This is a genomic window from Pseudomonas sp. MYb60, assembly GCF_002979555.1.
Lineage (GTDB): Bacteria > Pseudomonadota > Gammaproteobacteria > Pseudomonadales > Pseudomonadaceae > Aquipseudomonas.
The window spans coordinates 1-56,004 of record NZ_PCOZ01000023.1 but is presented as its reverse complement, the minus strand read 5'-3'; the positions used below and the strand labels follow the sequence as shown (position 1 = coordinate 56,004).

At 60.7% G+C, this 56,004-nt stretch carries 47 protein-coding genes and 1 rRNA gene; 15 read left to right on the top strand and 33 right to left on the bottom strand.

Annotated features, from left to right (window positions below):
- Window positions 1-55 precede the first annotated feature (55 nt).
- On the bottom strand, window positions 56-766 hold the full coding sequence (locus CQ041_RS26255) for a hypothetical protein (RefSeq protein WP_146116089.1): 711 nt from the start codon (window positions 764-766) through the stop codon (window positions 56-58).
- A 643-nt stretch (window positions 767-1,409) separates the two neighbouring features.
- Between CQ041_RS26255 and CQ041_RS26660 the strand changes: the two genes are divergently transcribed.
- Both CQ041_RS26660 and CQ041_RS23920 read left to right on the top strand, forming a co-directional pair.
- The gene (locus CQ041_RS26660) at window positions 1,410-1,730 is read left to right on the top strand and encodes a hypothetical protein (RefSeq protein ID WP_242461034.1); all 321 of its coding nucleotides are present in this window, start codon (window positions 1,410-1,412) and stop codon (window positions 1,728-1,730) included.
- Window positions 1,731-2,465: 735 nt separating this feature from the next.
- Entirely contained in the window at window positions 2,466-3,473 is a 1,008-nt protein-coding gene (locus tag CQ041_RS23920; RefSeq protein ID WP_105524825.1) for a LysR family transcriptional regulator, read from the top strand.
- On the opposite strand, the gene CQ041_RS23915 is transcribed toward CQ041_RS23920, so the two are convergent.
- Window positions 3,470-3,931 (bottom strand): Rid family hydrolase, encoded by a 462-nt coding sequence (locus tag CQ041_RS23915; RefSeq protein WP_105524826.1) that lies wholly within the window; start codon window positions 3,929-3,931, stop codon window positions 3,470-3,472. The genes CQ041_RS23920 and CQ041_RS23915 overlap by 4 nt on opposite strands.
- Before the next feature lie 215 nt (window positions 3,932-4,146).
- Here CQ041_RS23915 and CQ041_RS23910 point away from each other — a divergent pair, with 215 nt between their 5' ends.
- Window positions 4,147-4,539: an AraC family transcriptional regulator gene (locus CQ041_RS23910; protein WP_105524827.1), complete on the top strand. Its 393-nt coding sequence runs from the start codon at window positions 4,147-4,149 to the stop codon at window positions 4,537-4,539.
- A gap of 256 nt (window positions 4,540-4,795) precedes the next feature.
- Here CQ041_RS23910 and CQ041_RS23905 read toward each other — a convergent pair whose 3' ends face one another.
- Together CQ041_RS23905 and CQ041_RS23900 are read right to left on the bottom strand one after the other, a co-directional pair.
- On the bottom strand, window positions 4,796-5,629 hold the full coding sequence (locus tag CQ041_RS23905) for a hypothetical protein (RefSeq protein WP_105524828.1): 834 nt from the start codon (window positions 5,627-5,629) through the stop codon (window positions 4,796-4,798).
- A gap of 269 nt (window positions 5,630-5,898) precedes the next feature.
- Window positions 5,899-6,477: a hypothetical protein gene (locus CQ041_RS23900; RefSeq protein ID WP_105524829.1), complete on the bottom strand. Its 579-nt coding sequence runs from the start codon at window positions 6,475-6,477 to the stop codon at window positions 5,899-5,901.
- 115 nt (window positions 6,478-6,592) lie between these two features.
- Here CQ041_RS23900 and CQ041_RS23895 point away from each other — a divergent pair, with 115 nt between their 5' ends.
- The gene (locus CQ041_RS23895) at window positions 6,593-7,627 is read left to right on the top strand and encodes a phospholipase D family protein (RefSeq protein ID WP_105524830.1); all 1,035 of its coding nucleotides are present in this window, start codon (window positions 6,593-6,595) and stop codon (window positions 7,625-7,627) included.
- Between the two features lie 442 nt (window positions 7,628-8,069).
- Here CQ041_RS23895 and CQ041_RS23890 read toward each other — a convergent pair whose 3' ends face one another.
- The 3 genes from CQ041_RS23890 to CQ041_RS23880 all read right to left on the bottom strand — a co-directional run bounded on the left by CQ041_RS23890 (window position 8,070) and on the right by CQ041_RS23880 (window position 10,999).
- A complete protein-coding gene (locus CQ041_RS23890) occupies window positions 8,070-8,663 on the bottom strand; it encodes a hypothetical protein (protein ID WP_105524831.1) in 594 nt (197 codons plus the stop codon).
- The gene (locus CQ041_RS23885) at window positions 8,660-9,232 is read right to left on the bottom strand and encodes an RNA polymerase sigma factor (RefSeq protein ID WP_105524832.1); all 573 of its coding nucleotides are present in this window, start codon (window positions 9,230-9,232) and stop codon (window positions 8,660-8,662) included. The genes CQ041_RS23890 and CQ041_RS23885 overlap by 4 nt, the downstream gene beginning before the upstream one ends.
- Before the next feature lie 138 nt (window positions 9,233-9,370).
- Window positions 9,371-10,999, bottom strand: a complete 1,629-nt coding sequence (locus tag CQ041_RS23880; protein WP_105524833.1) for a VWA domain-containing protein — start codon at window positions 10,997-10,999, stop codon at window positions 9,371-9,373.
- A gap of 134 nt (window positions 11,000-11,133) precedes the next feature.
- Between CQ041_RS23880 and CQ041_RS23875 the strand changes: the two genes are divergently transcribed.
- Together CQ041_RS23875 and CQ041_RS23870 are read left to right on the top strand one after the other, a co-directional pair.
- Window positions 11,134-11,745 carry a hypothetical protein gene (locus CQ041_RS23875; protein ID WP_105524834.1) on the top strand — a complete coding sequence of 204 codons (612 nt, stop codon included), beginning with the start codon at window positions 11,134-11,136 and terminating at the stop codon, window positions 11,743-11,745.
- Window positions 11,746-11,762: 17 nt separating this feature from the next.
- A complete protein-coding gene (locus tag CQ041_RS23870) occupies window positions 11,763-12,350 on the top strand; it encodes a hypothetical protein (RefSeq protein WP_105524835.1) in 588 nt (195 codons plus the stop codon).
- Between the two features lie 131 nt (window positions 12,351-12,481).
- Here CQ041_RS23870 and lepB read toward each other — a convergent pair whose 3' ends face one another.
- The 15 genes from lepB to CQ041_RS23795 all read right to left on the bottom strand — a co-directional run bounded on the left by lepB (window position 12,482) and on the right by CQ041_RS23795 (window position 30,331).
- Window positions 12,482-13,270 (bottom strand): signal peptidase I, encoded by a 789-nt coding sequence (lepB, locus tag CQ041_RS23865; protein WP_105524836.1) that lies wholly within the window; start codon window positions 13,268-13,270, stop codon window positions 12,482-12,484.
- A gap of 118 nt (window positions 13,271-13,388) precedes the next feature.
- Window positions 13,389-13,970: a hypothetical protein gene (locus CQ041_RS23860; RefSeq protein WP_240995336.1), complete on the bottom strand. Its 582-nt coding sequence runs from the start codon at window positions 13,968-13,970 to the stop codon at window positions 13,389-13,391.
- A gap of 284 nt (window positions 13,971-14,254) precedes the next feature.
- Window positions 14,255-14,737, bottom strand: a complete 483-nt coding sequence (gene pgaD / locus CQ041_RS23855; protein ID WP_105524837.1) for a poly-beta-1,6-N-acetyl-D-glucosamine biosynthesis protein PgaD — start codon at window positions 14,735-14,737, stop codon at window positions 14,255-14,257.
- Between the two features lie 2 nt (window positions 14,738-14,739).
- Entirely contained in the window at window positions 14,740-16,080 is a 1,341-nt protein-coding gene (pgaC, locus tag CQ041_RS23850) for a poly-beta-1,6-N-acetyl-D-glucosamine synthase (protein WP_105524838.1), read from the bottom strand.
- A 2-nt stretch (window positions 16,081-16,082) separates the two neighbouring features.
- A complete protein-coding gene (gene pgaB, locus CQ041_RS23845; protein WP_105524839.1) occupies window positions 16,083-18,080 on the bottom strand; it encodes a poly-beta-1,6-N-acetyl-D-glucosamine N-deacetylase PgaB in 1,998 nt (665 codons plus the stop codon).
- 12 nt (window positions 18,081-18,092) lie between these two features.
- The gene (gene pgaA, locus CQ041_RS23840; RefSeq protein WP_105524840.1) at window positions 18,093-20,573 is read right to left on the bottom strand and encodes a poly-beta-1,6 N-acetyl-D-glucosamine export porin PgaA; all 2,481 of its coding nucleotides are present in this window, start codon (window positions 20,571-20,573) and stop codon (window positions 18,093-18,095) included.
- Between the two features lie 254 nt (window positions 20,574-20,827).
- Window positions 20,828-22,324, bottom strand: a complete 1,497-nt coding sequence (locus tag CQ041_RS23835) for a YdgA family protein (RefSeq protein ID WP_105524841.1) — start codon at window positions 22,322-22,324, stop codon at window positions 20,828-20,830.
- Window positions 22,325-22,471: 147 nt separating this feature from the next.
- The gene (locus CQ041_RS23830; protein WP_105524842.1) at window positions 22,472-23,104 is read right to left on the bottom strand and encodes an NADH:ubiquinone oxidoreductase subunit N; all 633 of its coding nucleotides are present in this window, start codon (window positions 23,102-23,104) and stop codon (window positions 22,472-22,474) included.
- Between the two features lie 81 nt (window positions 23,105-23,185).
- Entirely contained in the window at window positions 23,186-24,628 is a 1,443-nt protein-coding gene (locus tag CQ041_RS23825; protein WP_105524843.1) for an efflux transporter outer membrane subunit, read from the bottom strand.
- Window positions 24,625-25,515 carry an efflux RND transporter periplasmic adaptor subunit gene (locus CQ041_RS23820; protein WP_105524844.1) on the bottom strand — a complete coding sequence of 297 codons (891 nt, stop codon included), beginning with the start codon at window positions 25,513-25,515 and terminating at the stop codon, window positions 24,625-24,627. The genes CQ041_RS23825 and CQ041_RS23820 overlap by 4 nt, the downstream gene beginning before the upstream one ends.
- The gene (locus CQ041_RS23815) at window positions 25,512-25,721 is read right to left on the bottom strand and encodes a DUF1656 domain-containing protein (RefSeq protein ID WP_010214247.1); all 210 of its coding nucleotides are present in this window, start codon (window positions 25,719-25,721) and stop codon (window positions 25,512-25,514) included. The genes CQ041_RS23820 and CQ041_RS23815 overlap by 4 nt, the downstream gene beginning before the upstream one ends.
- Window positions 25,718-27,796: an FUSC family protein gene (locus CQ041_RS23810; RefSeq protein ID WP_105524845.1), complete on the bottom strand. Its 2,079-nt coding sequence runs from the start codon at window positions 27,794-27,796 to the stop codon at window positions 25,718-25,720. The genes CQ041_RS23815 and CQ041_RS23810 overlap by 4 nt, the downstream gene beginning before the upstream one ends.
- Window positions 27,793-28,203, bottom strand: a complete 411-nt coding sequence (locus tag CQ041_RS23805) for a MarR family winged helix-turn-helix transcriptional regulator (RefSeq protein ID WP_105524846.1) — start codon at window positions 28,201-28,203, stop codon at window positions 27,793-27,795. Before CQ041_RS23805 ends, CQ041_RS23810 begins: the two co-directional genes overlap by 4 nt.
- 280 nt (window positions 28,204-28,483) lie before the next feature.
- Complete coding sequence (locus CQ041_RS23800) at window positions 28,484-28,729, bottom strand: DUF2789 domain-containing protein (protein ID WP_105524847.1); 246 nt, start codon at window positions 28,727-28,729, stop codon at window positions 28,484-28,486.
- Window positions 28,730-28,765: 36 nt separating this feature from the next.
- Entirely contained in the window at window positions 28,766-30,331 is a 1,566-nt protein-coding gene (locus CQ041_RS23795; protein ID WP_105524848.1) for a glycosyltransferase family 39 protein, read from the bottom strand.
- Window positions 30,332-30,496: 165 nt separating this feature from the next.
- On the opposite strand from CQ041_RS23795, the gene CQ041_RS23790 reads away from it, so the two are divergent.
- Window positions 30,497-32,668 (top strand): outer membrane assembly lipoprotein YfiO, encoded by a 2,172-nt coding sequence (locus CQ041_RS23790; protein WP_105524849.1) that lies wholly within the window; start codon window positions 30,497-30,499, stop codon window positions 32,666-32,668.
- Window positions 32,665-33,378, top strand: a complete 714-nt coding sequence (locus tag CQ041_RS23785; protein WP_105524866.1) for a DUF3142 domain-containing protein — start codon at window positions 32,665-32,667, stop codon at window positions 33,376-33,378. Before CQ041_RS23790 ends, CQ041_RS23785 begins: the two co-directional genes overlap by 4 nt.
- 101 nt (window positions 33,379-33,479) lie before the next feature.
- On the opposite strand, the gene CQ041_RS23780 is transcribed toward CQ041_RS23785, so the two are convergent.
- Window positions 33,480-35,702 carry a TonB-dependent siderophore receptor gene (locus CQ041_RS23780; protein WP_371923042.1) on the bottom strand — a complete coding sequence of 741 codons (2,223 nt, stop codon included), beginning with the start codon at window positions 35,700-35,702 and terminating at the stop codon, window positions 33,480-33,482.
- 243 nt (window positions 35,703-35,945) lie between these two features.
- Between CQ041_RS23780 and CQ041_RS23775 the strand changes: the two genes are divergently transcribed.
- Both CQ041_RS23775 and CQ041_RS23770 read left to right on the top strand, forming a co-directional pair.
- Window positions 35,946-36,656: a response regulator gene (locus CQ041_RS23775; protein ID WP_105524867.1), complete on the top strand. Its 711-nt coding sequence runs from the start codon at window positions 35,946-35,948 to the stop codon at window positions 36,654-36,656.
- A gap of 75 nt (window positions 36,657-36,731) precedes the next feature.
- On the top strand, window positions 36,732-38,048 hold the full coding sequence (locus CQ041_RS23770; RefSeq protein WP_105524868.1) for an ATP-binding protein: 1,317 nt from the start codon (window positions 36,732-36,734) through the stop codon (window positions 38,046-38,048).
- Here the strand turns inward: CQ041_RS23770 and CQ041_RS23765 are convergent.
- From CQ041_RS23765 to CQ041_RS23730, 8 genes are all read right to left on the bottom strand, one after another.
- The gene (locus tag CQ041_RS23765; RefSeq protein WP_105524851.1) at window positions 38,038-39,477 is read right to left on the bottom strand and encodes an efflux transporter outer membrane subunit; all 1,440 of its coding nucleotides are present in this window, start codon (window positions 39,475-39,477) and stop codon (window positions 38,038-38,040) included. The genes CQ041_RS23770 and CQ041_RS23765 overlap by 11 nt on opposite strands.
- The gene (locus CQ041_RS23760; RefSeq protein ID WP_105524852.1) at window positions 39,474-40,532 is read right to left on the bottom strand and encodes an HlyD family secretion protein; all 1,059 of its coding nucleotides are present in this window, start codon (window positions 40,530-40,532) and stop codon (window positions 39,474-39,476) included. The genes CQ041_RS23765 and CQ041_RS23760 overlap by 4 nt, the downstream gene beginning before the upstream one ends.
- A gap of 14 nt (window positions 40,533-40,546) precedes the next feature.
- A complete protein-coding gene (locus tag CQ041_RS23755) occupies window positions 40,547-42,082 on the bottom strand; it encodes an MFS transporter (protein ID WP_105524853.1) in 1,536 nt (511 codons plus the stop codon).
- Between the two features lie 146 nt (window positions 42,083-42,228).
- Window positions 42,229-43,149: a LysR family transcriptional regulator gene (locus CQ041_RS23750; protein WP_105524854.1), complete on the bottom strand. Its 921-nt coding sequence runs from the start codon at window positions 43,147-43,149 to the stop codon at window positions 42,229-42,231.
- Window positions 43,150-43,202: 53 nt separating this feature from the next.
- Window positions 43,203-44,051 (bottom strand): ABC transporter permease, encoded by an 849-nt coding sequence (locus CQ041_RS23745; protein ID WP_105524855.1) that lies wholly within the window; start codon window positions 44,049-44,051, stop codon window positions 43,203-43,205.
- 14 nt (window positions 44,052-44,065) lie between these two features.
- Window positions 44,066-44,917 carry an ABC transporter ATP-binding protein gene (locus tag CQ041_RS23740; RefSeq protein ID WP_105524856.1) on the bottom strand — a complete coding sequence of 284 codons (852 nt, stop codon included), beginning with the start codon at window positions 44,915-44,917 and terminating at the stop codon, window positions 44,066-44,068.
- 1 nt (window position 44,918) lies between these two features.
- The gene (locus tag CQ041_RS23735) at window positions 44,919-45,944 is read right to left on the bottom strand and encodes an ABC transporter substrate-binding protein (protein WP_105524857.1); all 1,026 of its coding nucleotides are present in this window, start codon (window positions 45,942-45,944) and stop codon (window positions 44,919-44,921) included.
- A 14-nt stretch (window positions 45,945-45,958) separates the two neighbouring features.
- Window positions 45,959-46,852, bottom strand: a complete 894-nt coding sequence (locus tag CQ041_RS23730) for a TauD/TfdA family dioxygenase (RefSeq protein WP_105524858.1) — start codon at window positions 46,850-46,852, stop codon at window positions 45,959-45,961.
- 243 nt (window positions 46,853-47,095) lie between these two features.
- Here CQ041_RS23730 and CQ041_RS23725 point away from each other — a divergent pair, with 243 nt between their 5' ends.
- The 5 genes from CQ041_RS23725 (at window position 47,096) to CQ041_RS23705 (ending at window position 53,678) form a co-directional block, all read left to right on the top strand.
- The gene (locus CQ041_RS23725) at window positions 47,096-47,806 is read left to right on the top strand and encodes a GntR family transcriptional regulator (protein ID WP_105524859.1); all 711 of its coding nucleotides are present in this window, start codon (window positions 47,096-47,098) and stop codon (window positions 47,804-47,806) included.
- 318 nt (window positions 47,807-48,124) lie between these two features.
- Complete coding sequence (locus CQ041_RS23720) at window positions 48,125-48,880, top strand: DUF3050 domain-containing protein (RefSeq protein ID WP_105524860.1); 756 nt, start codon at window positions 48,125-48,127, stop codon at window positions 48,878-48,880.
- On the top strand, window positions 48,877-49,824 hold the full coding sequence (locus CQ041_RS23715) for a diiron oxygenase (RefSeq protein ID WP_105524861.1): 948 nt from the start codon (window positions 48,877-48,879) through the stop codon (window positions 49,822-49,824). Before CQ041_RS23720 ends, CQ041_RS23715 begins: the two co-directional genes overlap by 4 nt.
- On the top strand, window positions 49,821-53,195 hold the full coding sequence (locus CQ041_RS23710; RefSeq protein WP_105524862.1) for an amino acid adenylation domain-containing protein: 3,375 nt from the start codon (window positions 49,821-49,823) through the stop codon (window positions 53,193-53,195). Before CQ041_RS23715 ends, CQ041_RS23710 begins: the two co-directional genes overlap by 4 nt.
- Before the next feature lie 18 nt (window positions 53,196-53,213).
- Window positions 53,214-53,678, top strand: coding sequence for an SRPBCC family protein (locus CQ041_RS23705; protein ID WP_105524863.1), 465 nt, complete (start codon window positions 53,214-53,216; stop codon window positions 53,676-53,678).
- A 45-nt stretch (window positions 53,679-53,723) separates the two neighbouring features.
- On the opposite strand, the gene CQ041_RS23700 is transcribed toward CQ041_RS23705, so the two are convergent.
- Entirely contained in the window at window positions 53,724-55,604 is a 1,881-nt protein-coding gene (locus CQ041_RS23700) for a methyl-accepting chemotaxis protein (RefSeq protein WP_105524864.1), read from the bottom strand.
- 269 nt (window positions 55,605-55,873) lie between these two features.
- A 5S ribosomal RNA gene (gene rrf, locus CQ041_RS23695) occupies window positions 55,874-55,989 on the bottom strand.
- Window positions 55,990-56,004 lie beyond the last annotated feature (15 nt).

Sequence of the window (56,004 nt, the reverse complement as noted above, 5' to 3'; positions counted from 1 at the left end):
ATCAGCTGTCACCGGTAGAGTTTGAAAAGCGTTACGCAGCGAGCCTGGAGAGTGTCTAGAAAACCCGGGGCGATTCAAAAAGGCAATGCACGCTTTCCATTTTTCTTTCGTTATTTCTTTCATCACCGAACTCATAGGCATATCTAGCAAATATGCCCTGGCGGTCGATGAGGATACTGTTTTCATCGACCTGATGATCGATGTTTTTCTTCAAAATATCTTCAATTATTCGAGCTCTGGGATTTCTATGACGAGTTAAGGCCTCAACAGCCACCACATCCGAAATAGAAGCTTCACCTAGGCTCTTTTCATAAACTGCCACTGGATAAACTTTTGGAGAAAAACTTTTATAATCAGACCTTCCGTGTCCGAAGCAAATCACAGAACAAACAGCTTTAACTAGATTGTGAAGCCCCGGATGAGACTCCATATCTTGCAGTACTAGAAGGCTGGTAGCGACTCCTTCACGCTGTACAATCAACTTAGAAACCAGTAAAACAACAACCCTGGCTGAGTAAGTATGTATATTTATATTAATTGCTTCTGGCGCGCCAGAACCATTGTCATATTTAAGGGGGAATTTTTTCCCTGAGAAGCCATTGTCGCGCATGGCTGGCTTAATGGCATTATAAAAAACTATCGTTGGATCTAAGGACTTAGGTGCTATCGGAAAAAATGAAACCCCGCCCATCTTTCTGACAAACATTTTTCCTTGTAGCACATTAAAAAGGCTACAGCTACTTGTATACTCAATGCCGTTTTGCATAGGTTCAACAAGCACCTTCCAAGACAGATGTACCTTAGAAATAAGTCATACCTTCTAAAAAATGGGTCAGGGGGGGAGGACTCGAACCACCTTCTAAGAAACGCCCAGCATACGCTTGCGTCCCCCCGATTTTGCGACGCAGTTTACATGCATTTTGCCAACGAAAGCGAAGTGCTTCTGAGCACAGGAATCGCATTTGACCTTCAGGTTGCGGAAACGACCTAAAAATGCGGAAACGATCACCACCATACAGGGGCTTTCGCTGCGTCCGAGCTACGCCAGTGAGCGAGCCCTGCCATATAATCCGCACCTTTCCATAATCAGGTAAGTGCCAATGAGGGTTGTCGCTGTAGTTGTCGGGGTTCTCGTTCTCTGTGCCTTGTCAGCATTTGCTGGGCTGACAGCTGGTATAAACCTAAACCCGCAGTCAACAGTGCGATTCGTTCCAGACTGGGGAAGTGTTGGGGATTGGGTGTCGGGAGTGGGCGCGCTGTTGGCGGTTATCGCTAGCCTGTACATGGTACAACGAAGCGAGAGATTCCAGCTGGCCAGAGACAGTGAGCAGGTTATGTTGACCCAAGAGCCAAGTATGGCATGGCTCACGCTCCACATAGCATGCAAGGGACTGAGGAGCTGCACGGTAATGGACCTCAGAATAGGTCACGGTGGAAAATGTAGCTCATTGAAGCATGCGCTTTCGGATCGGAACAGAGGGGTATTTCCAGCCCGTCTTGAGCCGGGAGAGATGGTCCAACTGGATTGGAGTGGTAGAGATCTCATCCCAACGCTACAGACAATTTGTCATCTTGGTCTGAAGAATACCGAAGGGCTGTATTTTGAAGTTGTGACCGGCATTTCCGTGCATCGTTTTGGCCTCGACACCATGACACTCGAAGAACTGCAAACCGGGGCCGACGCCTTCGACGTATCCCTTACAAAGCGCGAAGACGGACTACCATTTTGAGAGTCTCATAAACAGGAGGAGGCTTACCAAAATCAACCCGAGCCGTGGTTCGAGCATGGGCTCATAACAGAGCTGACCTGGCACGCCTATACGGCCTCATTGGGGAACAAATCGATCGACTCCACATTTGTACAGGTGACATCCACATAGGGGAAACATACGACCACGGATGTGTGACGGAATCACCGGTGGAGTCGCAGGCCTCTATACAGATATGGAATCAATCGTAATGTTCGGCGAGAATTCCCGCATGTGCTGTGCCTTCATAGATCAGCGCGTGGTTCGTTACTTTTCAAATCGACGTGATTGGATAGACCAGTTACCAGCGGAAATTGAAACATGGCGGGCGCGCTTCGCTCACAAGGAAATTGTCTTCGAAATATTCAAATTGGATGAAGAGATGTAGCCGTTCAGGGCGCTTTCGGACGGCTTAGGATGGCTGACTTACGTCGGAAGCGGCCAAGGATTGAGCATCCGCAATTGGCCGACTGCGGCCCATCGTGACAGGCAGCATTCGGCCAAAAGCGGACGTTCGACTGATTAGAATGAAGTGATTAAAGCTGCACGACTAAGTTGGTCAGGGGAAATGGTAAAGGCTTAATGCTCGCCCGAACGACTGACGCCACCCTATCTAACCCGAACATCCTGGCCGGTTGCTCGGGTCGAGTCCGCTTGTGCACTTGACTCCTTGGTTCGCCTCCAGCCATTTCGTATGATGAGCAACCTTAGTTTGGGATGCTTGGCGTGAAACCAACATCAAAAAAAGCTTCAATCAATCCGCCCGTACCAATCGGCGTCACCCAGAATTTAAGCGATGCTGTAAGTCAGCTTTCTTGGGACGACTTGCGAATCATCAAAACGCTAAGCGAATGCGGTAATAGAGCAACGACTGCAAAGAGGTTGGGGATCAATGTATCCACCGTATCGCGTCGTGTGGCTCACGTGGAAAAGACACTTGGGGTCGCTTTATTTGACCACCGCCGCTCTGGGTACATGCTGACGCCCGAAGGTATTGAATTAAGAGCGCTCGCCGAACGCGTCGAGCTTGATATCGTCAGCGTTACACGTCGGGTTTCTCGGGCAGGTCAAGGGCTGCTTGGAAAGCTTAGGATCACTACCAGCGACTCCCTGCTGCTGTATTTTCTCACGCCGATCATCGCCGACTTCAAGGCACTTAATGAAGGAATTGCCATCGAGGTTCTGGTTGGCAACGAGACGTTAAGTCTGGCTCGCGATGAATCTGACGTAGCGGTGAGAGCGACCAAAAAACCTGCCGAAAGTCTAGTCGGGCGCAAGCTCGCTTCGATCGCATGGGCGCCTTATGGCAGCATAAAACAAGCGACTAGTGCCCCGTTCGCAGAAGGCCAACCGTGGGTGTCCTATTCCGCAGGATTATGTGGACTGAAGGCCAAAAGCTACGTCGAAGACAGAGTCAGCGCCGACTGTATTTCTTATCGTACGGACTCAGTCGCGGCCGCGAGCGTCGCCATTGCGGCAGGACTTGGTTATGGGTTTCTTCCGTGCATGCTGGGTGACATTACGCCTGGGTTAACACGCGTAGGGCCAGTTGTGCGCGAGCTACAGGACGAGCTCTGGCTGCTTACGCATCAGGACATTCGAAACTCATGGAGAGTCAAAGCATTCATGACTTTTTGTGCAGCAGCCGTAGCGCATCAAAAGCCTTTGATCGAAGGGCAGCTGAATCTCCCGGTTGCGCAGGGCGAAACCGGGAGCGTCTCTTAGTCGGCGCTAGATCCGATGACAGCCTTGCAGACAATTTCAATCAGCTGTGAACGTTGAGCCAACCTGGATACACCGATGATATTGCTCGCGCACTGGGGCCGCTCAGTGCGATATGCGGCTTTGCGCACATCACCTACCACGGCGAATGCCGCGTCCATATCCAAGACGTAGAGCGTTTCTTCGACGACATCATTAAGGGTTGCTCCATAGAGCGCGAGCAACTTGGCGATGTTGTCGTAGGAGACGCGCATCTGCTCTCCTATCGATGAGAAATCGCTCGGTTTGCCCTCGCTATTCAGGGGCGCGGGAGCAACGAGATTACCCTCCTCATCGTGGTTGAACTGACCCGAGATATAGATCTCGTTTCCAACTTTTCTGGCCTGGGGGTAGCCGTAGCCCTCCTCCCATGAGACTCCCCAGTAAGCGGTGTTTTTGCCGTGCGGTTGTGAAGCAGCCATTGCTTTCTCCTTGCAGATGACGGATCGAATGACGTCGATTCGAGTTGTCGGGAAGCAGAGGCTAGCACTGGAAACACTATTGAAAATGCGCAATTTTGCGCCTCCATCAGCGCAAAATTGCGCCCCCATCTCGACGCGACTTCCGTTAAATTTTTCCCAATCGACTGACCGCTGGATTGAGCTGATCAACCGGCTACTGGGAAAAAGGAATCAGGATGAAAAAGGAAACATGCGCGTCCTCACTTAAGGATTTGGCTAAACAAACCGGACATTTGAAACCTTGGCAGATCCAGCGCGCCAAGCAGGTGATGCTCGATAACTTGGACGCAGGTATCTCCGTGGCAGCTATCTCACAAGCGTGTGCGCTATCGCGCAGCCATTTCACCCGTCAGTTTAAAAGAAGCACTCTCGTCTCACCCAAAGAATGGATGCGAGAGCAGCGGATTTTGAGGGGCAAGCAGCTACTTCAGACGTCGAGATTGCTACTTGCGGACATTGCACTGGAGTGTGGCTTCTTTGACCAGTCACACTTCTGTCGAACATTCGTGCGAACCGAAGGTGTAACTCCGCGGGCTTGGAAACAGAACAATCAATCGCCTGCGCTGTGACTTGATGAGCTGGATAGCGGAGCTAAGTCGTACCTGGAGGCTTAACCCTAGGAGGCGACGCATGGGAACGGCGCCTCGGTCGCATTACGGTAAACACACAATCATCGCCCGCTAGTGGCCGTTAACGGTCGAGTGCGAGCGTCTGCTTTTGGCCGATTGCTGCCGGTGACGATCGACTGAAAACAGCCAAAAGCGGATTGCCCTATTAATAAATCCGTCCCCTTTGTGTCCAAACCACAAGTCAAATCTCTGCGCTTTACTGTAATTTTTCTGGGCCAAAAGTACCGGTTATTTTCCAAACAGTAGATTGATGCTCTTCAAATTTTCCGCCCAAATCTAATCCGGTGCCCTTTATGGTGGCTTTAAAACCAGCATTCAGCCCGTAATCGTCCGAGTACGTTAGTGACAGATTGAAATTCCTTAATCCGTTGTTTACGCGAGCGGTAGCAACAGTCTGCCAAAGAGCTTCGTGAGGATACCAAGTCAAATTCTCAGGGATTGATGGATTGTCATGCCCTGTCAATTTTGCGTCAAAAATAATTGTGGAGTTCTCTGCTCTATTTTTTCCGACGCCAATCGAAGCAGAATCTCCAGCCGGGGTTGTAACGCCGAGACCTGCTGAAAACTCTTGATCCCAGCCGCTGACATGCTCAACCTTAATTTCATTAGCGCCTAGGCTCGATAGAAGCGTTATCATTTCCGCAAACTTATGCTCGAACGCCTGACGGTGGAACGAGCTAGCGGTGTAGTACATCAGATGATTTGCCGGATGTTGAGCGTAAACAACATTTTCTCGCGGATGACCTGGCGGGAAAATAAGATTCATTTTCTTAGATTCGGAATAGCTAAGAGTGGTGAGATCAGCCCCTTTATCTAGAGCATCCATAATCGTTTTAATCAGTTCTACGGCTTGCTTGCCGAGAGTAATGGCAAACGGTTCACCATAAAAAGAGAAGACTGAATTAGCGATTTTTTTTACGAAGCTCTCTTCAGGTGCTACTGGTGCCATCTGGACTTCGCGCATTGCTTCAGCTGTTTTATCCGGGACCACGACAATGAGTCTATGGCCAATCTCGTAGCTGTCATCCATGAGAATTTCGATACTCTAATTAGATTGATAAGTGGTGGTTTTCAAAGCCTACTAGATTCGGAAAGGAACTCCAACTGTAGCTGGTTTATTTTCCCCTGATATACGCGCTGATATGCCCCTGACAACGATGATGATTTGAGCCAACGCTCTCAGCTTTGGAGACGAGCGATCCTAAGCGAAGGGCCGCTTCTGGCCGAGTGCAGCCTGTCGCGAATGGCCGCGACCGACCTAAAGCGGTCAATCAACCCCATCGCGTTACGTGAGGTGGATCAAAGCTTCTTGGCGGCCATCATGATCTTGTAATGGTGCTTCCATTCTTTTTCGATCATGAGGTTTTCAAAACCGCCGGTACGGAATAAGTCGAATGATGCGTTACCCAGACAGGCGGGCCAGTTTTCGAAGGTCACCTGTTTTGCTTCTCCCTCTGTCCAAATATCGACCAGTACGATGGCGTACCGGTGTTCTATTTTCAACTTGCCTAATCCTAGCTCCAGCGTGGCGTGATGGGCCTGATATGACATCCGCTGGATATCATGTGTGGTTTCGGCGACTTTTTTGTTGAGGTTGGAAAATCTCTTGGCTTCAATGAGAAAGCAGCTTTTCGTGGTGGGATCAAAAACGATTGCATCAAGGTGCAGTTTTTCCTCGGCGCTCAATGGGGCCTCAAACCACGCAAATGCGTCCTTGCCTAATTCATTCTCCAACGCCCTGACGAAATTATTGGTTAGGTTTCTCTCGGTGAAACCGGTGCTTTTATGCGCAGGGTAGTAGTTGTTCAGGATTTGGCGATATTTGCACATGGTTTGATCGAATGCTGCCATCAGCGCATTTTCAATTTCGCGAATCATTTTTTTCTACTCAACGCATTGTGGAATTGCTGCAACTCAAGTCTGAGAGTAATCATCACTTGTCCGCCGCTCGATTCCCATGATGCACCTCTGACTGCAAGGAAAGGAGTACTAGATGTTCATTGGTCCGGAGCAGTACCCAAAGGCTCTTCGCACGATGGTTGCCCATGAAGCTTCGTTGGACGTGGCTATAGCATTTTGGGGAGATGGCGCAGAGGCAACCATCCATCCTGACAAGGGAAAGCCGTTGAGAGTCATCTGCAATCTCAGAAGCGGTGGGACGAACCCTGCGGTGATCAAACTGCTGGTCGATCGAGCAAAGGCAATGGCTCATGTCCAGATCCGCCAGTGCGACAGGCTACACGCGAAACTCGTGGTAGGACCCACCTCGGCAATCATCGGCTCAGCAAACGTATCCGCGAATGGGTTGGGATTTGAAGGGGTTGAAGTTGCGCACTGGCTCGAAGCTGCTATTCAAACCGTCGACAGAGATGAAGTCGAGTCAGCACAGGAGTGGTTCAAGCGACTGTGGTTGTCGACCGACAGCAGGCCAATCACAGACCAGGACTTAGCCGACGCAACCGAGGCTTATGAGAAGAATCGGGATGGTCGCCCTGATTACAGCCGGAAGGGGCCGTTCGCTTTCGACAACTATTCAGTGGCCGATCTAGAAGGCCGGAACGCCTACGCCCTTTTGTACACTTCAAGACCTGGACCTGAGGCCGAAGCCCGGGCCAAGCAGCACGAAGACGAAGAGTTCATTGAGCATGGAAGTAACGGGCAGGGCGGTGAAGGCGTAGAGCGCTGGTCGTTTGAGACTTGGCCAGACACTCTCGACACTACAGAGAAGAATGAATACCTCTGCATTATCTGGAACGAGAACGGTGGGGTCGCCGTTGACGGTGCATGTCGTATGACAGGTACAAAACTAAATTTCATTTATGAGGAAAGCAATAAGGATGGTTGGGTCGATCTCGCCAAACCATTAACTACGTTGCTAGGTCGGCGGCTTCTCCAAGTGGATCGTCAGCGGATCGCGAAGTCAGTGAGGCCAAAGATCGAAGCGATTTGGAACGCTGCTGATGAGCTTGATCCCGATGCCAGGCGCATCCACCTTTCCGAGCTTAAACGAATCCTTCAAGCGCCATAAACATTCGTTAAGCGGCGAGGTCGGCTGAGGCTGGAGCCGATCATCGCTTTGCTCATGTAGGTGGAAAACTCCCTCCATGATTTCATTGAGGTCTCACTGCATCTGGCCGACGGCAGCGAGAGGCTGCTTTTGGCCGCTTACTGCCCTTCATTACTGACTGCTTAGGGTTTGCTCAGTCGAATAGATGCGTCGAGAGACTTACTTACTGATCGGAATGCCACAAATTTGCCACACTCGCCCCGCTAACCGGGGCGAAAACCCACTAATCCCAGCTACCACAACCCATTGATTCCCCAGCTAATCCCCGCTAACGTATTGATTCTAAACGCCGACTTTTAGGACTCCGAAGGCAGGGGTCGTGGGTTCGAATCCCGCCGGGTGCACCAGATACGATGAAAGAGCCCCAGGTCGAAAGGCCTGGGGCTTTTTTGTGGGTGCTGAATTAACGCTCCTGCAACGCCTCCAATCGCGTCGGCAAATCCTCCTCAGGAAAACGCTCATGCAACCTCAGCAGCTTTTCATCCGCCGCTCTACTCTCGCCCGCTTCCCGCAATCGCACAATCTCCTGCAACCCTTCCTCCAATGAAGGCAGCGCCACCGGCGCACGCTTGCTGAGTTTGGCGCTGGACTCATCCGCCATCGAACCCATGACCTGCGCGCTCTCGGCTTTGGGTGCTGCCGCCATTCGGGCCATGGGCGCGGGCGCCGGCATCGCGGGCGGGGGTGGGCTGGCGGCTTCCTGGTGCAATGCGGAGAACGTTGCGGTGGAGATTTCCGGCTGTGGCACGGGGGAGCGCATCACCACGCCGATCATCAGCGCCAACCCGGCGACAGTGGCAAACGCCATCTGCCAGCGCGGCCGCTGGCAGGCGTGCAGCCAGCGTTGCCACACGCTCGGCTGCGCAACCGGGGCTTCGCGACGGGCGGCGTTGAGGATGAAGGCGTCGAGGGACGCAGGCGGCTCGACGGGGCTGTGTTGACGATAATGCTGGAGCAGTTCGTCATCGGGATCGGGCGTGTTTCTGGAGTCGATCATGCGGGTATCTCCTCGGCCAGCAGGCGGCGCAGTTTCTGCTGGGCGTAACGCAGGCGGCTTTTTACGGTTTCCAGCGGGGCGCCGGTGAGTGCGGCGATTTGCGGCACTTCGAGTTCACCGTGCAGGCGTAACAGGAAGACTTCACGCTGGTCTTCGGGCAAGTCTTGCAGGGCGGCGTCGAGACGGGCCTGGTCGCGGCTCAGGCTCAACTGCTGCTCGGGGCCGGCGCTGTCGTCGGGCTGGGCGTGCAGTTGCTCGTCGTAGCTGTCGTGCAAGGGGTTGTGGACGCCGTGCCTGCGCCAGTGATCGATCAGCCGATTGCGGGCAATCTGGAACAGCCATGTACGAAAACTCGCCCGCCCCTGTGGCTGTGTGGCGCTGCGGATCAGGCTGAGCCAGGTTTCCTGATAGATTTCTTCGGCCAGTTCAGCTTTGTTGCTGAGGGACACGAGGAACCGGTACAGGCCCTGGCGGTGCCGGGCGTACAGGGCTTCGAACGCGGCACTGTCGCCGGCTCGGTAGCGGGCCAGCAGCGATTCGTCGCTGGGTGAGTCATCTGGGTCGGCCATGTGGGTGGCGGGCTCCTGGATCTGCTTGTGTGAGGGCGTTTGCTCCCGATGGCAGTGAGTCAGTCAGCTTATCTATAGCTGACCCACCTTCATCGGGGGCAAGCCCCCTCCCACGGGGGATCAACATTGTTTTCAGGGTCAGTGTTTGAGGCTTTGGGCCAGTTCTACGAGTTGTACGAATTCATTGCGCAACCCAAACGCGTCATCGCCTCGGGCCGAGCGGGCCAGTGCAGCGGTGTCGCGCAGGCTCATGCTGCCAGTGTAGCGGCCATCGCCCTTGAGCTGTTGGGCGAAGGCGGCGACGGCGGCGGCGAAGCGCAGGTCGTCGCTGGCCGGAGTGGATTGAGCGCTGATGGGACGTTCGATCAGCCGGCTTTCGCCACCCGCCGCCGGCTTGTAGCGCACGCGCAGCAGGGCCAGCTCGGAGGGTTTACCCTCGGATACCGGCGCCGGGGCGTAACGCAGCGGCTCCAGCCAACCCTTCTCGCCCTTCGGCACGATTTCGTACAAGGCCGTCACCGTGTGTCCTGCACCAATCTCGCCCGCATCAACCTTGTCGTTGTTGAAATCCTCACGCTTCAACGCGCGGTTTTCATAGCCGAGCAAGCGATATTCACTGACCTGCGCGGGGTTGAACTCCACCTGCAATTTCACATCGCGGGCGACCACCGTCAGAGTCGAGCTGAGTTGCTCTACCAGCACTTTGCGGGCTTCGCGCAGGGTGTCGATGTAGGCGTAGTTGCCGTCGCCGGCGTCGGCCAGTTGCTCCATCAGGTGTTCGTTGTAGTTATCCACACCGAAGCCCAGAGTCGTCAGCGATACGCCGCTTTTGCGTTGCTCCACGGCCATTTGCTTGAGGCTGTCAAAGTCGCTGATGCCCACGTTGAAGTCACCGTCGGTGGCCAGCAGGATGCGGTTGATGCCCTGGTCGATGAAGCCTTCGCGGGCCATCTGGTAGGCCAGTTCGATACCGGATGCACCGGCTGTGGAGCCGCCAGCGGTGAGCTGGTCGATGGCGTTGCGAATCGCTGCCTTGTCGCGGCCGGAGGTGGGTTTGAGCACGACCCGGGATTCTCCGGCGTAGACCACCAGCGAGACTCGGTCCTGGTCGCGCAGTTGATCCACCAGCAACTTGAGCGTGCTTTTCACCAGCGGCAACCCTTCGCGACGGTCCATGGAGCCGGACACGTCCACCAGGAACACCAGGTTGGCCGGCGCCAGGTCCGTTACCGCGCGGTCGGAGGCCTTGATGCCGATGCGCAGCAACTGGCTGCGCGGATTCCACGGTGTGGCCGCCAGTTCGGTGGTCACGCCAAACGGCGAGCCATCGGTGGGCAACGCGTAACGGTAGGGGAAGTAGTTGAGCATTTCCTCCAGTCGCACAGCGCCTTCGGGCGGCAGGCTGCCTTGGTTGAGGAAGCGTCTCACGTTGGCATAGCTGCCGGTGTCGACATCCACACTGAACGTAGAAACAGGGGTCTCGGCGACACGGTGCACCGGGTTGTCCGGCAGGTTTGCGTATTGCTCGCGGGGTTCGCTGCGATAGTCCATCGTCGCCGACTCTTGCAGGCGCATCGGTGCGGGCATCGCCGCGCGCTTGACCAGGGCACCCTGGGCCGGCGCGCTGTGCAGTTCAGCAACCGGTGGCGCTGCGGCCGGCGCCGCCGCATCGCGGGAAGAAGACAGCCCACATCCGGCCAGCGTCACCAGCAAGGTAACGGTAAAGCCTTGGGCCGCAGGACGCAGGAAGAACAGAGAACGGGACATGGGCTGAACCTCGTGATTGAATAGTGCGCTCACAAGGTCAGACGCAAGGTTCAGGGAGTTCGGGTTAAACCGCTCAAGTTCTGCATCGGCGAGTCGAGACACTGGCTTGATTGGTTCATTTATAGGGATATTTCGTGCTTAAAGTTCTGCTCCGGGCGACAGCCCTGCTTGCCGCGCTGTCGATGACCGGCTGCGTCTCCTACACCGTCTCCGGCCCAATCGGCGCCCCGCTCCATCCGGCCCCCACCAGCAGCCCGCGCACTGCGCAGCTTGCCGAAGTGACGGTAAATGCCGCCGACGTGAACGACGCCAACAAAACCGCCATCGGTCGCTCGCTCACGGTGCAGCTCGAGCAGTACGTGCGCAGTGCGGGCTATTTCAAGCAGGTCACTGAATTCCCGGTGCGCCTGGGTGAGCAGGACGTCACGCTCAAATTCAATATGACGTCTCTCAAGGGGCATCGCGCGCCCCACCCCGGTTACTTCCCCGGTGCACTGCTGACGCTGACGATCTGGATCTGGGTCAATGGCCCGATCTACGTGGACAGCTTTGACGTGGCCGGTGACCTGGTCATCGTCGACCGCAATGGCAAGGAACTGGCCAAGGCCAAGGAGTCGATCACCTTCGAACACAACGTCGGCCTCTACAGCGGCGAATATTGGGCACCTTCGATGGGCGGCCAACAGCTGACCAAGCTGGTCACGCAATTGCTGGATACCGCTACCGCCGAACTGGCCAAACCGTAACAACCCAGGAGCAACACATGAAAGGATTGATCAAGCACGGCCTGGTACTCGCCGCCGTCCTGCTGACCGGCTGCGTGTCCTACTCGCAACACGAACTGCCCGCCGTACAAACCTGGCCACCGACCGCCAACGCGCCGGCGCAAAAGCCAACGGCCTATGTGCGCACTACCGCGCTCAATCAGGTCAACGGTGGTGCGGACGTCCCGACCCCGGGCAAACCGGCAGCCCTGTGGCAACAGGCGGTGACAGACTCGTTTCGCCAGTCCAACCGCTTTTCGCGGGTGAGCGCCGACAAGGTCGAATCAGACCTCTACGTGGATGCCACGTTGCGCAACAACGAAGAATACAGCCCGGTTTCGGCGTTCATTACCGGCTTCACGTTCTTCATTATCCCGACCACCGCCAAGAACGTGTTCACCCTGGAAACGGTGTTCAAGGACAAGGACGGCAAGGAGTTGGGCCGGGTCAAGAAGAGTGAGTCGGTGCGCACCTGGATGCAGCTGGTGTTGATTGTCGGTATTCCGTTTCAGGCGGACGCGCGGGAAGTGGTCGAGGCGCTGACGCGCAGTACGCTGGATGAGGCGGTGCAGCGCAAGTTGCTGTAAGCCACTCGCCAGAACAATAGACATCAAAAATGTGCGAGGTGGCTTGCTCGCGATAGCAGTGGATCAGCGCATACATCTGCGACTGAACCACCGTCATCGGGGGCAAGCCCCCTCCCACATTGATACCGGTGTCAGGGAAAGGTCGTACCAATGCGTGCCCGCTCCTTGGAAAACCAGATCCCCGTCACCTTGCCCACCACATCCTCAACCGCCACTTGCCCCATAAAGCGGCTGTCATTGCTGTTGTAGCGGTTATCCCCCAACAGATAGACACGCCCTGGCTCGACCTTCACCGGCGCCAGCGTCATCGACGCCGGGCCTTCGACCCGATCTGCCGGGGCATGGAACAAGCCGAGGTTGTCGCCGTTGTGGATCAACTCGCCGTTGACGATGGCCAAGGTATCGCCTCCCACACCCGCCACGCGCTTGATCGCCTCGGTGCCGTTCCAGCGGTACACCACGATGTCCCCGACCTTTGGCGCACCCGCCTTGAGATCGGCCACGATGTAGTCGCCCACCGACACTGTCGGCGCCATTGAGCCCGTCGGAATGTAGTAGTTCTTGAACCCCATCAGCGGTGCTCGCAGCACTTCCAGCAACACAAAAGAAATCACGATCAGCACGCCTACATACAGCGCATGGAAACGCTTGCGCGGCACATTCGGCGGGCCGTTGTACCGACGGGCCAACACCGCCGACGCGATCGCCGATGCAAGCTTGACCGCAACAATAAACCCGAACAGAACGTACAGCCCGACAGGCGACGCGCTCAGGCCAAGCACACCGAGCAACACCACCCCGGTGTACAAAAAGGCTGCGACCCACATGGCCCATTTGATGCGGCCAACGTAGACCAGCCCCCAGCCCGCCACCAGGCAGGACATCAGGAAGGCTTGAACAGGGAGTTTTGTGTTTTTCATGAATCATCCTTGAAGATGCAAAAGGTGAAGGGCAGCATTGGCATACGCTCGGCCCTGAACTGTTCAAACTCAGCAATCCGTCGATTGCCGGTAGCGCGTCTGCCCCAGACCACACCACTTATTTTTGAGTGCTCAGGTTAACCGCGCAGCACTTCCACACAATCGCATAGGGCGGCTCATCATCCACATCGTCACGCGAACGAAAATGATAGGACGCGTCGGCGTTTTCCAGGCTCCGATGAATAAAAGCACCATCGGACATCACACGGTAGGAAGCATGCTCCATAACCCTCCCGACGGCCGCCAACGCACGTTTGATTTGACCGTAGGTTGGCGCGGCGTCGTCTGGCAGTAACTCAACCGGGGGCACGCCGATCGCGAAATCGTCGGCTTCGATGTCGAACGAATAAGCTCGTCGAAAGGCCGCCGCACTGACCGTCCAAAAAAATGAAACCAATGCCAGCCGCTTTTGCCCGTTCTCAATATGGATATCAGCCAGGCAATATTGAGTATCTGAAACTTTGTAGACACCCTCGTCGATGAGGGACAGTTCCTGCTCGGGCACGTCAAAGTCACTGCCTGCTTCACGTGCACGTAACACAGACCATTGAATCATCATCCGCCCTCTGCGCCCGGCATCATGGACGCCCCATTCAGATTGCGTGAAGGCAATAGTGTCGAACTGCAGGGGCGGCGGCACTGTTCAGTGCTCAAGTAAGCGAGCAGGAAAGTGCAGAGCACATGCCGGATCCGTGGCAGTAACAAAGACATACGGCCTGTGACTGGACGTATTCTTCCAACAAGCGGCTGCTGTTTTGGCAGCGATTCGTCGGATAACGTGTCAGATGCTGCTAGTTGGCCATCAAGTTAGTGGCCGAGACAGGTTAGTGCGGAAAAACTCAAAAAAGTTCGCGAAGGTTTTGCGAATGGGATCCCATGTGTGGGATGCAGGAGCCGGTTTGCCGGCTCCTGGAGGGAAGGGTATCAGCTGGCGTCTTTGTCTTGATCCTTGCCAGGTACCAGGGTGAGCCCTGGCTTTTCCACGTCGCGGGAGATGTGCGCCTTGACCTCAGCCACGCCGCCCTCCTCGTCGTTGTGGATCACCAGCACACCCGGCCGGCGCAGTTGCTCGAGGTCGCCTTCGGCCAGGCTGAAACTGTCGCTCATGTTCTTGTCCGTCAGGGCCTTGGCCTCGGCGCGGCGCCTCGCGAACTTGCGGCCCTTGCGTTGCTGGTAGCGCGCCCAGCTGACCAGGATCACCGCGTTGAACAAAGCAATCCACAGGTAGACCTGCAGCGTGTTCAGCGCTGCAAAGATCGGCGCTTCAATGCGCGGCCCACCGTGAGTATCGAGCATCGAGTTGATCCCGCGCGCCAGCAGCCAGACCAACCCGGCCCAGGCCATCAGGGTCAGCAGCACATCGATGATCCACATGATGGAACGTTGGCGAGTTCTGACCAGTTTCATGATCACGCCTCCTCTTCAACAGGTTTGATGCCGCGATCCGGGCTGACCCAGCGCGCGCGCTTCTGGTGCTGGTTGAACAGCACTTTGGGGAAGCTCACCAGGGTGGTGAACAGGCTGACCAGCCAGAACACCATCGGGTACCACACGGTCCAGAACAGGGTTTTCCACAGGTCTTTTTCGTAGCGCCGGTCGATCAGGATGCTCACCGCAAACTGCACCAGGCACACCATCGCCAGCACCAACCCGGTAAACGCCGGAGGCACCAGGGCATCCACGGTGATCGCCGGTGGCAACACCATGAATTTGCCCAGCACGTAGAAGATCACCGACAGCAGGAACGTGAACGCCCAACCGGTGGACAGGCAGTACTCGAACAGCAGCGGCCACAGGTAGCGATGGCGCCATTGCCAGATGCCGCGGATGTTCTTGAACAGCACTTCGGCGCCGCCCTGGGCCCAGCGCAGGCGCTGTCTCCACAGGCCACCGACGGTTTCGGGCATCAGGATCCAGCACAGCGCCCGTGGCTCGTAGAAGATGCTCCAGTGGTCGAGCTGCAGCTTCCAACTGACATCGATGTCCTCGGTGATCATGTCGGTGCTCCAGTAGTCGATGCGGTCCAGCGCCTTCTTGCGAAACGCCACCACCACACCGGACACCGTGAAGATCCGCCCGAACACCCGCTGGGTACGCTTGATCAGGCCGATGATCGACGAGAACTCGCCCACCTGCACCCGGCCGATCAGGGTCGAGCGCGTGCGGATGCGTGGGTTGCCGGTCACGGCGCCCAGGCGCGGGTTGTCGAGCATCGGTGCCACCATGTAGGCCGCCGCGTTTTTATCCAGCAGCGCGTCGCCGTCGATGCACACCAGGTACTCACTGCGCGCCGCCACGGCACCCATGCGCAAGGCCACGGCCTTGCCCTGGTTCTGCGCCAGGTGCAGCACCCGCAGGCGCGAGTCTTTCAGGGCCAGCGCATCGAGGATCGCGGCGGTGTTGTCGCTGGAGCCGTCGTTGACCGCGATCACTTCGATGTTCGGGTACACCTGGGCCAGCGCGGCCTCCATGGTGTCCGCGACGTTATCGCCTTCGTTGTAGCAAGGGATGATGATCGAGATCAGCGGGTTGCCGGCCAGTACCGGCGCCGGCGTATCGTCTTTCCACGGCCAGTGACGCTCCCAGTGCAGCCAGAAATACAGGCCGCCGGAGATCCACAACGCCGACATGAACAGCGGGTAGAAAAACACGAAGTCCATCAGGAACTGCCCGGTGACCAGGAAGATCAGGCCCAGGGGCACACCCAATACCAATGCCAGCACGAGTAACGCCAGGATTCTATCGAACATGGTCATGGATTCCATTGGTTGGAAAGGGCCGGACGTACCGTCTTCAGGTCCGGGGAGTTTTCCAGGAAGTTGTCCGGGTAGTAGCCAAAACTCGTGACACCCTGGCGCTTGAGCACACCCATCCATTCAGCCATCTGCTGGCCGTCGATGTCCGGCGCGGCCTTGGTCCGCCAGTCCTTGGCTTGCAGCTCGAAGATGGTTTTCTGCATCGCACCCGGGCGTGCCTTGACCGTAGCCACCAGCTTCTCCAGCCAGGCATTGGACGTCTTGAGCTCCTGGCCTTCCATCAGCGGCATCGCCATGGGCGCGGTCCAGTCATAGGTCTGCAGGAAGTCATCCAGGTTCTGCGCGAACCAGGCTTCGCTCTCGGGGTTGAGCATCGGCTCGGCAAAGATATTGCGCGCGGTCAGCACCGCCGGCCCACGGATGGCGCGGAACTTGGCGGTCAACTCCTTGGTGAAGTCGATCAGGTAGCGGCTCTTGAAGCGCGTCCAGCGGTGCATCACCGCCGGGTCAGCGCGCAGGGCGGCGATGCTGTCCGGCAGGCCGGCGGCGGCGTAGGCCTTGAGCGCAGCGGGGCTGGCGTCTTCGAAGTCCGAGAGCACCGCGTCGTCGTGGAACAAGATGCCATCGACGGCCGCATTGCGCGCCAGGTCTTCATAGATCTCGCCGACGATCTTGCGCACTTGCGGGTCGAACGGCGACAGGCGTTTGTACTGGTCTGGATCGACCCCCACCTTACCGGTTTCCGGGTCCCAACGGGTCACGCGGGGCAACTTGGCATCCAGGGCAAAGCTCATCACCGGCATCCACGCATACACGCTCGCATGGGCACGGGTGTGCAGTTGCCAAGAGACGCGGTTGAACAGGTCGGCGCGCATCGGCAGGTGGCGGTTGGGGAAGTACAGCGAGTGCACCAGGCCGTCGCCCACCGGGTCGGCAAAGGCTTGCAGGAACACCGTGCTCGCGCCCATGTCCACCACGCGCTGCACCAGTTGGTCGAGGTTGCGCGCCTGCTGGGCCGGGTCGGGGTCGTAGACGTTGTCCAGGTCCACGTGCAGCACCCGCAGAGGCACATGGGCCTGTTCGCCGACAATGCTGTTGGCAAAGTGCTCGCCATCCGGGTCGGATGCCACCAGGAAACGCGGGCTGTTGTTCAGGTCGCCGAGGCTGTCGAGGCCGTCTTCGAGGGTCAGCGCCATCTGGTAACCCTGTTCGTTCACCACCGCCAGCGAGGTGCCATCGGCGGCGCCGTAAGGCCACACCCAGACGCGCGGAGCCTTGCCGGTGACCGAGCGGATCTTGTGAGTGATCGCCGCCACGTCGGCACGCATACGCGCCTGGAACTGCGCTTCGGTTTCGTAGCGTTTCGTGGCCGGGTCATAGCGGCGCGTGGTCGCAGCCGGCTCCAGGTTGCCCTGGGGGTTGGCGAGGATACCGGTGTGATTGGCGTCAGTGTGCGCGGCGATTTCCACCAGGCCGGACTTGGACACTTCGCGAATCTGCTCCCACGTGAGGAAGTCACCCCGTGGGCGTGGCGTGCCGGCGAAATCCACCGGTTTGTTCAGCGGCGTATCGATCCAGCTGCCCACTGGCGCCAGCACGGCAGGCCAGTGATAGGCACGCAGAATCGGCATCACCCGGGTATAGAAGCTCGAATAGCCGTCGTCGAAGCTGAGCATGATGGCCTTGGGCGGTAGCGCCGGCCCACCGCTGCGGGCGGCGAGTATCTGATCGACGCTGACCGCCTGGTAGCCGTTTTCACGCAGCCAGGCCAATTGTTCGATCAAACGTTCGGTACGCACCGCTACCACGGTCTGATCGGGGTCGCGATCTTCGATATCGTGATAGGCAATGCCCAGGAAATGGTTTTTCGGCCACGGCGTTTCGTTGACCGGGATCGGCCGTTCGGCGGGTGGAGTGAAAGGTGCGGGCTGCTGGGCACAGGCACTGGCCAGCAAAACGCCCAGGATCAACAAGCAACGGCTGAGGACGGTCATGGTCAGGCTCTTCTAGAAACGGTAAGTGAGGTCGACGAGCAGACGCAGATCGCGTTCGCGATCGCCGTCGTAAGGTCGGCTGATCAAGCTCAGGTTGGCGCCGACTTCCAGGACGTCATTCCAGAAGAAGCGTTGGCCATAACCGATCAGGCCCATGCCACCCGTGGAGTAATCCTTCTGGCTGTAGGTACCCGCGCCGAGCTGGAACTGCTGGGTCCATAGCGTTTCGTAGCGGTGATAGAGCTGATGATTGACGGTGACCGTCGGCATGACGCTGAGGTCGGACTTCGGATTGAAGTACACCGTGTCTTCCTTGCTGTTACGGCTGGCGGCGACTTCCAGGCCCAGGTCCACTTGCACTTTCGGCGAGCTGTAGACGCCCTGGCGACCGGTGAGCAACGCTTCGAAACGGTCGTTGCCATCGCTGAAGTGCGACGGGCTGAGGGACAGTCTCCACTCGCGGCTTTCGTTGGCGCGCCAGCGCACAAACCCGCTACCGCCGTTGGCCGTGATGCCGGCATTCAGCGCCCGCAGCGGCGTGGTGGACAGCAAGTAGCCGAGGCTGCCGCCGTATTGCCAGTGGTCGTTGATGTCACGGGCGATCGACACGGCGGCGCCTTGCTTGCTGCCATCGCCGTAGGAATGATTGGAGATTTCCGCTTCCACGGTCATGTCGCGGGTGCGCCGCTCGACGCCGACACTTTGCCAACGGTGCTGGCCGGTGCCCTCTTCGAAATCGGCGCGGGCATAGCCGGCACCGGCGAACAGGCGCCAGTCTTCATCGATGGGCGGCGTGTAGAGGCGGCTTTCAATGCCCCAGTCACGACTGCCGGAGACGGCACCGGCATCGCCGTTGTTACCGCCGCCGAAGCTCTTGCCGGTGTAGGCCTCGACGCGCAGTTCGGCCATTTCATGCACGTTGCGCAGCCGATTCAAGCGCTGCACCTGGCGGCTGTCGGGGTTGCGGGCGACCACGTCATCGGTGAGCACGTCAAGCTGGCGCCACTCCTGCAGGTCCATGGCGGTGTAGGCCTGGCTGACTTCCAGGCCGATGTCGCGCGGGGCCTGGGCTTCGGTTTCCTTCAGTACGCCTTCGGCGCGCCGGGGCAAATCGCGGGCGCGGTACATGTCGGCCTGGGCCAGGCGCAGGCCGACGTTGCCAGGGGCCTTGGCCACCAGGGCTTCCAGGCCGGCTTCACTGCCAGCCAGGTTGCCGCCGTAGACACCGGACTGGGCCGACAGTTGCTGCGCGTCCATCCAGGAGTCGTTGGGGTTGCCCACCGGCAAGCCCTTGAGCTCGACTTTCGGCCTCTGGCTGCTGGCGAGGTTGCTGGCGACCTGGTTGGCCTCTGCGACGCGGTCGCTTTCCTGCAGGGCATAGTAGAGCGCGGTGGTGTCTTCGACCCGGTCGTCCGGCTCGGCGTCGGGTGCACTCAGCGCCTGGCGATACAACACCTCGGCCTGTTCGGGCTTGCGCTGATCCAGGTAGGACGCCGCCACCCAACGCACGGCGTAGGTCGGCAGTTGCACGCCTTCGCCCTTCAGGGTTTCGTATTCACGGATCACGTCGGCGGTGCGTGCCCGGGCCTTGAGGGCGCCCAGGCGATCGATGCGCCAACGCACCACGTCGTCACGGGCACTGGCGTCCGGGGTCCAGCGGGTGAGCAATGTGTCGTAGTTCTGCAGGGCGCGGTCGGCGATCACATAGCGCTCTTGCTCGGTGCGCGTGGCGAATTCGGCCATGCGCACCCGTTCGGCGGCGAGGTCGCCCTCGAGGCGGCGCTGGGTGACCGGGTCGAGCAGGCCAGGATGCTTGGCCGAGAGACGCAAGGCCGGCTCCGGCATCCGCACGTTCTGCAAGGCGACGATGTATTCACGCAGCACCTGCGGGTTATCACCGGCACGCAGAAAGGCCTGGTCGAATTCAAACAGCGCGTCGAACTTCTGGCCGGCGCGGGTCAGCGCGTAGCCCAGCGCCATGCGCCGGTTGGGGTCATCGGGCTTGGCCGCCACCAGTGCGCGGGTACGCTGCACGGCTTGGGCAGCCTGGCCACCGTCGGCCTGGGTCAGCGCCTGGCCCAATTGCAAATCGACGTTGTTGGGCTCACGCAATAACGCCCGGTTGTACACCGCCAGCGCCTGCGCCCATTGTTTCTGGTTGCGATAGGTGCGCGCCACCGTGGCCAGGGCCTGGGTGGTCAGGTTGCGGTGCTTGCCCAGGGTTTCATACACCTTGAGCACTTCGGCGTCTTGCCCGGCCCAGCCGGCAATGACCAGGTGATCGCTGATCTGCCCGGGCGTCTGGCGCTCGGCAGGCAGTTGGCGCAACTGGGTCAGTGCAGGGGTGAAGTTGCCGTTGCGCGCCTGGATGATCAGGGCGTCGTAGGCCGGGTCGGCAAAGGCCAGGGATGGCAACAGGAGTTGGCTGCATAACGCTGCCCCGACGAGCAGTCGCAACCGGCCTGATGCACTGAGTGGTAGGTTTCGCAACATATCGTGAGCTTCCTTACACACGGAAAGCGGTGACGATAGATGCTCCTGAGCAGATCGCGTCAGGGTGTCGGCGTCGCGTGACCCGACTGGGGCTTTCCTGTAGGGACTATCCCGGAGATGTGTATCAAAAAGGATAATTCAGAACATTTGTTCAGAATTGAAAAGCGGGGGGTTGCAGAGAAGATTGAAGGCTTGCGCAGAGGCACACAATCAACGTGGGAGGGGCACGCCCCTCCCACCGTTGAATCAACGGATTATTGAGCGCCGCTCATCGCGCCGATCTTGCCCATCACGAAGCCAATGAACTGTTCCACGGTCATCTTCTGGCCGTTGAACGTCACTTCATTGTTTGCGTAGTGCAGTTTGGAAACCACGTCGCTGCCTACCAGGGTCGCCAATTGCGTGCCCACGGCCATGCCGCTGACCATTTCGCTGGCCATCTGGGCTTGCTGCTCGATGGCTTTAGGATCGGTCACACCACCGGCCTGAGCCTGCAGGGCGGCAACGTCGGCGATCATCGGCTTGGACAGATTAACGTTCAGGTCCAGCAAGGCAATCATCTGCTTGCCCAGCTCCACCGGCGGCAGCTCCATGGACGACGGCTTGGTCAGGTCCACCAGCAGGTTGAGCTTGCTCTCGCCATGGGTGGTTTTCAGCGACAGATTTTCCAGCGCCACTTGCGGCTTGGCGGCCAGCAACTGGTTGACGTTGGCTTCAGCCAGGGCCTGCTCGGCTTCGGTCAGTTGCAGTTCCGGCACCGGTTGGCCAGCAGCCGCGGCGGCTTGCACTGGCTGCATCTTGTCCTGATACAGCTTGGTCAGCAGCAGGCCCGACGGTACGTCGATGTTCTTGACGCTCAAGGCCATGGCGGCCGAGCCGACAGGTTTACCCTGGTAGCCGATTTCGTCGATCTTGTAGTCGACGCGGCCGTTGAGGTTGTTGTCTTTGACGGCGCTGGTGTCTTTCTGCTCGAAGCCCTTGAGGGTCAGCACGGCTTTCTGTGGGCCGTAGGTGAGCTTGGCGTCGCTCAGTTCCACGGTGTTCTGCCCGGTGTAGAAGTCAAAGGTGGACTTCTCCAGGTTGCTGGCCACCGTCAGGCCGGCGAGGTCGATGTCCACGGGCGAGCCATTGCCATCGATCGCCGCGACCTTGAGGCTGTTCATGAAGCCGTCGACCTTGACCTTCTTGCCTTCGGCGGTGCTGTCGAAGTCCAGGTTGGCGCCGGAGAAGCTCACGGTGGCGGTCTCGTCCTTGAACTCCAGGGGCAGCAACTCGAGGTTGCCGGTGACCGAACGGCTGTAGCCGATATTGGCCACGCCCTTGAGCGGCGACTGGTCCTTGGCGGCGGCGAACCATTTTTCGGTGGTGGCGTTCTTTTCCAGCGCGTAGTGACTGGTGGCCATGACCGGCAGCCACTTCAGCGAGACCAGGCGCGAAAACGGCAGCGGGCCGTGTTCGATATGGTCGACAAACAGCAGTTCCGGGTTCGGGTTCTGCTCACCGAAGAACGAGCCCTGACCCTTGAGGCGATAGTGCGCGGTGCTGCTGAACAGGCCACGGTCCAGGGACACCAGTTCCAGGTCGAGGGTGCCATCGACACCGGCCATGGAACGATGCAGCTCCTTGTTGGCGTCCTGTACCGCCGTTTGCAGTACCGGCTCCAATTGCTTGCCGGTGTACCAGGCGCCGCCTGCACTGACGACACCTACGGCGACAACCAAACCCAAAAGAACAACTGCTGGCTTATTCATGAAGTGACCTGATCAAATCCTGTGAGAAGTGGGCTGTCTTCCTTGAACCCCGAAAGGTCGGCTCAAGCCCGCCAAAATGCGGGGGAAGATTAGCACTCGCGACCGAAAACGGCCCAGCTTTTCAGAGGGGCAAACGCCCGCAGGAGTTCAGGTGTATTCCAGCTCAATTTCATCCAGTTGGTGGTCAAAACTCTTCAGACGTGCCGTCCAGGTGTACACCAACACCTCGAACTCGCGGTGGATCACCGCGTTGCCGGGGGTGTCGGTCTTGGGGTCGCAGAAGTCCAGCTGGTAGCGCTCGCGGGCCATCTGCGTGGCGACGTCGGACAGTTCCCGCGCATTATTCAGCCAATGCCTACCATCGGCGACCTGCCGATCCAGCACCACACACTGCTTTTTCAGGACTTCGAGGCTTTTTTCCAGGGGCGTGCCGGTGAGGTCGCCCATGACCTCCTGGAAGGTGCGTCCCGGCTGCCAGTAGCTGCCCCAGAAATAACGGTCGAACACGGTTTCGACCCGGCGCAGCGCGACCTTGGTGTCCCAGATCGCCACGCGGGTCTTGCCTTGTTCCAGCAGCTTCTTCTTGATCCGGTGGTTCTGGTAGGACGCCCAGGCGACGACGCCAATGGACAGAGTGCCGATCACCAGGCAGGCGCTGTCGAGAAACACCAGGGCCTTGTCGATTTGGTGGGCGAGCATCACGCCGTAGAAGTAGGTCGCCGATAACAACACCAGTGCGAAGGACACGCACCAGAAAGCGGGAGCATAAGGGTTTTTCATTATTGGAATCCCCATGAGCAAACGCGAACGCTTACAGGCGGACCATCATGCACGTCCGCCTGTGAAAGCATAGCTATTCGCTCAGGGTTTGCTGGCCGGTGCTGCGTGCGTTCGTCCGCTTTCCCAACCGCCGCCCAAGGCCAGGAACAGGTCGATCTGGCTCATGGCAACCTGAGTGTTCGCCGCCGCCAGTTGCGCCCGTACATCGGTGTAGGTGCGGGTAGCTTGCAGGTCGGCCAGGAACGACGCGCGGCCGGCCTGGAAGAAGCGGTGGGTCTGGTCCGCCGCTTCCTTGGCCGACTCGCCGGCTTCATCCAAGGCGTCGCGGCGTTGCAGCTGCGCGGTGTATTGCGCCAGGCCGGTCTGGGTTTCTCGGATGGCGTTGAGCACCACCCCGTCAAAGTGCGCCAGGGCGCCCTGGGTCGCGGCTTCGGCTTCGTGGATGCGGGCACGGGCGCCGTTGGTCGGCACCGACCAACTGATCAACGGGCCGAACCCCCAGCGGTTGGTCGGCGCGGTACCCAGGTTGTCGAGGATACCCACGGTGCCGACGGTGGCACCGATGCTGATGTCGGGGTACAACGCGCCGGTCGCCACGCCGATTCGTGCGGTGGCCGCCGCCAGTTGACGTTCGGCCTGGCGTACATCGGGGCGCCGCTTGAGCAGTGCCGCGCCGTCGCCCACGGGCAATAATTGGGCGATCTGCGGCAGCTCGGCACAGGTGCTGGTGCCCGCCGGCAGTTGGTCCACCGGCTTGGCCAGCAGCATCGACAGGCGGAACAACCCGGCCTGGCGCGCCGCTTCATAGCGCGGCATGTCCGCCCGCAGGGATTTGTATTGGGTTTGCGAACGGGTCACCTGGGTTTCGTCGCCACGGCCGGCGTCACGCAGGCGCTGGGTGAGCTGGGTGCTTTGGGCTTGAAGCTCCAGGGACTCGTTGGCAATCGCCAGCTCTTCATTGGCCGCACACACCTGGGTGTAGGAACGCACCACGTCCGCCACCAGGGTGATGCGCGCGATATCCGCCGCGGCTTGCGCAGCGTCGGCGCTCGCTTGGGCACTTTCGATGCCGCGCTGCAAGGTGCCCCACAAGTCGAACTGGTAGGAGGTGCTGATGCCGACGCTGCCGATGTTGGCCACCGGCACTTTATCTTCGAGCAAAAACGCTTCGCCGGACTCTTGCAAGCGCTGGGCTTCAGCCTTGGCGCCGGCACTCCAGCCACCGGCAGATTCAGCCTGCTGCACCTGGTAGCGCGAGCGTTGCAGGTTGGCAGCGGCCACACGCAGGTCGGTGTTGGAGGCCATCGCCTGGCGCACCAGCTCATCCAGGCGCGGGTCTTTGTAGAGTTTCCACCAGTGCGCCGGCACCGGCGCCGACACCACGTTGCTGCCCTCGCCCGCCAGTTGGCCTTGCAGGTCGCCACGCTTGACGGCGGCCTGGTCTGGCAGCGTGTAGTCCGGGCCGACCATTTGGCAGGCCGACAGCATCAACCCCAGCGCGGCGGTGGCCAGCAGTCGTTTCATGGCTGCTCTCCGTCTTTGACCTTATCGCCGATGATCGACACAGTGGCCGTACGTCCGGCGATCATGCGGAAGTCTGGCGGCACATCGTCAAAGGCAATCCGCACCGGAATCCGTTGGGCCAGGCGCACCCAGCTGAACGCCGGGTTGACGTTGGGCAGCAGGTTGGAGCCGCTGCTGCGGTCACGGTCTTCGATGCCGGCGACGATACTCTGCACATGCCCACGCAGGCGGGCGTTGTCGCCGATCACGCGGATGTCCACGTCCATGCCGACGTGGATGCCGTCGAGCTTGGTTTCTTCGAAGTAGCCGTCGATGTGGAACGAGTTGCTGTCCACCACCGACAGCACCGGGCGCCCGGCGGTGACAAACTCCTGGTTGCGCGGCGCACGGTCGTTGACGTAGCCGTCTACCGGGCTGCGTACCACCGAGCGGTCGAGGTTGAGCTGGGCCGCATCCACCGCCACCTGCGCTTCGGCCAGGGCCGATTGGGCGCGGGCCACGCGGGACTGGCTTTCTTCCAGTTGCTCGCTGGGCACCAGGTTGCCGAGGCCACGGTTACGTTTGTATTCGCGACTGGCCTGGGCCAGTGTTTCCTGGCGGTCGGCCACGGCGGCCTGGGCCTGGCGCAGGGCCAGCTTGAAGCGGTCCTGGTCGACGGCAAACAGCACCTGGCCCTTGGTCACCAACTGGTTGTCACGCACGTCCACTTGCTGGATCAGCCCGGACACGTCCGGGGCAATCTGCACGATGTCGGCGCGGATGTGCCCGTCACGGGTCCAGGGTGCAAACATGTAATACATGACCATGCGCCACACCACGACGACCGCGAAACTCACGATCAACAAAGTCAGGACTACACGGCCGATGGTCAAAAAAGGTTTTTTCATGTCATCAGGTATCGACTGAGTGAGTCCACGGCGCCGAGCAACAGCGCGTAGAGCCCCACATTGAACAATGCCCGGTGCCAGACCAGGCGATAGAAGTGGAGCCGGGTCAACAACCCATGCACCACCAGGAACAACACATACGTAATGCCCATCAGCACCAGCAGCGTGGGCAGGAACACCCCGCTGATATCCAGATCACCGATCATAAAGGCGCTCCATCGGGTAGCGGCGCTTCCATCTCGGTGCCGCCAATGAATTCCACGCCAGGCAGCAACGCCAGGCGCAGGCCAGCCAGCGCGTGCAGCAGGTGCACGCGGGTGTCGTCTTCGTCTTGCAGGCCCTGGCCGTTGAGGGCACGGCGCGTGCGGTCCAGGGTCATCAACAGACCGCTCGGCGCGGGCAAGCGTTCACCGGCCTTGAGGCAGGCCTTGAAGTAACCGCCGACGCCTTCGACCACTTGATTGAGCAGCACCCTGGGCACGCCGAGGATACGTGGCGAGTAAGCCAGCAGGTCGAGCAGGTTCAGCGCCACGCGCAGGTCGCGCAGGGCCATGCCGGTGTCCTGGTTGGTGAGGGCCAGGCGCGGCAGGTGCTGCATCAGGCGGTCGAGCATTTGCGCGGCCATGTGCCGGTGTTCGGCGAGGGTCGCAGGTTCGGTGAGGCTGACGATGTCGCGCCAGCTAAAACGGGTCAGGCGCTTGGCCGCCAGCTCGGCGCCGAAGGGTCGTGCGATCAGCGTCCATACGAAGGCGAACAACAGCCCCACCGGCCCGGCCAGGTTGACGTTGGCGAAGCTGAGGAAGTCCGCGTCGTATGCACCCTGGATGCTGATGAACGACGAGGTGTTCACCAGCGTCAGCAGCATGCCCAGGTAGAAACGCGGCTGCACCGTGAGCGTGCCGATGCAGATGAACGGCACCGCAAACGCCAGCACCAGCATGGGGAAATCGTGCAGGTTGGGCAGCACGAGGAACAGATAGAGGCTGGCGAACAACACCGACATGGCGGTCCAGAAAAAGAACCGGTAGATCTGTGGCGCCGGGTCGTCCATCGTCGCAAAAAAGCTGCAGGCCACGGCAGCCAGGATCACTGCGCTGCCGCCGTCGGTCCAGCCCAGCAAGATCCACAGCACCGACGCGACGATGATCGCGGAGACGGTGGAAAACGCCGAATAGAACATCAGGCCACGGTCGAGAAACGGCGTGAGCCGGCCCAGGCGCCAGTGGCGATAGACGGCGCGCCAGGTGTCCTGGCTCTCGCATTGGATGGCGGCTTGCAGGCTGCGGCAGTCTTGCCACAGGTCGATCCATTCGCCGAGGCGGTACAGCGCGTTGGAAAACACCAGGGTGTGGCGGTCGTCCAGCGCTTCGCCAACCGGTTGCTGGGCGTCGACCTGGTCGCGCAGGGCGCGCCAGTTTTCCAGCGATGGGTTATGTTGCGTACTGTCCAGCCATTGGTTGGCGGCTTCGAGCAGCGGCGTGATCTTTTCCAGGTACTCCGGAGCACGATGCTCGACGGCGTACAGCGCGTCATCGAGGGCATCCACCACCGGCAACAGATGGATCATGCGCCCACGCAGCTCCTTGGTGTTGCGTACTGTCTGCGGCCGCGCGCCCTCATGGGGCAACTGGCCAATCATCAATTCCAGGGTGTTGAAGGTGGCCACCATGCCGCCGCGCAAGGTGCTGACTTCTTCCGGCGAGACAGTGCGGCTGAGAAAGCGCTGGCTGTAGACCTGCGCGTCGGCAAACCACTTGGCCACCGAGCCGTCGAACACCGGCATCAGCCGGCGTGGCCAGAACATCGCCCCCACCACCGCTGCCACGGCAATGCCGAGGAAGATCTCTTCGGTGCGCGCCTGCGCTACATCCCACACGGCCAAGGGGTTATCCACCACCGGCAGGGCGATCAGCGGCAAGGTGTAGCCGGCCAGCATCAGCGCGTAGTTGTTGGCGGTGCGCAAGTGCATGGACAAAAACAACAGCGTGCCCGTCCACAGGGCGATCACCACCACCAGCAAGTAGGGCGACTGCACGAACATCGGCACGAACAACACCGCCGCCGCCGCGCCCATCAGGGTACCGATGGCGCGGTACAGCGCCTTGGAACTGGTGGGGCCGACGAACGGGCTGGAGACGATATACACCGTGGCCATCGCCCAATAGGGACGCGGCATTTGCATGAGCATGGCGATGTACAGGGCGATCATCGACGCCGCGAAGGTGCGCACGCCGTAGAACCAGTCGCGGGCGGGCGGAAAACCCGTCATAAACCCGTTCAAAGCGTCGCCGCCTCAAAGGCGCGCAGTACGCGCAGCGCGGCCTCCATATCGCTGGGGGCCAGGTCGGCAAGGACTTCCTTGCGCAGGCGCACCAGTTGCACTTCCACCGCTTGCACCAGCTCGCGGCCGCGTTCGGTGAGGCTCAGGGCCTTGGCACGACGGTCGTGGGCGTCTTCGGTGCGGCACACGTAACCGCCGTTGCACAGCTGGTCCAACAGGCGTACCAGGGAAGGGCTTTCCATCCCGGAGGCCTGGGCCACCTTGACCTGATGCACTCCGTCGCCCAGGCGGCCGATCATCAACAGCGGCACGGCGCAGGCTTCGGAAATACCGAAACTCACCAGCGTGGTCTGGCAGATTTTGCGCCAGTTGCGGGCGCCCACCACCATGCTGCTGCTGAGGTTCATCTGAAGTTGTTCGAGGGATTGGGACACTGGATAGTTCGCATACAGTTAGTTTGCTAACTATCAATATGATAGATGCCGCTTGGGCCGTCAAGTTTTGAAACAAATTAGCGGATGGGTGGTGGGAGGGCTTTTCTGGGAGGAGGCCTGCTCTCGTTGATGGCGGTTCAGATAAGAACCTGAGCCTGAGACAACGTCATCGGGGGCAAGCCCCCTGCCACCTTTAGGCACAGCCGATCAGCGACATCGCGTTACCTTAGACTTTCACACTGACGTCGGGTTTTTACACCCCTCGACCACCCCGCAGCATCAGGTTCAACTCATCCACCACCTCAGCCCAATCCGCATCCTCCACAATCTCTTCACGCAAAAATGCCTTCTGGCTGTCCGTCCAAAAAAACGCATCCGCCAACTGCAAATCCGCCTTGAGCGGCGAATGCACCGCCACAAACTTATCAATGCTGACCGGGTCATCCGGCAGCCCCAGCTGTTTGAACAGAGACTGCAAGCTATGCACAGGCGATTCCATGGGTGGGGCTCCTGATAGAGGACGGTTCAATCGAGTCTAGCGGCAACCCTCGGGCAGCGCTGACGGTACGTTGCACAGCACGAACAACCGCGCCCGCGCGCCGCCGCCATCCTGGCGACTGAGTTCGCGCCAGCCCTGGGGCAGTGGCGCAAATTCATCGGGGGCTTCGTTGCTGCTGATCAGCCACACGCGTCGGGTCTCGGCGGGCAGTGCCGACAGTTGGTCGAGATAGATGCGCCCGCCGTCCTGGTCCACCAGGGTGCCGAAGCCGTAGGCATTCGGGCGGGTGGGCGTGCCGTCGGATTTTGGCGGGGTGTAGAGCTGCAATTGGGCATCGGTCTGGTCGTAATACACGTAGCTGAGGTACCACATCATGTCGCTGAGCACGATGCGGTCGTCTTCCTGGTAATTGCGATTGACGAACGCCACCGGCACATTGAGTTGGTCCTGTTCGTCGACCGTGTAAGTGTTCTTTAGCCCGACCAGTTCAATCCCGACGAACAGCACGAACAGTGCGGCGCCCAGCCAGGGCCGGCGGTCGACTGCCAGGGCGATCAGAATCGGCAGGGCCAGCGCGTACACGGTGAGGTAGCGCTCGATGAACACCGGGGAAATGAACGACACCCCGTACACCAGCAGCATCGGCAGGAGTAAAAACAGCGCCAGCAACGTGGCCGGCCGATGGCGCTCGCGATCACGCCAGGCCATGCCTACCACCACCGCCACCAGCAACGACGGCACCAGCCAGAACAGCGGCGGCCACACATCCTCACCGTCATCCTGGATCACGAACTGCCAGAGCATCGACGGCAGGGAGGACAGGCCAACCGGTTCCTCCCACCCAATATCACCGCCGACCTTGAGCTGTTCAACATGCTGCACCAGGTCCAGCAGGCTCGGCAGCCAGGGCAGGTACAGCACCACAATCGCCACATTCGCCGACCACCACGCCGGGCGCGCCAGCAAGCGTTCGCGCCACAGCACGCCGAGGTAGGCCCAGTGCACCAGCACGCACAACGCGGTGAAATAGTGCGTGTAGAAACCGGCACTCATCAGCAACACATACACCGCCAGATACCGCGCGCGCTGGGGTTGGCGCACCCAGTACGCCAGCGCCAGCGTGGCCCCCAGCAGCCATACGCCGAGCAGCGAATACATGCGCACTTCCTGGCTGTAGCGCACCGCCGTCGGCAGCAGCGCCAGCAGGATCCCCGCCAGCACCGCCGCACGACGGGTCGACAGGAGCCGGGTCAACCACACGCCCAGGCCCACCGCGATCACGCCGGGTACGGCACTCATGCCACGGATCGACCCGATGCTGTCGCCGAACAGCTCGATCCAGCCGCGCAGCATGAAAAAGTACAACGGCGGGTGCACATCGTGCGCGGCGTGGAACCACAAGTCGCCAAGGGCGTATTCGCTGAGCAGCAGGCTGGAGCCTTCGTCACCCCAAATGGCTGCCGACGTCAGGTGGTAAAAGCGCAGGGCCATGGCCAATGCCAGGATCGGCACCCACCAGAGTCGGCTGATCCAACCGGCCCCCGCAAAGGCGAGGTGGTTGCAGGCGGGCAATGTCCCGACCTTTTCGTTTTGCTCTGCCACAGATTCCCCTGCCACTGCCCTGACCACATCGCCACTCTAGGGCAAAAGCCATTGGGTCGCTGCTGGATTCAGACAAATCCGCAATTTGCGCAGGCCTTCACCGAAGTGGCCGTAGGAACAGGCTATTATTGCCGCCTTCCAAGGACCCAGGATCAAGGACACGTCATGCGCATCGGTTTTCTGTCACCCCTGACACTGGCCCTGCTCGCCAGTATTTCCCTGCCGGTAATGGCCAGCTCTGACGACTCGTGCTACCCCGACTGGCGTGTCTCCCGTGACACCCTCGACACCTGCAACAACCTGCCCTTCCTGAGCCCTGGCAACGACAGCCGCGTCAACCTGCGCCTGTTGCTGGCCGATAAAAAAGCCCTGCCACTGGCGCCCAATGCCCTGGACGAAGACGACCTGTCCCAGGGTTTCGGCCCGGTGCCTTTCCCGGTGTATCGCCTGACTCCACGGCCGAATGCCGACACCGAACCTGACAACACCCCCGACGATGCGCGCACCGCCGAGCTGGACACGCTGCTCGCGCCCCTGGGCATCAAGCGTGACGACTACAAGACCGCCGGTGAAGCCTTCCTCAACGGCGAAGGCAGCCGCTGCCGCAGCAACGACGATGACAGCGCCACGGCGTTTGTCAGCCAGGTGGTCAAGGCCGACATGCCGGCGGCCGAGCGTGAGCTGCTGGTCAAGGCACGCCTGCAATTGCTGACCACCTGCACCTGGGACGGCCCGGTGGTGGCGGACCCGCGGCAGATCCAGTCCAGCGACGGCCAACTGCTGCGCACCTACCTGCAAGCCGCCGCCGACTTCTATACCGGCCGCTTTGCCGAAGCTGAACGTGGCTTCTCGGCCATCAGCAGCGCCAGCCTGCCCTGGCTGAAAGAAACCGCGCTGTACATGACCGCCCGCACCGCACTGAACCAGGCCCAGGCCAACACCTACGACGAATACGGCGTGCCGCAACTCGAACGTGTGGATAAGCCGGCACTGGCGCAGGCCGAGCAAGGTTTCAATCACTACCTGAGCACTTATCCACAGGGCCAATACAGCGCCTCCGCCCGAGGCCTGTTGCGTCGCGTGTATTGGCTGGCGGACGACAACACCCGCCTCGCCGAGGCCTTCGCCCACGCGTTCACCCAGGTGAGCGACGCACAGCGCAATGTGTCGACGGATGAACTGGTCGAAGAGGCTGACACCAAGTTGCTGACGCTCAGTGGCGAGAACCGTTTCACGCCGCTGATCCAAGTGGTCAGTGACCTGAAGATGATGCGCGCTCACACGCCGCCGCTGCTGACCCGCGCCGATCTCGAACAGCAAAAAGCCGCGTTTGCCAATGAGCCGGCGCTGTACGACTACGTGCTCGCGGCCTATGCGCTCTACGTGGAACATCAGCCAGACAAGGCCCTGCAACAATTGCCCAAGGATGTGCCCTCGAGCCTGGATTATTTCGCGTTCAGCCAACAGACCCTGCGCGCGCTGGCGCTGGAAGACAAACAGGATTGGCAAGGCGCCGAAGCCGTGTGGTTGAAACTGCTGCCGCGGGTACAGCAGCCACTGCAACGCGACCAGCTCGAGCTGGCCCTGGCGCTGAACCATGAGCGCAGCGGCCAGTTGGCCAAGGTCTTTGCCACCGATTCGCCGATCAGCGCCAGGCAGGTCCGCTACGTGCTGCTGCGCAACGTCGCCGGCCCCGCGCTGCTGCGCCAGCAAATCGCCCAGGCCCGCGACCCGCTGGAGCGCCAGACCGCGCAATTCGTGTTGCTCTATAAAAACCTGCTGCGCGGGCAATTCGCCGACTTCCTCGATGACCTCAAGCAATTGCCCACGCCCGCCCCCGAAGACACACTCGGCACCAGCCTGGGTTATGTCTACAGCGCTGGCCAGAGCTTGCGGATGTTCCAGTGGAACGGCAACAAGGCGGAGTCCGGCTACGCCTGCCCGAGCATTGCGCAAACCGCCGAGACGCTGCAGGCCGACGCCAACAACCCGCAGGGCCTGAACTGCCTGGGTGAATTCATCCTGCGCAACAACCTCGACGGCATGCCGTTGGAGCAGGCACGCGCCGCCGGCAGCCTGGGCAGCAGCCCCTCGGACTTCAAGGGGGAAACCTTCTCGCGCCTCGAGGGTTACAAGCAGGTGATCCGCGACGCCAAGGCACCCAAAAATGACAAGGCCTACGCGCTGTTCCGGGCGGTCAACTGTTACGCCCCCGCTGGCTATAACAGTTGCGGCGGCCAGGATGTCGAGCCTGGCGTGCGCAAGGCGTGGTTCCGCCAGTTGAAAAGCAGCTTCGCCAACACCCCATGGGGCAAATCGGCGCAGTACTACTGGTGAAGCACCTGTGGCTCGGCTGGCTGCTGCTGGCGGGCCCGGCCTTCGGCGCCGTCGATGCCCGCGACTATGACGCCTTCTGGCTGTGGAGCGGGGTCGCGCCGCAGCCGGTGCTGCAGCAGGCCAAGACCCTCTACATCCTGCAGGGCCAGATCAATTCCAGCCGCCGCGCACCAGGGCGTGGCGTGCGGATGATCGCCCAGGGCATCAGCGTGCCGCGCCTGACCCAGGGCGAAGTGTGGGTGGTGTACCGCGCCCACACCCTGCGCTGGCCGGAGCCGGTGTACACCCAACTGCTCGGCCAGGTGCAGCGTTGGCGCAAAGCGGGCAACCCGGTGGTGGGCATCCAGATCGACTTCGACGCCCGCACCCAGTACCTGCACGAGTACGCCGCCTTTCTGCGTGACCTGCGCCAGCGCCTGCCCGCCGACCTGCGCCTGAGCATCACCGGCCTGATGGACTGGAGCAGCAACGCCGACCCGGCCGCTATTGCCCAGCTCAAGGGGGTGGTGGATGAAGTGGTGGTACAGACCTATCAGGGCCGCCACAGCATCCCGGATTACGCCGCGTACTTGCCGCGCATGAGTCGGCTGGGGCTGCCGTTCAAGATCGGGCTGATCCAGGGCGGCACCTGGACCGCGCCGGATTACCTCAAGCACAGCGAGTGGTTTCGCGGGTATGTGGTCTTTCTGCAGAACCCCGCGTCCTGGTAAGCGCCTGCACGGTTGTGTGAAAAAGCGAAGCCCGCACAAGGCGGGCTTCGGTAGCGCGTTTTTCTGTCCAGCCACCTTGGGGAAGATGGGGATGCCGGAGGTTAGAACGCAGTACTCAGGGTCAGCGACAGGCTGCGCGGGTCGCCGTAGATCGCGCCGGCGTAGAAGCCGTAGCGGGTGTAATAGGTCTTGTCGAACAGGTTGTTGGCGTTGAGGGTCAGGCTGACGTCGTCATTGATCTCGTACTTGGCCATGGCATTCCAGATCGCGTAGCCCGACCAGTTGACCTCGGACGCCGCACGGCTCACCCCGTTGGTCGGCACACCGGCCGGGGTGGAGGTGGCGCGAATGTTGGTCTGCGCGGTCACGCCGCCGCCGACGGTGAGACGGTCCAGCGGGCCCGACAAGTGATAGGTGGTGGAGAGCTTGAACAGGTGTTTGGGGTCGCTCAGGCCATCGGCACTGGTGCGACGAAAGTGCAGGTACGTGTAGCCACCGTACACATTCCAGTCCGGGGTCAGGGCGCCGGCGACTTCCAGGTCGATACCGTCGGTCTCCACGCCGGTACCGGCCTTGTAGGCTGCGTCACCCGTTGGGGTAGTGTTGCCGCCGTCGGTGACCGCCTTGTTTTCCTGGCTGGTGAGGAAGTACGCAGCCTGGGCGTTCAGCGCGCCGTCGAACCACTCACCCTTGATCCCGGTTTCATAACTCTGGCCACGAATCGGCTCGATCTTGCTGCCGGCAACCGTTTCCTGGCTCTGTGGCGTAAAGATGTCGGTGTAGCTGGCGTACAGCGAGTAATAGCTGTTGAGGTCATACACGGCGCCAACGTAAGGCGTGACCACGCCGGATTCCTGCTGGTTGTTGCGAATGCCCGCGGTGCTGCGCGTGGTCGAGGAATAATCGCTGGTGCGCGCGCCGATGATCACCGACAGCGGCTCGGTGATGGTCAGGCGGGTGGCAGCGTACATACCTTGCAGCCGGGTGGTGGTCTTGGAGTGCAGGCCGGTCTTGTAGGCGTTGATCGCGTAGTCGTCGTTGACGCCGTTGCGCCAGTCGCTGATGGCGAAGCCGTTGTTGGCGCGGAACTGGCAGCCCAGGGAGCTGGCGCTGGTGCGGTTGGCGCTGACCATGTTGCAGCGGTATTGCGGCGACCAGGCCACGGAGCGGCTGTCGTTGTAGCCGAACATCGCCTGATGCGTCTGGCCGAACAACTGGAACGGGCCGCTCAGGTCGATCTGCGCAGACTGTTGCGTGGTGTCGGTGGAGCTGTGCAGGCCGTTGAGCACCGCGCCGCTGCCGTCCTGATTGAAGTAACCGGTGTAGTTGCCGCCGCCCGAGGCGTTCACCTTGGCCAGGCCCCGGTGGTTCAGCGCGTCGGTGGTGCTCTGGGAGGTTTTGAAGTTCAGGGTCCAGTCATTGTCGAAGCGGTGCTCCAGCGAGCCGAAACCGGTGCGCGTGGTGTATTCGCCAAAGCTCCAGCTGGGCACCACGTTGGTGCTGCGCGACAGGTGGGTCTTGGAGCCGTCGCCGTACCAGATCGGGATGTTTGCGCCCCAGCCGCCACCGACGATTTTGTAGTACTCGTACTGGTAGCCCGCGCCGATCGTGGTGGCGTCGCTCAGGTCGAACTCGAAGTTCGCCAGGGCAGCGCGAGAGCGATCCGATTGGCTGTCGCGGAACGAATTGGCCTCTTCCTGGGTAACCACAAACCGCGAACGCAGGCGGCCATCTTCGGACAGCGGCAGGTTCAGGTCGGCGCCCAGGCGGCGCTTGTCCCAGCTGCCGTAGGTGACGTAGGCCTTGCCACCGAACTCGGTGCCAGGGCGCTTGCGGATCAGGTTGACAGTGGCCGACGGGTCACCGGTGCCGCCCAGCAGGCCGTTGGCACCGCGCACGATGTCGATGCGCTCGTACATGTCCATGTTCATGGCGTTGCCGCCGCCGCTGAAGTCCGAGCCGCCCTGGGTCTGCAGGCCATCGACCTTCCAGTTGGTGATCGAATAACCGCGCGCACGGTAGTCGGTACGCCCACCGACTTCGGACTTGCTCATGCTGATGCCCGGCGTAGTCTCCAGCGCGTCTTCGATACTGGTGATCTGCTGGTCGGCCATCTGCTCCTGGGTGATGGTCGTGACCGACTGAGGAGTCTGGCGCGGCGTGAGTTTCAGGCCGGTAGAACTGGTGGTGCTCTTGACGGTGTAGCCCAATTGCTCGGCGGCATCATAGGGCGATTGCTCGGTGCCCTGGATATTCGTCGCTCCCAGTTCGAGGGGCTCGCCGTCGGCAGCCAGTGCGTGACCCGCCAACGTGCTCAGGCCCATCGCCACGATCAACGCGGTGTGTTGCGTACGATAGCCACGGCGCATTGGCCCCGCCGCTGTCGAGGAAAAGGAAGAGAGAAAAGTCATGATGCCCCAGAGGATGTAATTGGTAATACTTCGTATGTGCAGTTAATTTTTGTTAAGATTTTATGCACCTTGACGCTGTGCTCTACCTTCGATGTGTATGGATGTGTAATGGAATGTAATGAGCTGTGGACAGCGCCCGCACACGTCGCGCCGTTGATCCCCAAGACGCTGCTGGTAGTGGACGATGACGATGAAATCCGCGAGCTGCTCTGCGATTACCTGACCGAGACCGGCTATCACGTACTGGCCGCCGCCGACGGGCAGCAGATGTGGCAGATGCTCGGTGCCCACAAGGTCAGCCTGGTGGTGCTGGATGTGACGCTGCCCGGCGAGGACGGCTTGAGCCTGTGCCGCCAGTTGCAGGGCACGCCCGGGCTCGGTGTGATCATGCTCTCGGCCAAAGGCTCGCCACTGGACCGCATCATCGGCCTGGAAGTCGGCGCCGATGACTACCTGGCCAAACCCTTCGAGCCCCGCGAACTGGTGGCGCGCATCAAGGCGGTGATGCGCCGCCCGGGCCAGGTGCAGGCCGCGCCCGAGTCGACGTCGGAGCCGTTCGCCGGTTACCGCCTGGACCACGTGAAGCGCCAGCTGCACCCTCCCGCAGGGGCGACAATTACCTTGCCGCGCTCGGACTACCGTGTGTTGCGCGACCTGCTTGCGGCGCACAACCAGGTGCTGTCACGCGACCAGTTGACCCGCAGCGCCATGGGCCGCGATTACCTGCCCGACGACCGTTCGGTGGACATGTGCATCAGCCGCCTGCGCCAGCACTTCAAGAGCGAACTGGGCGAGCGGGTGCACATCCTGACCATCCGCAACGAAGGGTATCTGCTCAGCCTTACGCCCGATGGCGAGCCCGGTTAAGTGCGCGGGCGGCGGGCGTGTGCCTGGCTGAAACGGCTGTGGCCGAACACGCTGTTCGGCCGACTGCTGGTGATCATGGTCAGCGGCACATTGGCGGTGCAGTTACTGTCGAGCAGCATCTGGTTCGACGTGCGCTTTGCCCAGGTGCTGGAGGCCCCGGTGCGCCTGATCGCCAGCCGGACCGCCCTGCTGCTTGAGCAACCCCATTGCAGCGATGTTGCGTCGATGCGCTTGCCGGCTGGCTACGCGGTGACCTGCCTGGATGCCCCGCTGGCGCAGGTCAGCGGCGACGAGCGCGCCCGACGCCGTACCGAGTTGCTGCTGGACCAATCCCTGGCACGTGAGCTGGGCCGCCCGCAGCCGGTAAAAGTGCTGAACGTGCACCTCACCGACGAACAAGGCCAGCCGGTGGTGTGGCGCAGCTTTTTCGGGCTGCGCACCGCCACCGCCCACGTGCTGTTCGTGATGCCGATGGCGGACGGCCGTTGGTTGCAGGTCGATGGCGAAGAGCTTCAAGGCTGGAGCGGCGAGTCGGCCTGGACGCTGATCGCCGACTACGCGCTGCGGGTCTACCTGGTGCGCATCCTCGCGGTGCTGGGCATCTGTTGGTTGGCCGTGCGTTTGTGCCTGCGCCCGATGGAGCGCATGAGCGAGGCGGCGCGCAAACTCGGCGAGAACCTCGACCAACCGCCCCTGGCCATCGAAGGCCCGGTGGAGGTGCGTGAGGCGGCGCGGATGTTCAACACCATGCAGCAGCGGTTGATCGCCATGGTGAACGACCAGAGTTACTTCCTCGCCGCCGTGTCACACGACCTGCGCACGCCGCTGACGCGCATGCGCCTGCGGGTCGAAACCCTGTCTGACGAGCGCCAGCGCGAGCGGCTGAAACAGAACATTGCGCAGATGGACCTGATGATCAGCCAGGTGCTGGATTACCTCGGCACCGCCGAACAGCAACCCGGCCAACTGGTGGACCTCGACTCATTGCTGGCACGGCTCTGCACCGAGCTGGCGACCCAGGACGAGCCGCTGCCGATCCTCGGTCAAGGGGGCGTGATTTTCGCCAATGAAATCCTCATTCACCGCTGCCTGCAGAACCTGCTGGTGAATGCCTTGCGCTATGCGCGGCAGGTGGTGGTGTCGCTGGAGCGCACCGGGCGCGGCGTGACCCTTCGCGTCAAGGACCTGGGGCCGGGAATGCCCGAGTCCATCATCGAAGCGTTCATGGATGTGCCGCTGCGCAAGAAGCCGGCGAACCCGACGTCAGGCAGCTACGGCCTGGGGCTGAGCATCGCCAAGCGCATCGCGGTGATCCACGACGGCAGCCTGACCCTGCGCAACCTCAAGGACGGAGGCCTGGTGGCCGAGGTGTTCCTGCCGATCAAAGGCTGACCAGCGGATACACCGACTCCCAACCGCCCCCCAACGCCTTGTACAGACCGACCATCGCCAGCGACACGCCGGTGGAGCTTTCCACCCACTGTTCCTGGGTCGCCAGCAGCGCACCTTGCACGGTGAGCACGTTGACGAAATCCACCACGCCTTCGACGTACTGGTGTTGGGCAGTGGCCAGGGCAATCTGGTTCTGGCGCACGGCTTCGGCGAGGCTGTCGCGGCGCAGTTGGCTGGCGTTGTAACGGGTGAGCTGGTCGTCGATTTCATGCCAGGCGCGCAGCACGGTTTGCTGGTAAGCCAGCGCCGCTTCCTGCTGTTGCGCTTCACGCAGGTTCAACATGCCTTTGAGGCGCCCGCCGTTGAACAGCGGCAGGCTGAACTGCGGGCCGAAAGCGAATGCGCGCGAGCCCCACGAGCCGAAATCCGACAGTTGCATGGCCTGGGAACCGAGGCTGCCCGACAGGGTGATGCGCGGGTAGAAATCGCCCTTGGCCACGCCGATGTTGGCCGTGGCGGCGTGCAGGCGGGCTTCGGCCTGGCGGATATCCGGGCGCCGTTCGGCCAGCTCCGACGGCAGGCCGATGGCGACCTGGCGCTGGGTCTGCGGCACGGCGGCGTCCTTGGACAGCTGCGCGTGCAGGGCTTGCGGCGGCTCGCCCATCAACAGGCTGAGGGCGTTGATCAGTTGGTCCTGGCGTTGCTGCAGGTCCGGCAGGCGCGCTTCGATGGCAGCGACCTGGGCAGCGGCTTCGGCGACGTCCAGGTCGGTGGCCACGCCGTCGGCCAGGCGCAGCTGGGACAGCTTGAGGCTGTGGCGCGCGACGTCAAGGTTCTGCTCGGTGACGGCGCGGGTATTTTGCACGCCGCGCAGCTGGATGTAGTCCTGGGCGGTCTCGGCCAGCACCGCGAGCAACACGGCGCGACGGTCGTTCTCGGCGACTTGCAGGGTGGCGTCGGCGGCTTCGGTTTCGCGCTTTACCCGGCCCCAGAAGTCCAGTTCCCACGAGGCGGAAAAACCCGCATCCCACTGGTTGAACGCGGCACGGCCGTTCTCGCCGGAGGGGTCGTTCAGGCCTTTGCCACTGTTGCGTTTGCGCTGGTACGCCCCGGTGGCGTCGAGGTTGGGGTAGCGCTCGGCGGTGGTCACCTGGCGCACCGCGCGGCTTTGCTCCAGACGGCTGCTGGCGAGTTTCAGGTCGAGGTTGTCGGTGAGTGCGCGGCGTGTGAGGGCCGAGAGTTGCGCGTCGTGGAACACGTCCCACCAGCGCTCCTGCAAGGGGTCGCTGACGGCGCGGCTGGCCGCTTGACGGCCCTGGGGCTCGCTCCAGTGTGTCACTTGCGGGCTCTGGGGCTTGTGGAAGTCCGGGCCAACCGTGCAGGCGCTGAGGCTGATGAGGCTCAGAGTGAGCCAGGCAACACGTTTCATTGCTGGGCCACCTCGCGCTGCTGGGCTACCGGCTGGGTGTCGACGCTGGCTTCTACCGACATACCGACGCGCAGCCGTTCGGTAAGTGCCTGGTTGGGCTCAAGCACAATTTTCACCGGAATGCGCTGCACCACCTTGGTGAAGTTGCCGGTGGCGTTATCCGGTTTGACCGAGGCAAAGGTTACGCCGGTCGCCGGCGCGAGACTCTCCAGATGGCCGTTGAGCACTTCGCCGTCGAGGCTGTCGACACGTACTTGCACGGCCTGGCCGGCGTGCATGTGGGAAAGCTGGGTTTCCTGGAAGTTGGCTACCACGTAGGCCTCCTCCAGCGGCACCACCGCGAGGATCTTGCTGCCCGGCGTCACGTAGGCGCCCACCCGCACGGCGCGCTCGCCGACCATGCCGTCCACCGGCGCGACGATGCGTGTGTATGACAACTGGTAGCTGGCCAATTCCAGCGCGGCCTGGGCACGTTTGAGCCCCCCCTCGGCGGCGGCGCGCTGGGCGGTGAGGATTTCCACCTGCTTGCGCTCGGCCGCCAGCACCGCCGTGGCATTGGCCAGGCGTGCGGTGGCCTGGTCGATGCGGGTCTTGGCTTGCTGGGCGTTCTGCACGGTACCGGCGCCAACGCCGGCAAGGTGGTTGTAGCGGTTCAGTTCGTGTTCGGCGAAGGCCATTTCGGCACGGTCGGCGGCGACCGTTGCCTGGGCCTGGGCAATCACCGAGCTCTGGCGTTCGAGGGTGGCGGTGGCGTTTTTCAGCTGGGCCTGGGCGACGAGGGTATCGGCGTCGGCAGCCTGGGCGGCGGCGCGAAAGTCACGGTCGTCGATCAGCGCCAGCAGTTGGCCGGCCTTGACGCGCTGGTTGTCTTCCACCAGGACTTCCTTGATGAAGCCGGCCACGCGCGGTGCCACCAGGGTGAAATCGGCAGCGACGAAGGCGTCGTTGGTGCTCTGGCGCTTGCTGCCCAGTATGCCCGGCGCGACCAGGTACACCAGCACGCCCACGGCGAATACAGTGATGACGGAGATGGCAATCTTGTCTTTGCGTTTCATGGAGAGTCCTTTAATCAAGTCGGTGCACGGGGCGGGAAGATCCGCGTCGGCATCCAGAAAATCAGCAGGATCAACGCCACCGCGACCGCGGCCATGACGACATACAGATCCGAAGAAGTGAGCACCACGGCCTGCTCGTGCAGACGGTGGGCCAGGCCCGGCGCGTCGCCGTCTGCCAGGGGCGAGTTGCCCAGGCGGTCCACCAACATGGTCGAGTGGAAGTGCATGCGCTGGGTGGTCAGCGTGTCGATCACCCCGGTGGCAACCACGGCGGCCAGGCCCTTGACCGTGTTGAACCAGGCCGAGGCGAACGGGCCGTCCATGGGTTGGATACTGCCGGTGGAGAGCATCAGCAGCGGCAACACGGCCATCGGTTGCCCGAAGATCTGCAGCAGGTAAAGGCCGTAGAAATCATCGCGAATCCATTCCGACGTCAGGTGCGAACTGCCTATGCAGCACAGCACCAGCATGCCCAGGCCAATGCCCAGCACCCAACGGCAATCGACCCAGCGCAGGTTGCACAGCGCCGCCACCAACGGCAGCGCGATCAGTTGCGGCAGCGCCATCAACAGCATTACCGGCGCGGTTTGCAGCGGACGATAACCCTGGATCTGGGCGAGGAAACTCGACGGGATGATGATCACCGAGGTCAGCACCATCAGCACGCCCGCCAGCACGATCAAGGCAAACGCCAGGTTGCGCAGGCCGAGCATCTGCAGCTTGAAGAACGGCATCGGATGCGACCATTCATTGACCATGAACAGCACCAGCAACACGCTGCCTGCGCTCAGCAAAAAGGTAATCAGGCCCGATTCGAACCAGTCCAGGCGATTGCCTTGCAGGATGCCGATCACCAGCATGCAGATCGCCGGAAAACCCATCAGCAGGCCGCGCCAGTTGAACTGCTTGAAGCGCTCCAGGCGCACCGGATCCTGCGGCAAGCCGTAGGCCACGGCGACCATCGACAGCAGGCACGGCGCGACGATCTGCCAGAACGCCCATTGCCAGCCGACGTATTCCGTCCACAACGCTGCCAGCGGCGTCCCGAGGCTCGGCCCGAAGGTGGCGGTGAGTGCGTAGCCGGCCAGGCCATAAAGCTTGACGTTGGCCGGCAGGAAGCGCAGCGCCACCGTCATCAGCATCGGCGGCAGCGCACCACCGGCCAGGCCTTGCAGGGTGCGCAATACCAGCAAACTTTCGTAGTTCGGCGCAAACGGGCACAGGATGCCCAGCACGGTGAACAGGCCGATGGCCCACAGGGTGAAACGCCGCAGGGAAAACGTCACCGAGCACCAGGGCGCAAAGGCCATGGCCGACACGGAGGTAGCCGTGTACGCAGCGACCAGCCAGGTGCCTTCGTCGAAGCCGATGTACAGCGCACCGCGAATATCCGCGAGGGCCACTTTGGTGACCATCTCGTTGAGACCGGACACCAACACTGCCAGCAACACACCTACCAGCCCGACGATGATGCGCGGGCCGAACACAGGCGGGGTCATGGCGACGGGTTTGGCTGCGGCCTGGAGGGCGGGGGCAGCGAGGGATGTCATGAACGGGTTGCTCGGAATGATAAATACCCGAGCAGTTTAATCAGGCTAATCCATGACAAAAAGTTACTTATCGGCAGTTTATAAGTGCACCAGACACAACTCTAAGATCAGGGACTTGCCCCTCCCACGTTTAGACCGAGCTCACTTCAGGTGGGTTGGGCTTCGAGCCAGGTGGCGTGGCAACTTTCGCGCATGGTCTCGCGCAGCCAGGTGTGCGCCGGGTCCTTGTCGAAGCGCGGGTGCCAGGACTGGGTCAAGACCAGCGTTGGCAGGGAGATCGGCAGCGCAAACGCGCGCAGCGGCAGCTTGAGACGATTGACGCTGTAGAGCGCTTCCTTGGGCACCGGCAGGATAAGGTCGGAGTCGGGCAACATGAACATCGCACCGTGAAAACCCGGCGCGATCATCGCCACGCGTCGCTCCAGGCCCTGGGCGTTCAGTGCGGTATCGATAGGGCCACGGGCGATGCCTCGCCGCGAGATGCTGATGTGGGAATAGCTGGCGAAACGCGCAGCGGTGATGTCTTCGTCGAACAGCGGATGGTCTTGCCGCGCCAGGCCGACGAACGTAGTGGAAAACAGGTTTTGCACCTTTACTTCCGGGCTGATCGGCATGGTGTTGCTGATGCGCAGATCCAGCCGCCCTTCGCGCAGGGCTTCATCGTCGGTATCGGCTTCGGGCACGAAGCACAGTTCGCACAGCGGGGCCATGCGCTCCATGGTGTCGAACAGCCGGCCGCCATACACGCCGATGAAAAAATCATTGGCGCGCACGCTGAAACGCCGGCGCAACGTGCGCAGGTCGACGTCATCCGCCGAGCGAAACACCAGCGCCGCCTGCTCCACCACGTTGCGCACCTGGGCCTGCAGTTGCAACGCCTTGGGCGTCGGCACCAGGCCGCGCCCGGCACGCACCAGGATAGGGTCGCCGACCGCTTCGCGAATCCGCGTGAGGGTACGGCTCATGGCCGCCGCGCTGAGGTTCATGCGGCGCGCGGCGCCCACCACGCTGCCCTCGTCGAGCAGGGCGTCGAGGGCGACCAGCAGGTTCATGTCCGGTAATTGCATGCCAAGCACTCGTGATGACTGGGGAGTGAATTGGCTGCAATCCTATCAGGTGATCAACGTTGCATGCCCCAACGCTTCACGGTGAGCCGCTCGAAGGTGTCGAACACCAGGTTTTCCACCAGCAAGCCGATGAGGATCACCACGGCCAGGCCGGCGAAGACCTTGTCGGTGTACAGCTCGTTGCGGTTCTGGAAAATGTACCAGCCCAGGCCGCCCTTGCCGCTGGTTGCGCCAAACACCAACTCGGCGGCGATCAGCGTGCGCCAGGCGAACGCCCAGCCGATCTTCAGGCCTGCGAGGATCGACGGCAGCGCCGCCGGGATCAGGATGAACAACACGAAGCGCATGCCCTTGAGGCCGTAGTTGCGACCGGCCATGCGCAGGGTTTCGGACACGCCGAGAAACCCTGAATACGTGTTGAGCGCCAGCGCCCACAGTACCGAATGCACCAGCACGAAGATCAGGCTGTTCTGCCCCAGACCGAACCACAGCAGCGCCAGCGGCAGCAGTGCGATGGCCGGCAGCGGGTTAAACATCGAGGTCAGGGTGCTGAGCAAATCGCGCCCCAGTTGGGTCGAGACCGCCAGCGTGGTCAGGGCGAACGCCAGCACAATGCCGATCAGGTAACCCTTGATCAGCACCACCAGCGAGATGCTCACCTTGCTCAACAATTCGCCACTGAGCAGGCCGTCATAGAGCGCGTGGGAGGTTTGCAGGAAGCCCGGCAGCAGCAGGTCGTTGTTCTGGTAGCGCGCAACGGCTTCCCAGAGGATCGCCAGCACGGTCAGGATCAGGCCCTTGCGCAGCCAGCCTTGTTGCCACAGGCGTTGGCGCAGGGGCAATTCGCGTTCCACGGGGACGCTGAGCAGTGGTTCGAGGTGTATTTCGTATTCCTGGCGCATGGGCAGTGTCCCCCTTAATACGCGATGCGGATGTCGGCAAAACCCAGCTCGGGTTCCGCTTCGGTGGCTTCATCGAACAACAGGCGATGAATCCGCCGCGCCGACGCCTGGAACTCCACGCCGCCAAGGCTGTGCAGGTCGTATTGGTGGCTGTGGATTTCCGCGCGAACGCGCCCTGGATGAGGCGACAGCAACAGGATGCGATTGCCCACCACCAGCGCTTCTTCGATGGAGTGGGTGACGAACAACAGGGTGAAACGCACCTCTTCCCACAGCAGCAACAACTCTTCCTGCATTTTGCGCCGGGTGAGGGCGTCGAGGGCGGCGAAGGGTTCGTCCATCAGCAGGATTTTCGGTTGCATGGCCAACGCGCGGGCGATGGCGACGCGGGCCTTCATGCCGCCGGAGAGGGTATGGGGATACGCGTCGGCAAACGCGCTGAGGCCGACTTTGTCGAGGTAGTGCAGCGCGCGCTCTTCGGCTTCGGCACGCTTGAGGGTTTTCGACGCCAGCAGTGGGAACATCACGTTTTGCTTGACGGTTTTCCACGGTGGCAACTGATCGAATTCCTGGAACACCACGATGCGGTCCGGACCCGGTTGCTCGACCTTTTGCCCTAGCAGGCGGATCTCGCCTTCGCAGGGTTTGATAAACCCCGCGATGGACTTGAGCAAGGTGGATTTGCCGCAGCCCGAAGGGCCGAGCAGCACGTAGCGATCGGCCGGGTCGATCTCGAAACTGACCTGGTGAGTGGCCCGCACCACGCGCTCGGGGGTGCGGTATTCCAGGCTGACATGATCCACCGCCAGCAACGGGGTGGTGGTGTGCAGGTTGCTGGCCGCGTGGCCTTGCAAAGGGGCGTTCATCTCAACTTCCTTGCAGAGGCTTGGCGTCCTGGAAGAAGTAGTCCTTCCACGATTCTGGCTTGTGCTTGATAGCACCGACGCGGTAGAGAAATTCCGCCAGGGGGTAGGTGTTTTTCGGTGTGACGGTAAATTCGAATTGCGGGTTGTCGATGATTTTCAGCAATTCGGCGCGGTCGATCTTGGCCTTGGTGACACGGATGTAGGTGTCGGCGGCAGCGCCTTTGTCGTTCTGGGCGAACTGCGCGGCTTCGGTCAGTGCGTCGACGAACGCCTTGTAGGTTTTCGGGTTGTCGTTGCGGAATTTCTCGGTGGCGAACAGCACGGTCGGCGAGTTCGGGCCGAACAGGTCGTAGGTGTTCAGCACCACGTGCACGTTCGGATTGGCCAGGGCCTGGTCCTGGAACGGCGGGTTGGAGAAGTGCCCGGTCAGTTCGGTGCCGCCGGCGATCAAGGCGGCAGTGGCGTCGGGGTGCGGGACAGCGACGGTGTATTTGTCGAGGCGGTTGAATTCCTTGTCGCCCCACTGCTTGGCGGCGGCGTATTGGAGGAAACGCGACTGCACCGAAACGCCCACCGCGGGCACGGCGATGCGGTCTTTCTCGGTGAAGTCGGCGATGGTCTTGACCTTCGGATTGTTACTCACCAGGTAGTAGGGGAAGTTACCCAGGGACGCGACGGCCTTGACGTTCTGCTTGCCGTGGGTGCGGTCCCAGATGGTCAGCAGCGGGCCGGTGCCGGCGCCAGCGATATCGATGGAGCCGGACAGCAGCGCATCGTTGACCGCGGCGCCACCGGACAGCTGGGTCCAGTCGACCTTGATGTCGATGCCTTCCTGCTTGCCGTATTTCTCGATGAGGTTCTGGTCGCGCACCACGTTAAGCAGCAGGTAGACGATGCCGAACTGTTCGGCGATGCGGATCTCGCCTTCGGCCTGCGCTACCGCAGGTGCAACCAGGCTGCCGGCCAACAGGCTGACACCCAGGCCAACGGTGGCGGCCAACCGTGCAAATGGAATTTTCCTGGACATGGTCATGCTCCGAATCAGAAAGGCGCGTCGCCCTGGATGGTGGTGCGAAAGAGTTTGCGGCGCAGGTGGCTCGGGCAACCGGCGGCCAAGTGGATCAGCGAGCGGTTGTCCCAGAACACCAGGTCGTGGGGCTGCCATTGGTGGCGGTAGATGTTGTGCGGCAACACGCTGTGGGCGTAGAGCTGGGCCAGCAGGTCGCGGCTTTCGTCTTCCGGCAGGCCGACGATGCGGGTGGTGAAACCCTCACTGACAAACAGCGCCTTGCGGCCGTTCTCCGGATGGGTACGCACGATCGGGTGCACCACTTCGGCGACTTGAGCGAGTTGCTCGGGCGTCAGCGTGGGGCGCCAGTTGCCTTCGAATTTGGTCTCGCTGTAACGCGCGGTGTAGGAATGCGCGGCGCTGCGGCCGGCGACGGCTTTGCGCAGGTGCTCGGGCAACTCGTCCCAGGCTTTGTGCATGTCGGCGAACAGTGTGTCGCCGCCTTCGGACGGCAGCTCCTGGGCGTGGAGCATCGAGCCCAGGCTCGGCAGTTCCTTGTAAGACAAATCCGAATGCCAGAATTTGCCTGCATCTCCGAGGCCGATGGATTGGCCGTTCTCGATGATGTTGGAAACGATCAGGATTTCTGGATGGTTGGCCAGCAGGAACTGCTTGAGCACGTGGATCTGCAGCACGCCGAAGCGGCGGCTGAAGGCGATCTGTTGTTCGGGGGTGATGCGTTGGTCGCGAAAGACCACGACATGGTGGTCCAGGTGCGCGCGGTGAATGCGCGCAAAATCCTCGTCGCTGACCGGGAGAGACAGGTCCAGGCCGACAACTTCCGCACCGACACTGCCGGGCAGTGGACGAATGTCGAACGCTTGGACGGTAAGGGTCGCTGTTGGAACAGTAGAGGTGGCGGACATGAGGTCACTCCCGGTCAGACAGGGGAGTAACTTTATAGATATAAGAACAGTATTTTAAATACCGTTAGTGAATAACGATAGACAGGATTGTAAGACATCGCAAAGCGCCAATGTGGGCGTCCGGAGCAGCCTGTTGAAGCGCTTACAAGCCGAAACCGTGGCGGTTTGACAAGCTTGTGCACAGTCTCTAGTGTGCATTGGATCCAAAATATCTACCCGCTCTATAAGGAGGATAACGTAACCGTGACGCAGAAGCCGAGCCCGTTGAACAGCATCAAGATAAGCGGTCCGATTCCCGCTCATCTTGCTCGCTCCGTTATCGAAGAAACCTTGCGCAATGCCATCCTCGATGGGCGATTGCCCTGTGGCACCGCCATGCGCCAACAGGAGCTGGCCAGCCTGTTCGGGGTCAGTCGCATGCCCGTGCGTGAGGCCTTGCGCCAGCTCGAGGCGCAATCGCTGTTGCACGTGTTGACGCACAAGGGCGCGGTGGTGGCACCGCTGATCGAGGACAACTCGGCCGAAACCTACGCACTGCGACTGCTGCTGGAGTCCGAGGCGTTACGCTTGTCGATCCCCCTGCTCACTGACGTCGATATCGCCGAAGCGGACAGGTTGATCTGTGCACTGGAGCAGGAAAAGGACTACACCGAAATTGGCCGGCTCAATCGCCTGTTTCACATGACCCTGTATGGCCAGGCACCCAATCAGCGACTGCTCAAGCTGGTCGAGCATGGGCTGAACGAAGAAGAGCGTTTCCTGCGCTTCAACCTCGAAGCGATGGGGCTGGGCGAAACATCCCAGGAAGACCACCGTGAATTACTGAACCTGGTCGCACAAAAGAAAACCGAGGAAAGCATTCTTACTCTGCGTAATCACTTGATGCGTGGCATGGAGGTCATCTCGATCTATCTTGACGGCCTGGAAGTTGCGAGCAAGAAGGCGCCGCAATAAGACGGTGATCCTGCCACGCCAGCGTTGCGGGCCTACCTTTTAACAGGTCGGGCCCCGCGCAAAGAAACGTCCCACTCATAACTTAACAAGTAACTTACACACGTTATTATTTAGAAAAACATCTAACGCATACTTACCCTCGCCAAATCGCTCAACCCGCTTATTATCTTTTTACTGACTCGCAAACTCCAACTCACTGCGTAACCCCGCGCACGAGCCTCCTCGTGCGCGAAGCCTGGCTATACCTTTTTTTCAGTTATCGGCCGCAACGGCCCACCGCTGCTTCACAGCAGTCGCAACAACTTATAGGCATTAACCATGTACCCACCGTTACTTGAACAAAAAAAACTGCAGCTATGCAGCCATTCGTTATTTCCGGAAATAACGTCGCTTCGCAAGTTACACGTCTTCATGGAAAGTCATGTATTCGCTGTTTGGGACTTCATGACGCTGGCCAAGCGGTTGCAGCAGGACCTGACCTGCACGCGCCTGCCCTGGCTCCCACCTGCCGACCCGCATGCCGCACGCCTGATCAACGAAATCGTTCTGGGTGAAGAGTCCGACGCGCACCCCCGCCAAGGCTATTGCAGCCATTTCGAGTTGTACCTGCAAGCCATGGACGAGATCGGCGCCAGCACAGAGGTAATCAACCGCTTCATCACGCTGCAGCGTCAGGGACTGGAAGCGAGCACGGCCTTGCACAGGGTCAATGCTCCCCCAGGCGTGATCCGCTTTGTCAGCGAGACATTGCAGGTTGCGCTGCACGCCCCGACCCACTGTGTGGCGGCCGCGTTCGTTCATGCCCGCGAAAGCGTTATCCCGGGTATGTTCGCGCGCCTCTTGCGGTCAGGAGCGCTTCACCCGCATTCGGCACCCACCTTGCAAAGCTATCTCAACCGCCACATCGAGTTGGATGCCGAAGACCATGGGCCGGCAGCGGAGCAATTGCTGCAACGCTTGACCATCGCCGCATCCGACGCGCAACAGGCCGACGATTGCGCCCTCGCAGCCGTGCAAAGCCGCATCGCCCTCTGGGACGACGTCGTGGTCTCGGTGCAAGAGGTGCACCTGTGAATATCACCGATTACCCTCCCATCGCCGATGACTGGGAACGCCGCGCGACCATCCGCACCCGCCCTCGCCGCCTGCTGGAAAACGACGACAAATTGATCTATCCACTGTGCCGCCAGCCCTTGGTGCTCAGTGCGACGTTTATCGAACACTGCGCTCAATGGCGCGATTTCGTGCTGGTGCAAAGCTTCTACAAGTTCATCAACGACGTGGTGATCTTCGAAACCGAGATCGTGGACAAGACGGCGCGCAGCATTGCCAAGAATCGCTTTTCGCTGCCATTCCCCCTCGCCTGTCGCCGTGACGCGATGACGGTGGTGGTGGACGAGGATTATCACGCATTGGTCGCTCTCGACTTCATGCAGCAGACCGTGGCCCTGACCGGCGTACAACCGCTGGACCTGCCAGGGCAGATCGAACTGAGCCACGCGCTGCCGGCGGCGCAAGCGCAGGTGCCTGCACATTTGCAGGACGCCGTGGAACTGATCGGCGTCGCCATCGCCGAAAACACCGTGACCCACGATGTGGCAGCGTTCGCCAAGGACAACAGTGTCAAAGCCTCCATTCGGGGGCTGATGGCCGACCACCTGTTTGACGAGGGTCGCCACGCACAGTTCTGGACGCGCCTGGTGCGTCTCTACTGGCAATCCGCAACGCCGGCGGACCGCGACAGCATCGCTCAGGTATTGCCGGTTTTCCTGGCGCACTACTTGACCAATGACCTGCAGAACACCTTCAACCTGCACTTGATCGAGCACCTTGAGGTCAGCCCCGACATTCGTCATGCACTGCGAGAAGAGGTCACAGCGCTGGCGTTCCCCATTACCTGCCAGCACCCACTCGTAGGCAACATCGTGGGTTTTCTACAACACAGCGGCATGCTGCAAACACCCGCCGTCACACACGCACTGCGTGACTACCTGCCCGCCTCCGGGAGTCGGCCATGAGGTGCCTGACACTCGGATGGGGCGGCACGAGCAACGCGCTGGCGTGCATCAGGCAGGAGCTGGAGGCGCACGGGCATGTGTCGGGCAGCGATGCGCCAGACCTGTGGATCGAGGACGGTGGCCATTCGCTGTCGAGTCCTGGTGCCGACGTCCCGTGGCTGAGCTTGCGCCTGGGGATCGGCCCGTTGACCGATGGCGGGTTGCCTGGCCTGCAATTGCGTGCGTATGAACGCGATCAGGGTTTACTGGCGACACTCGACATTGCCGACGAGCCCAGTGGCAACGGCCAACAGTTGCGCCGGCGCGTCACGCGAACAGTGGTGGAGTGGGTCGCACTGCACGTCAGCGGACTCTCGCGGGGCGCTGGGTATTTCTCCGCGGGCGCGGTTGCAAATGACTGGCCCGAGCAAGGCTTGCACGCCATCGAAGCGCTGGCGTTTCTGCACCGGTTCAATCGCACCGCAGACCCTGCATTGCTGCTTGCAGCCCAAGTGCCAGTGACCGAACGCGTGCAAGCCAGCCTCAACGCTTTCGCCTCGCGGCCAGCGCTGGACATCGGCGGCTGCACGTTCACCTACCGGCAATTACAGCGCCAGGCCCTCGCCATTCAGCGTCGACTGCAGCCGTTGCTGGCGTCCGTTGAAAGGCCAGTAGTCGGCGTATGCCTGGATAAATCCCTCGGGTTGTACGCCAGCATTCTTGCCGTGCTGGGCAGTGGCGCGGTGTACTTGCCGCTGGGGCCGGAACAGCCCCCTCAACGCCACGGCACCCTGCTCGACAGTGCCAAGGCCTGCGTGTTGCTGGACGCAGGCCAGCATCCCCTGCGTGGGCATTTGAACTCAGTGGATGTCACCACCGTCGATTGCCACGATGTCGATACCACGTTGCCCGTGATGCAGCACCGTCCTCTGTTGGACACCCCGTGCATGCTGCTCTTTACATCAGGCACCACCGGCCACCCCAAAGGCGTGCTGCTCAGCCACGGCAACCTGGCCCACTTCACGACGTGGTTCAGCGCGTGCGTGGCGCTGGATGAACAGGATCGCGTCCTGCAATTCTCGTCGTTGGGTTTCGACTCATCCCTGATCGATATTTTTCCCACATTGATCGCGGGCGCCGTGCTGATCGTCCCCAGCGAGGAACAACGAATCGACCCGGGGCAACTGGTGGCGTTGTTACACGAACGCCGCGTCACCCATGCCTTCCTGCCCCCCGCGGTGCTCAGCATTCTGCCGCCGGACAAACCACTGGGCCTGAAACACCTGCTGACCGGAGGTGATGTCTGCGAACCCCATGTGATTGAACGGCTGGCGGCACAGTGCTCACTGCACAATTGCTACGGCCCCACCGAAACCACGGTGTTGATCACCCACAAAACGCTGCTCCCCGATGACAGCAACCGCAATCTCGGCCGGCCCATCGCCAACAGCCAGGTGCTGATCCTTGACGATAACCTGCAACCGGTGGATGAGCAGGTGACCGGCGAGGTGTACATCATTGGACCCGGTGTCAGCCTGGGGTATGTGAATGACCCACAACAGACTGCCGCTGCATTCATCCACCTGGCGATCCCGGGCGAGCTGCCTCTGCGCGCCTACCGCAGTGGCGACCTGGCGAAGTGGACGGCTGAGGGCATCATGCTGTGCGGACGTCGGGATGATCAGGTAAAGATTCGTGGGTTTCGAGTAGAGCCGGGGGAAATTGAACATTGCCTGCGCAGCAGTCGCCTGTATCGCCAGGTAGCGGTGGTCATCGACGGCAATTCCAAAATAGGTGGCTTTGTCGCCCAGCCCGAACCGGGCGCTTCAGTGGGCGCCCTCAAACAGTATGCCCAACAGAGGCTGGCGGACTACATGCAGCCAGTGCTCTGGCGGGAGCTGGCAGAGCTGCCACGCACCCACAGTGGCAAAGTCGACCGCAGGGCATTGCTGATGCAGCCGGTTCAACCTGGCGCGGCGAGTACGACGTGCAGTGTGCACTCGCCTCTGCACAGGCGGTTGATCGGCCTGTGGAGCGAGCTGTTGGAGCTTCCTTCTGAAGGGTTGTCTGTCGACGACAGTTTTTTCGACTTGGGCGGCCATTCGATTCTGCTGTCGACGCTGCTGATACGTACGCGCGAGCAATTCGGCCGTGGGTTTGCGTTGAATCACTTCATCGAAGTTCCGACAGTCCGTACGCTCGGCGCCTTGCTGGAAAACACTGAGCGGGTTCAGGCCACTGCTGGTCGGGCGACGCTGGATGCCCTGCGGCCACTGGGCCTCACGTTACTGCCTGGAGACCGTGCAGGCGACCCGCGCAACGTGATCGTAACGGGGGCCAACAGCTTTGTCGGCGTGCACATTGTCGAAGCACTGCTGGCCAGCGGTGCTACACGGGTGGCGTGCCTTGTCCGCGAGGCATCAGGGCTCTCGGCGAAAGCGCGATTCAGCCAGGCACTGCGCGACTATCGACTGGAGCACCTCGATCTGCAGCGGGTTGAGGTGTTCAGCGCCGATATAGGGTTGCCACACTTGGGCTTGAGTGACGAAACCCACGACTACCTGGCGAAGGATTTTGGCGTGCTCGTGCACAATGCCGCACGGGTCAACCATGTGATGGACTATCCCTCGCTGGCCCGGGATAACGTCGAGCCGATATTCGAGTGCTTGCGGCTGTGTGAAACCCATAGCAAGAAAGTCTTCAATTTCATCTCGACGCTGTCGGCGTCCAGCAGCATCGACGACATGGGGCATGTACTCGAATCCCCCGCCGCACAGACGTTGCCGCTGTACATCAAGAACGGCTACAACCTGTCCAAGTGGGTCGGTGAGCGCTTGGTGGGGCGTGCGGTCGAGCAGGGCGTCTGGGCGAACATCCACCGCTTGGGGAACATCAGTTTCAACAGTCGCAACGGCGTCTGCCAACCCCACCAGAATCGCCTGATGCTGATGCTCAAGGGCTCGCTCCAACTGGGGCTGCTGCCCCGTTTCGAGCTGAACTTCGACCTGATGCCCGTGGACTTCCTTGCGCGGCTGGTGGTGTTCCACAGCGCGAGCTTCAACGCCGAGCGCAGTGTGTTCAACCTGCATAACCCACAGCCCCTCACCTGGGCGCACTACCTGGATGCGTTCCGCCTGGCCGGTCATCGCTTCGAGCAGGTGAGCGTCGCTCAATGGCAGCAGGCACTGCACTCGGTGAGTCCTGACAATGCGTTGTTTGGGGTGATCGGGTTTTATCTCGACCGCCTGGATGAGGATATCGGCGACACCTCGATGATTCGGCATGACAACGCGCGTCGGGGCGTTGAGCAAATGAAGGCGCAATACCCCGAGAAAAATCCTGCATTGCTGAGCAGGGGTTGTGCCTACCTCCAGTCCATCGGTTTTATTTGAACGTCTCAGGACTCACGCATGAATGCATTGTTACCCGATACATTAATCCGCAACCCGAATGGCCGGCCGATAGTGGAATCTGTCGTGGTCAACTGTCATGCCGCGTGCCTATGGGCGGTGGTGGGGAATTTCTCAGGGTTCGAGGCGTTCATCCCCGCACTCTCCCATACCCAAATGACCGGCACCGGCACCGGCATCGGCGCGTTGCGCACCAAATTTTTCCGCGATGGCAACGTGGTCGTTGAACAACTCAATAGCCGGGATGAGATCGCCAGGTACATGACTTGGACAACGATCTATAACACGCTGGGTGTGGCCAGGTTATGGGCCGCGATCCATGTGGATACCCTGGGCGCGCAATGCTCAAGGGTCACATGGACGATCATTGCCGAGCCGGTGGACGCCGCACAGGTGGGGTTTGAAGGCTTCATACAGGGCTTTGCCCGCGAGGCGCTGGAGAATGCGCGGCGCTTGATGGGCTAAATGGCAGGAGCGCGTCGAACCGCTCCTGCCACGCTGGTCGGTGGGTCAGATCTTGAAACTGTCGACCAATTGCTTGAGACGATTGGCCTGTTGCGACAATGCATCGCAATCCTTCAGGGTTTCGTTGAGATTGGTAACACCTTGCTGGTTCAACAAGTTGATCTGGTTGATATCGACGTTGAGGGTTTCCACTACAGCCGTCTGCTCCTCGGTAGCGGCGGCTACGGACTGGTTCATGCCGTCGATCTCGACAATACGCTGTGTCACGCTGACCAGGCGCTCGCCTGCCTGGTTGGCGACCTGCACACTCTCTTCGCTCGACGCCTGGCTCGCATTCATGGTGGTGACCGCCTCACGCGAACCGATTTGCAGCGACGTGATCATTTTGTGGATCTCTTCGGCTGACTCCTGGGTGCGGTGAGCCAGGTTGCGTACTTCGTCCGCAACAACGGCAAAACCGCGCCCGGCCTCTCCGGCACGTGCGGCTTCAATCGCGGCATTGAGTGCAAGCAGGTTGGTTTGCTGGGAGATGCCTTTGATCACATCCAGAATGTGACCGATGTTGTCAGTGCTCGCATTCAGGGTTTCGATCTGCGTACAGGACAAGCTGATCTTCTGCGACAGCGCGGACATTGCCAGGATGGTTTGCTCCACCACTTTGCGCCCATCATCGGCTTGCTCACTGGCGCCACTGGCGTGCTGAGAAGCATCGGCGGCGTTACGGGCGATTTCCTGAGTGGCAGCGCCCAACTCGTTGATCGCGGCAGCCACGCTATTAGTGCGCGCGCTTTGCTCGTCAGAGCCAATAATAGACGCATTGGATGAGGCCATTACACGCTGGGACAGGTCGTGCACGTGACGCGTTGCCGAAGACACTTCAGAAATCGAGGCATGGATCCGTTCAACGAACTGATTGAACGCACTGCCCACTTCACCAAACTCGTCCTTGCTGGTCACGGCCAAGCGGCGGGTCAGGTCGCCCTCACCCTGGGCAATGTCCTTCATGGCCACGCCCATGGTGGTCAACGGGCGCAGCAATACCTGGATCAGCAGGCTCAGGAGTACAGCGATCGCTACCACGGCAATCAGCATGGCGATGAGCGCGGAGGTTCGGAACTTGCCCAGTGGTGCGTAGGCTTTGTCTTTATCGATCGACAGACCGATATACCAATCTGCGCCTGGCAAACCGCTGATAGGCGTAAATGACAAGATGCGGTCCTGGCCATTGAGGACCACGTCCTGATTGACCTTCTCGATGCGGACCTGGCTGCCAGGGTAGATGGCCTTGAGGTTTTTCATCACCTGGTCTTCGTCAGGGCTGACGATGACTTGGCCGTCACCACTGACCAGGAACGCATGGCCAATACCGCCGAAGTCGACCGAGTTGATGATCTTGACCAGCGTTTGCAGACTCAGGTCGCCACCTACGACACCGAGCAATTCACCGTTCTTTTTCACCGGCATGGCGATGGTTACGATCTGCCCGCCCACAGCGGCCATATAAGGCGGCGTGAGCATGGGCTTGCCTGCTTCGACAGCTTGCTTGTACCAAGGCCGCTGACGCGGATCATAGCCATCCGGCATTTTTGCGTCTGGCCGCTGGGTGAATACGCCGTTGGTTTGGCCAACATAGGTGAACTGGAAGTTCGAGGTGAATGCGGGTTGGTCGACCAATCCTGGCAGGTCAGCGTTACTGCCCTGATGAGCGATGTTTTGCGTCAGGCTCTCGAGCACCAATACACGACCACTGAGCCAGTTCTGCACACTGCTGGCGGTGAGCTCACCGGATTGCTGGATGGACGACTCCAGGTTCTGCTTGATGGTAGTACGCTGCAGGTAGTCGTTGTAGAGGGTGAACAACGCGAAGGCCAGAACCACGACGCCTGACGCGGCCAACAGAATTTTATGACTGAACTTGAGATTCATTTCATCGACTTCTTTTGCCAAAAGGGGAGTGAGCGTGCCGGATCGAGCATTTCGTCTAGCGGTACAGACAGCTTCTCGTGCCGCTCTATTTAGGTGCACGCACGGCTTGTCAGGCTTTCGGCCAGGGATTGGCAAAACTTAGGGATTTGTAAGAGATTTCCTAGCTTTACGTAGGAAGCCGACAGGCGGTGCTGCGGACACAGCAAAGTGGTGTCCCCGAAACGACAAAACCCCTGTTTGCGTTAGCAAACAGGGGTTCTGGAATTCAATCTTGACGATGACCTACTCTCACATGGGGAAACCCCACACTACCATCGGCGATGCATCGTTTCACTGCTGAGTTCGGGATGGGATCAGGTGGTTCCAATGCTCTATGGTCGTCAAGAAATTCGGGTACTGA

What these genes read in the sequence shown, in the direction of transcription:
- CQ041_RS26255 (WP_146116089.1), bottom strand. Translation starts at nt 766, where the DNA reads ATGCAAAACGGCATTGAGTATACAAGTAGCTGTAGCCTTTTTAATGTG.
- CQ041_RS26660 (WP_242461034.1), top strand. Translation starts at nt 1,410, where the DNA reads ATGGACCTCAGAATAGGTCACGGTGGAAAATGTAGCTCATTGAAGCAT.
- CQ041_RS23920 (WP_105524825.1), top strand. Translation starts at nt 2,466, where the DNA reads ATGCTTGGCGTGAAACCAACATCAAAAAAAGCTTCAATCAATCCGCCC.
- CQ041_RS23915 (WP_105524826.1), bottom strand. Translation starts at nt 3,931, where the DNA reads ATGGCTGCTTCACAACCGCACGGCAAAAACACCGCTTACTGGGGAGTC.
- CQ041_RS23910 (WP_105524827.1), top strand. Translation starts at nt 4,147, where the DNA reads ATGAAAAAGGAAACATGCGCGTCCTCACTTAAGGATTTGGCTAAACAA.
- CQ041_RS23905 (WP_105524828.1), bottom strand. Translation starts at nt 5,629, where the DNA reads ATGGATGACAGCTACGAGATTGGCCATAGACTCATTGTCGTGGTCCCG.
- CQ041_RS23900 (WP_105524829.1), bottom strand. Translation starts at nt 6,477, where the DNA reads ATGATTCGCGAAATTGAAAATGCGCTGATGGCAGCATTCGATCAAACC.
- CQ041_RS23895 (WP_105524830.1), top strand. Translation starts at nt 6,593, where the DNA reads ATGTTCATTGGTCCGGAGCAGTACCCAAAGGCTCTTCGCACGATGGTT.
- CQ041_RS23890 (WP_105524831.1), bottom strand. Translation starts at nt 8,663, where the DNA reads ATGATCGACTCCAGAAACACGCCCGATCCCGATGACGAACTGCTCCAG.
- CQ041_RS23885 (WP_105524832.1), bottom strand. Translation starts at nt 9,232, where the DNA reads ATGGCCGACCCAGATGACTCACCCAGCGACGAATCGCTGCTGGCCCGC.
- CQ041_RS23880 (WP_105524833.1), bottom strand. Translation starts at nt 10,999, where the DNA reads ATGTCCCGTTCTCTGTTCTTCCTGCGTCCTGCGGCCCAAGGCTTTACC.
- CQ041_RS23870 (WP_105524835.1), top strand. Translation starts at nt 11,763, where the DNA reads ATGAAAGGATTGATCAAGCACGGCCTGGTACTCGCCGCCGTCCTGCTG.
- lepB (WP_105524836.1), bottom strand. Translation starts at nt 13,270, where the DNA reads ATGAAAAACACAAAACTCCCTGTTCAAGCCTTCCTGATGTCCTGCCTG.
- pgaD (WP_105524837.1), bottom strand. Translation starts at nt 14,737, where the DNA reads ATGAAACTGGTCAGAACTCGCCAACGTTCCATCATGTGGATCATCGAT.
- pgaC (WP_105524838.1), bottom strand. Translation starts at nt 16,080, where the DNA reads ATGTTCGATAGAATCCTGGCGTTACTCGTGCTGGCATTGGTATTGGGT.
- pgaB (WP_105524839.1), bottom strand. Translation starts at nt 18,080, where the DNA reads ATGACCGTCCTCAGCCGTTGCTTGTTGATCCTGGGCGTTTTGCTGGCC.
- pgaA (WP_105524840.1), bottom strand. Translation starts at nt 20,573, where the DNA reads ATGTTGCGAAACCTACCACTCAGTGCATCAGGCCGGTTGCGACTGCTC.
- CQ041_RS23835 (WP_105524841.1), bottom strand. Translation starts at nt 22,324, where the DNA reads ATGAATAAGCCAGCAGTTGTTCTTTTGGGTTTGGTTGTCGCCGTAGGT.
- CQ041_RS23830 (WP_105524842.1), bottom strand. Translation starts at nt 23,104, where the DNA reads ATGAAAAACCCTTATGCTCCCGCTTTCTGGTGCGTGTCCTTCGCACTG.
- CQ041_RS23825 (WP_105524843.1), bottom strand. Translation starts at nt 24,628, where the DNA reads ATGAAACGACTGCTGGCCACCGCCGCGCTGGGGTTGATGCTGTCGGCC.
- CQ041_RS23820 (WP_105524844.1), bottom strand. Translation starts at nt 25,515, where the DNA reads ATGAAAAAACCTTTTTTGACCATCGGCCGTGTAGTCCTGACTTTGTTG.
- CQ041_RS23815 (WP_010214247.1), bottom strand. Translation starts at nt 25,721, where the DNA reads ATGATCGGTGATCTGGATATCAGCGGGGTGTTCCTGCCCACGCTGCTG.
- CQ041_RS23805 (WP_105524846.1), bottom strand. Translation starts at nt 28,203, where the DNA reads ATGAACCTCAGCAGCAGCATGGTGGTGGGCGCCCGCAACTGGCGCAAA.
- CQ041_RS23800 (WP_105524847.1), bottom strand. Translation starts at nt 28,729, where the DNA reads ATGGAATCGCCTGTGCATAGCTTGCAGTCTCTGTTCAAACAGCTGGGG.
- CQ041_RS23790 (WP_105524849.1), top strand. Translation starts at nt 30,497, where the DNA reads ATGCGCATCGGTTTTCTGTCACCCCTGACACTGGCCCTGCTCGCCAGT.
- CQ041_RS23780 (WP_371923042.1), bottom strand. Translation starts at nt 35,702, where the DNA reads ATGGGCCTGAGCACGTTGGCGGGTCACGCACTGGCTGCCGACGGCGAG.
- CQ041_RS23770 (WP_105524868.1), top strand. Translation starts at nt 36,732, where the DNA reads ATGGTCAGCGGCACATTGGCGGTGCAGTTACTGTCGAGCAGCATCTGG.
- CQ041_RS23765 (WP_105524851.1), bottom strand. Translation starts at nt 39,477, where the DNA reads ATGAAACGTGTTGCCTGGCTCACTCTGAGCCTCATCAGCCTCAGCGCC.
- CQ041_RS23760 (WP_105524852.1), bottom strand. Translation starts at nt 40,532, where the DNA reads ATGAAACGCAAAGACAAGATTGCCATCTCCGTCATCACTGTATTCGCC.
- CQ041_RS23755 (WP_105524853.1), bottom strand. Translation starts at nt 42,082, where the DNA reads ATGACATCCCTCGCTGCCCCCGCCCTCCAGGCCGCAGCCAAACCCGTC.
- CQ041_RS23750 (WP_105524854.1), bottom strand. Translation starts at nt 43,149, where the DNA reads ATGCAATTACCGGACATGAACCTGCTGGTCGCCCTCGACGCCCTGCTC.
- CQ041_RS23745 (WP_105524855.1), bottom strand. Translation starts at nt 44,051, where the DNA reads ATGCGCCAGGAATACGAAATACACCTCGAACCACTGCTCAGCGTCCCC.
- CQ041_RS23740 (WP_105524856.1), bottom strand. Translation starts at nt 44,917, where the DNA reads ATGAACGCCCCTTTGCAAGGCCACGCGGCCAGCAACCTGCACACCACC.
- CQ041_RS23735 (WP_105524857.1), bottom strand. Translation starts at nt 45,944, where the DNA reads ATGTCCAGGAAAATTCCATTTGCACGGTTGGCCGCCACCGTTGGCCTG.
- CQ041_RS23730 (WP_105524858.1), bottom strand. Translation starts at nt 46,852, where the DNA reads ATGTCCGCCACCTCTACTGTTCCAACAGCGACCCTTACCGTCCAAGCG.
- CQ041_RS23720 (WP_105524860.1), top strand. Translation starts at nt 48,125, where the DNA reads ATGTACCCACCGTTACTTGAACAAAAAAAACTGCAGCTATGCAGCCAT.
- CQ041_RS23710 (WP_105524862.1), top strand. Translation starts at nt 49,821, where the DNA reads ATGAGGTGCCTGACACTCGGATGGGGCGGCACGAGCAACGCGCTGGCG.
- CQ041_RS23705 (WP_105524863.1), top strand. Translation starts at nt 53,214, where the DNA reads ATGAATGCATTGTTACCCGATACATTAATCCGCAACCCGAATGGCCGG.
- CQ041_RS23700 (WP_105524864.1), bottom strand. Translation starts at nt 55,604, where the DNA reads ATGAATCTCAAGTTCAGTCATAAAATTCTGTTGGCCGCGTCAGGCGTC.